Origin of the sequence: Burkholderia sp. HI2714, assembly GCF_002223085.1 — a bacterium.
In the GTDB taxonomy this organism is placed as follows: domain Bacteria; phylum Pseudomonadota; class Gammaproteobacteria; order Burkholderiales; family Burkholderiaceae; genus Burkholderia; species Burkholderia lata_D.
This window is the reverse complement of record NZ_NKFM01000012.1, coordinates 113,456-169,847: the sequence shown is the minus strand read 5'-3', so window position 1 is coordinate 169,847 and position 56,392 is coordinate 113,456. Positions and strand designations below refer to the sequence as shown.

The 56,392-nt window shown below is 67.3% G+C and carries 53 protein-coding genes and 1 other RNA gene (2 of these 54 cut by a window edge); 22 read left to right on the top strand and 32 right to left on the bottom strand.

Annotation, left to right across the window (positions count from 1 at the left end; all coding sequences use genetic code 11):
- Window positions 1–355, top strand: partial view of a tRNA 2-thiouridine(34) synthase MnmA gene (mnmA, locus tag CFB82_RS03650; protein ID WP_089483444.1) — the 3' end only. It extends 791 nt beyond the left edge of the window; 355 of the gene's 1,146 nt are visible here — the last part of the coding sequence; its start codon lies beyond the left edge, outside the window; its stop codon occupies window positions 353–355.
- A gap of 54 nt (window positions 356–409) precedes the next feature.
- Here mnmA and CFB82_RS03645 read toward each other — a convergent pair whose 3' ends face one another.
- Window positions 410–784 (bottom strand): winged helix-turn-helix transcriptional regulator, encoded by a 375-nt coding sequence (locus tag CFB82_RS03645; RefSeq protein ID WP_089483443.1) that lies wholly within the window; start codon window positions 782–784, stop codon window positions 410–412.
- Window positions 785–858: 74 nt separating this feature from the next.
- On the opposite strand from CFB82_RS03645, the gene CFB82_RS03640 reads away from it, so the two are divergent.
- Together CFB82_RS03640 and CFB82_RS03635 are read left to right on the top strand one after the other, a co-directional pair.
- Window positions 859–1,629: an NAD(P)H-dependent oxidoreductase gene (locus tag CFB82_RS03640; RefSeq protein ID WP_089483442.1), complete on the top strand. Its 771-nt coding sequence runs from the start codon at window positions 859–861 to the stop codon at window positions 1,627–1,629.
- Window positions 1,630–1,819: 190 nt separating this feature from the next.
- Window positions 1,820–3,439 carry an FMN-binding glutamate synthase family protein gene (locus CFB82_RS03635; protein ID WP_089483441.1) on the top strand — a complete coding sequence of 540 codons (1,620 nt, stop codon included), beginning with the start codon at window positions 1,820–1,822 and terminating at the stop codon, window positions 3,437–3,439.
- Between the two features lie 112 nt (window positions 3,440–3,551).
- Here the strand turns inward: CFB82_RS03635 and CFB82_RS03630 are convergent, their stop codons facing one another.
- Window positions 3,552–4,166 carry a glutathione S-transferase family protein gene (locus CFB82_RS03630; RefSeq protein ID WP_089483440.1) on the bottom strand — a complete coding sequence of 205 codons (615 nt, stop codon included), beginning with the start codon at window positions 4,164–4,166 and terminating at the stop codon, window positions 3,552–3,554.
- A gap of 184 nt (window positions 4,167–4,350) precedes the next feature.
- Here CFB82_RS03630 and CFB82_RS03625 point away from each other — a divergent pair, with 184 nt between their 5' ends.
- The 10 genes from CFB82_RS03625 (at window position 4,351) to CFB82_RS03580 (ending at window position 14,911) form a co-directional block, all read left to right on the top strand.
- Window positions 4,351–5,736, top strand: coding sequence for an aminopeptidase P N-terminal domain-containing protein (locus tag CFB82_RS03625; RefSeq protein WP_089483439.1), 1,386 nt, complete (start codon window positions 4,351–4,353; stop codon window positions 5,734–5,736).
- Window positions 5,737–5,776: 40 nt separating this feature from the next.
- Window positions 5,777–6,964 (top strand): UbiH/UbiF/VisC/COQ6 family ubiquinone biosynthesis hydroxylase, encoded by a 1,188-nt coding sequence (locus tag CFB82_RS03620; protein ID WP_089483438.1) that lies wholly within the window; start codon window positions 5,777–5,779, stop codon window positions 6,962–6,964.
- 124 nt (window positions 6,965–7,088) lie between these two features.
- Window positions 7,089–8,156, top strand: coding sequence for a tRNA dihydrouridine synthase DusB (dusB, locus tag CFB82_RS03615; RefSeq protein WP_006497523.1), 1,068 nt, complete (start codon window positions 7,089–7,091; stop codon window positions 8,154–8,156).
- Complete coding sequence (locus CFB82_RS03610; protein ID WP_006476892.1) at window positions 8,153–8,386, top strand: Fis family transcriptional regulator; 234 nt, start codon at window positions 8,153–8,155, stop codon at window positions 8,384–8,386. The genes dusB and CFB82_RS03610 overlap by 4 nt, the downstream gene beginning before the upstream one ends.
- A gap of 44 nt (window positions 8,387–8,430) precedes the next feature.
- Window positions 8,431–9,996 (top strand): bifunctional phosphoribosylaminoimidazolecarboxamide formyltransferase/IMP cyclohydrolase, encoded by a 1,566-nt coding sequence (gene purH / locus CFB82_RS03605; protein ID WP_071333925.1) that lies wholly within the window; start codon window positions 8,431–8,433, stop codon window positions 9,994–9,996.
- A 151-nt stretch (window positions 9,997–10,147) separates the two neighbouring features.
- A complete protein-coding gene (gene ruvC / locus CFB82_RS03600; RefSeq protein WP_069247145.1) occupies window positions 10,148–10,690 on the top strand; it encodes a crossover junction endodeoxyribonuclease RuvC in 543 nt (180 codons plus the stop codon).
- A gap of 192 nt (window positions 10,691–10,882) precedes the next feature.
- Entirely contained in the window at window positions 10,883–11,464 is a 582-nt protein-coding gene (ruvA, locus tag CFB82_RS03595) for a Holliday junction branch migration protein RuvA (RefSeq protein ID WP_069247144.1), read from the top strand.
- Window positions 11,465–11,583: 119 nt separating this feature from the next.
- A complete protein-coding gene (gene ruvB / locus CFB82_RS03590; protein ID WP_069247143.1) occupies window positions 11,584–12,654 on the top strand; it encodes a Holliday junction branch migration DNA helicase RuvB in 1,071 nt (356 codons plus the stop codon).
- A gap of 24 nt (window positions 12,655–12,678) precedes the next feature.
- Window positions 12,679–13,632: an oxygenase MpaB family protein gene (locus tag CFB82_RS03585; RefSeq protein ID WP_089483437.1), complete on the top strand. Its 954-nt coding sequence runs from the start codon at window positions 12,679–12,681 to the stop codon at window positions 13,630–13,632.
- A 151-nt stretch (window positions 13,633–13,783) separates the two neighbouring features.
- Complete coding sequence (locus CFB82_RS03580) at window positions 13,784–14,911, top strand: ParB/Srx family N-terminal domain-containing protein (RefSeq protein ID WP_089483491.1); 1,128 nt, start codon at window positions 13,784–13,786, stop codon at window positions 14,909–14,911.
- A gap of 51 nt (window positions 14,912–14,962) precedes the next feature.
- Here CFB82_RS03580 and CFB82_RS03575 read toward each other — a convergent pair whose 3' ends face one another.
- The 3 genes from CFB82_RS03575 to tyrS are packed head-to-tail and all read right to left on the bottom strand — an operon-like array spanning window position 14,963 to window position 17,345.
- Complete coding sequence (locus CFB82_RS03575) at window positions 14,963–15,625, bottom strand: histidine phosphatase family protein (protein ID WP_089483436.1); 663 nt, start codon at window positions 15,623–15,625, stop codon at window positions 14,963–14,965.
- 23 nt (window positions 15,626–15,648) lie between these two features.
- Complete coding sequence (dtd, locus tag CFB82_RS03570; RefSeq protein WP_021163703.1) at window positions 15,649–16,107, bottom strand: D-aminoacyl-tRNA deacylase; 459 nt, start codon at window positions 16,105–16,107, stop codon at window positions 15,649–15,651.
- On the bottom strand, window positions 16,104–17,345 hold the full coding sequence (tyrS, locus tag CFB82_RS03565) for a tyrosine--tRNA ligase (protein ID WP_069247140.1): 1,242 nt from the start codon (window positions 17,343–17,345) through the stop codon (window positions 16,104–16,106). The genes dtd and tyrS overlap by 4 nt, the downstream gene beginning before the upstream one ends.
- 142 nt (window positions 17,346–17,487) lie before the next feature.
- Here tyrS and CFB82_RS03560 point away from each other — a divergent pair, with 142 nt between their 5' ends.
- Window positions 17,488–18,636, top strand: coding sequence for an anhydro-N-acetylmuramic acid kinase (locus tag CFB82_RS03560; RefSeq protein WP_089483435.1), 1,149 nt, complete (start codon window positions 17,488–17,490; stop codon window positions 18,634–18,636).
- Window positions 18,637–18,749: 113 nt separating this feature from the next.
- On the opposite strand, the gene erpA is transcribed toward CFB82_RS03560, so the two are convergent.
- From erpA to rplM, 4 genes are read right to left on the bottom strand one after another with little or no spacing between them, the layout of a single operon-like run.
- A complete protein-coding gene (gene erpA / locus CFB82_RS03555) occupies window positions 18,750–19,121 on the bottom strand; it encodes an iron-sulfur cluster insertion protein ErpA (protein WP_011350956.1) in 372 nt (123 codons plus the stop codon).
- 20 nt (window positions 19,122–19,141) lie between these two features.
- Entirely contained in the window at window positions 19,142–19,330 is a 189-nt protein-coding gene (locus CFB82_RS43105) for a hypothetical protein (protein WP_166893546.1), read from the bottom strand.
- Between the two features lie 9 nt (window positions 19,331–19,339).
- Window positions 19,340–19,732 carry a 30S ribosomal protein S9 gene (rpsI, locus tag CFB82_RS03550; protein ID WP_011883283.1) on the bottom strand — a complete coding sequence of 131 codons (393 nt, stop codon included), beginning with the start codon at window positions 19,730–19,732 and terminating at the stop codon, window positions 19,340–19,342.
- An 11-nt stretch (window positions 19,733–19,743) separates the two neighbouring features.
- Window positions 19,744–20,172 (bottom strand): 50S ribosomal protein L13, encoded by a 429-nt coding sequence (gene rplM, locus CFB82_RS03545; protein ID WP_009687896.1) that lies wholly within the window; start codon window positions 20,170–20,172, stop codon window positions 19,744–19,746.
- 311 nt (window positions 20,173–20,483) lie between these two features.
- Here rplM and CFB82_RS03540 point away from each other — a divergent pair, with 311 nt between their 5' ends.
- Both CFB82_RS03540 and CFB82_RS03535 read left to right on the top strand, forming a co-directional pair.
- Window positions 20,484–20,789 carry a DUF1090 family protein gene (locus CFB82_RS03540; RefSeq protein WP_089483434.1) on the top strand — a complete coding sequence of 102 codons (306 nt, stop codon included), beginning with the start codon at window positions 20,484–20,486 and terminating at the stop codon, window positions 20,787–20,789.
- 411 nt (window positions 20,790–21,200) lie between these two features.
- Window positions 21,201–21,665, top strand: a complete 465-nt coding sequence (locus tag CFB82_RS03535; protein ID WP_172625585.1) for an OsmC family protein — start codon at window positions 21,201–21,203, stop codon at window positions 21,663–21,665.
- 70 nt (window positions 21,666–21,735) lie between these two features.
- Here the strand turns inward: CFB82_RS03535 and rnpB are convergent.
- Window positions 21,736–22,147: RNase P RNA component class A (gene rnpB, locus CFB82_RS03530), an RNA gene on the bottom strand.
- A 68-nt stretch (window positions 22,148–22,215) separates the two neighbouring features.
- Complete coding sequence (gene pyrC, locus CFB82_RS03525) at window positions 22,216–23,280, bottom strand: dihydroorotase (protein WP_011350953.1); 1,065 nt, start codon at window positions 23,278–23,280, stop codon at window positions 22,216–22,218.
- Window positions 23,281–23,485: 205 nt separating this feature from the next.
- On the opposite strand from pyrC, the gene CFB82_RS03520 reads away from it, so the two are divergent.
- Together CFB82_RS03520 and CFB82_RS03515 are read left to right on the top strand one after the other, a co-directional pair.
- Window positions 23,486–24,397, top strand: a complete 912-nt coding sequence (locus tag CFB82_RS03520; protein WP_089483433.1) for a class II glutamine amidotransferase — start codon at window positions 23,486–23,488, stop codon at window positions 24,395–24,397.
- A gap of 639 nt (window positions 24,398–25,036) precedes the next feature.
- Window positions 25,037–30,298: an autotransporter outer membrane beta-barrel domain-containing protein gene (locus tag CFB82_RS03515; RefSeq protein WP_089483432.1), complete on the top strand. Its 5,262-nt coding sequence runs from the start codon at window positions 25,037–25,039 to the stop codon at window positions 30,296–30,298.
- Window positions 30,299–30,398: 100 nt separating this feature from the next.
- On the opposite strand, the gene CFB82_RS03510 is transcribed toward CFB82_RS03515, so the two are convergent.
- The 6 genes from CFB82_RS03510 to CFB82_RS03485 form a co-directional block, all read right to left on the bottom strand.
- Complete coding sequence (locus CFB82_RS03510; protein WP_011350949.1) at window positions 30,399–31,124, bottom strand: amino acid ABC transporter ATP-binding protein; 726 nt, start codon at window positions 31,122–31,124, stop codon at window positions 30,399–30,401.
- Window positions 31,121–31,798, bottom strand: a complete 678-nt coding sequence (gene gltK, locus CFB82_RS03505) for a glutamate/aspartate ABC transporter permease GltK (RefSeq protein WP_069247135.1) — start codon at window positions 31,796–31,798, stop codon at window positions 31,121–31,123. Before gltK ends, CFB82_RS03510 begins: the two co-directional genes overlap by 4 nt.
- Window positions 31,798–32,538 carry an amino acid ABC transporter permease gene (locus CFB82_RS03500; RefSeq protein ID WP_089483431.1) on the bottom strand — a complete coding sequence of 247 codons (741 nt, stop codon included), beginning with the start codon at window positions 32,536–32,538 and terminating at the stop codon, window positions 31,798–31,800. The genes gltK and CFB82_RS03500 overlap by 1 nt, the downstream gene beginning before the upstream one ends.
- A gap of 84 nt (window positions 32,539–32,622) precedes the next feature.
- Window positions 32,623–33,516 (bottom strand): glutamate/aspartate ABC transporter substrate-binding protein, encoded by an 894-nt coding sequence (locus tag CFB82_RS03495; RefSeq protein ID WP_069249215.1) that lies wholly within the window; start codon window positions 33,514–33,516, stop codon window positions 32,623–32,625.
- Window positions 33,517–33,768: 252 nt separating this feature from the next.
- Window positions 33,769–35,055, bottom strand: coding sequence for a Glu/Leu/Phe/Val family dehydrogenase (locus tag CFB82_RS03490; protein ID WP_069247133.1), 1,287 nt, complete (start codon window positions 35,053–35,055; stop codon window positions 33,769–33,771).
- Window positions 35,056–35,319: 264 nt separating this feature from the next.
- Window positions 35,320–36,273, bottom strand: coding sequence for a LysR substrate-binding domain-containing protein (locus CFB82_RS03485; protein ID WP_039361477.1), 954 nt, complete (start codon window positions 36,271–36,273; stop codon window positions 35,320–35,322).
- Window positions 36,274–36,503: 230 nt separating this feature from the next.
- Here CFB82_RS03485 and purB point away from each other — a divergent pair, with 230 nt between their 5' ends.
- Window positions 36,504–37,892 carry an adenylosuccinate lyase gene (gene purB, locus CFB82_RS03480; RefSeq protein WP_069247132.1) on the top strand — a complete coding sequence of 463 codons (1,389 nt, stop codon included), beginning with the start codon at window positions 36,504–36,506 and terminating at the stop codon, window positions 37,890–37,892.
- Window positions 37,893–37,968: 76 nt separating this feature from the next.
- Here the strand turns inward: purB and CFB82_RS03475 are convergent, their stop codons facing one another.
- On the bottom strand, window positions 37,969–39,390 hold the full coding sequence (locus CFB82_RS03475) for an NAD(P)/FAD-dependent oxidoreductase (RefSeq protein ID WP_089483430.1): 1,422 nt from the start codon (window positions 39,388–39,390) through the stop codon (window positions 37,969–37,971).
- A 284-nt stretch (window positions 39,391–39,674) separates the two neighbouring features.
- Here CFB82_RS03475 and CFB82_RS03470 point away from each other — a divergent pair, with 284 nt between their 5' ends.
- Window positions 39,675–40,322, top strand: coding sequence for a TetR/AcrR family transcriptional regulator (locus CFB82_RS03470; RefSeq protein ID WP_089483429.1), 648 nt, complete (start codon window positions 39,675–39,677; stop codon window positions 40,320–40,322).
- A gap of 71 nt (window positions 40,323–40,393) precedes the next feature.
- Here the strand turns inward: CFB82_RS03470 and CFB82_RS03465 are convergent, their stop codons facing one another.
- The 4 genes from CFB82_RS03465 to edd form a co-directional block, all read right to left on the bottom strand.
- A complete protein-coding gene (locus CFB82_RS03465) occupies window positions 40,394–40,897 on the bottom strand; it encodes a gluconokinase (protein ID WP_069247129.1) in 504 nt (167 codons plus the stop codon).
- A gap of 13 nt (window positions 40,898–40,910) precedes the next feature.
- Window positions 40,911–42,272, bottom strand: coding sequence for a GntP family permease (locus tag CFB82_RS03460; protein ID WP_069247128.1), 1,362 nt, complete (start codon window positions 42,270–42,272; stop codon window positions 40,911–40,913).
- A 219-nt stretch (window positions 42,273–42,491) separates the two neighbouring features.
- Window positions 42,492–43,118, bottom strand: a complete 627-nt coding sequence (eda, locus tag CFB82_RS03450) for a bifunctional 4-hydroxy-2-oxoglutarate aldolase/2-dehydro-3-deoxy-phosphogluconate aldolase (RefSeq protein WP_069247127.1) — start codon at window positions 43,116–43,118, stop codon at window positions 42,492–42,494.
- 19 nt (window positions 43,119–43,137) lie between these two features.
- Window positions 43,138–44,994 carry a phosphogluconate dehydratase gene (gene edd / locus CFB82_RS03445; RefSeq protein WP_089483428.1) on the bottom strand — a complete coding sequence of 619 codons (1,857 nt, stop codon included), beginning with the start codon at window positions 44,992–44,994 and terminating at the stop codon, window positions 43,138–43,140.
- 294 nt (window positions 44,995–45,288) lie between these two features.
- Here edd and CFB82_RS03435 point away from each other — a divergent pair, with 294 nt between their 5' ends.
- Window positions 45,289–46,137, top strand: a complete 849-nt coding sequence (locus CFB82_RS03435) for a MurR/RpiR family transcriptional regulator (protein WP_031398862.1) — start codon at window positions 45,289–45,291, stop codon at window positions 46,135–46,137.
- Between the two features lie 101 nt (window positions 46,138–46,238).
- On the opposite strand, the gene CFB82_RS03430 is transcribed toward CFB82_RS03435, so the two are convergent.
- The 9 genes from CFB82_RS03430 to CFB82_RS03390 all read right to left on the bottom strand — a co-directional run bounded on the left by CFB82_RS03430 (window position 46,239) and on the right by CFB82_RS03390 (window position 55,527).
- A complete protein-coding gene (locus CFB82_RS03430; protein WP_089483427.1) occupies window positions 46,239–46,661 on the bottom strand; it encodes a CopD family protein in 423 nt (140 codons plus the stop codon).
- 19 nt (window positions 46,662–46,680) lie between these two features.
- The gene (locus CFB82_RS03425; RefSeq protein ID WP_089483426.1) at window positions 46,681–47,952 is read right to left on the bottom strand and encodes a glutamate-5-semialdehyde dehydrogenase; all 1,272 of its coding nucleotides are present in this window, start codon (window positions 47,950–47,952) and stop codon (window positions 46,681–46,683) included.
- Window positions 47,953–48,090: 138 nt separating this feature from the next.
- Complete coding sequence (holA, locus tag CFB82_RS03420; protein WP_069247124.1) at window positions 48,091–49,185, bottom strand: DNA polymerase III subunit delta; 1,095 nt, start codon at window positions 49,183–49,185, stop codon at window positions 48,091–48,093.
- An 18-nt stretch (window positions 49,186–49,203) separates the two neighbouring features.
- Window positions 49,204–49,758, bottom strand: coding sequence for an LPS-assembly lipoprotein LptE (locus CFB82_RS03415; RefSeq protein ID WP_069247123.1), 555 nt, complete (start codon window positions 49,756–49,758; stop codon window positions 49,204–49,206).
- Window positions 49,759–49,796: 38 nt separating this feature from the next.
- Complete coding sequence (leuS, locus tag CFB82_RS03410) at window positions 49,797–52,391, bottom strand: leucine--tRNA ligase (RefSeq protein WP_089483425.1); 2,595 nt, start codon at window positions 52,389–52,391, stop codon at window positions 49,797–49,799.
- 281 nt (window positions 52,392–52,672) lie between these two features.
- Window positions 52,673–53,134, bottom strand: coding sequence for an ExbD/TolR family protein (locus tag CFB82_RS03405; RefSeq protein ID WP_069247121.1), 462 nt, complete (start codon window positions 53,132–53,134; stop codon window positions 52,673–52,675).
- Between the two features lie 24 nt (window positions 53,135–53,158).
- Window positions 53,159–53,827, bottom strand: a complete 669-nt coding sequence (locus tag CFB82_RS03400) for a MotA/TolQ/ExbB proton channel family protein (protein ID WP_059528793.1) — start codon at window positions 53,825–53,827, stop codon at window positions 53,159–53,161.
- Between the two features lie 18 nt (window positions 53,828–53,845).
- Window positions 53,846–54,643, bottom strand: a complete 798-nt coding sequence (gene dapB / locus CFB82_RS03395) for a 4-hydroxy-tetrahydrodipicolinate reductase (RefSeq protein ID WP_089483424.1) — start codon at window positions 54,641–54,643, stop codon at window positions 53,846–53,848.
- Window positions 54,644–54,708: 65 nt separating this feature from the next.
- A complete protein-coding gene (locus CFB82_RS03390) occupies window positions 54,709–55,527 on the bottom strand; it encodes an outer membrane protein assembly factor BamE (protein WP_069247119.1) in 819 nt (272 codons plus the stop codon).
- Between the two features lie 141 nt (window positions 55,528–55,668).
- On the opposite strand from CFB82_RS03390, the gene fur reads away from it, so the two are divergent.
- On the top strand, window positions 55,669–56,097 hold the full coding sequence (gene fur, locus CFB82_RS03385) for a ferric iron uptake transcriptional regulator (RefSeq protein WP_043191276.1): 429 nt from the start codon (window positions 55,669–55,671) through the stop codon (window positions 56,095–56,097).
- A gap of 178 nt (window positions 56,098–56,275) precedes the next feature.
- Here fur and CFB82_RS03380 read toward each other — a convergent pair whose 3' ends face one another.
- A protein-coding gene (locus CFB82_RS03380) for an ureidoglycolate lyase (protein WP_069247118.1) crosses the window boundary here: on the bottom strand, window positions 56,276–56,392 show its 3' portion. Its footprint extends 402 nt past the window's final position; the window shows 117 of its 519 coding nt (coding positions 403–519); its start codon lies beyond the right edge, outside the window; it ends in the stop codon at window positions 56,276–56,278.

Genomic DNA, 56,392 nt, shown 5'->3' with positions numbered 1-56,392 from the left:
GAACACGCTGTACGTCGTGCAGGGCCACGATCATCCGTGGCTGCTGGCGCGCGAGCTGGTCGCGGGCAACGTGAGCTGGGTCGCCGGCGTACCGCCGGCCGAAGGTTTCGCGTGCGGTGCGAAGACGCGCTACCGGCAGGCCGATGCGGCGTGCGCATTCGGTGCCGCCACGCCCGGCCCGGCAGGCGAAGCCCGCTTCTCGCTCGCGTTCGACGACGCGCAGTGGGCCGTCACGCCCGGCCAGTCGGCCGTGCTGTACGACGGCGAGATCTGCCTCGGCGGCGGGATCATCGAATCCGCGCTGTCCGGCAACACGCAGGCGAACGACGCGCCCGCCCTCGCGCTCGCCCGCTGACGCGCCGCCGCCGGCGCCGCGCAAGCGGCAGCCGGCCGGAAGCGGCCGCGCCACTCACCGCATGTTCCGCACCGACGCGTCGTAGCGCTCGCGCGCCGCGTCCAGATCGGGAAAATGGCGCTCGGCCCAGCGGTCGAGCGCCACGAGCGTCTCCACGAGCGACCCCGCCACTGCCGTCAACCGGTACTCGACGTGTGCGCGCCGCGCGGCCACCGCGATGCGTTCGATCAGCCCGTTGCGCTCCAGCTCGCGCAGCGTCTGCGTCAACACCTTCTGGGAAATCCCGCCGATACGCCGCAGCAGTTCGCCGTTACGCAGCGGCCGCTCGGCCAGCGCGGGCAGGATCAGCAGCGACCACTTGCCGGCGACCAGCGCCAGCGCGTCGCGCGCCGAGCAGTCCGCCGCATAGACGTCGCCGGGAAATGCCATGGTTACCTCCGGGTGCGTGATTGCGCGGCCCCATCGCCGCCGGCCATCATCGTCGCACACTCCCGGAGCCCGCCATGCATGCGCTGATCGTCGTCGCCCATCCCGAACCGCAGTCGTTCAACGCCACCCTCGCCGGCGCGGCAGCCGACGCCTGGCGCATCGGCGGCCATACCGCGACGGTCGCGAACCTGTACGCAGACGCGTTCGACCCGTGCGAAGCGCCGCACCATTACGCAGACCGGCTCGACACCGCCCGCTTCGACACGCAGCGCGAGCAGCGCCATCACTGGGAACGCGGCACGCTCCCGCCCGAGGTCGCGCATCAGGTCGACCAGCTGAAGCAGGCCGACGCGCTGATCCTGCAGTTCCCGCTGTGGTGGTTCGGCGCGCCCGCGATCCTGAAGGGCTGGATGGATCGCGTGTTCGTCTACGGCGGCCTCTACAGCAGCCGGCAGCGCCACGATCGCGGCGTACTGCACGGGCGGCGCGCGCTGCTGAGCGTCACGACCGGCTCGTCGGCCGCCGCCTGCGCGCCCGACGGCCGCGAAGGCGACACCCGCCTGCTGCTGTGGCCGATCATGTACGCGCTGCGCTACGTCGGCTTCGACGTGCTCGAACCTCACCTGATCCACGACGTCCGCGGCGGCCTCGCGGGCGACGCCGCCCGGCGGCAGGACACGCGCCTCGCGCTCAGCCTCGCCGGCTACCGCGCGCGGCTGCGCGACTGGCAGGCATGGCCGCGGGTGCCGTTCAACCGCGACGAAGATTTCGACGACGACGCCCGGCTGAAGCCCGGCAGCCCGGCGTACAGCCCGTTCATCCGCCCGACCGGCGCGGGTGGCTAGGCCCCGACTCGGCAACGCGAGCTTCGCGACACCCGTAGTAGACTCTCGACCATCGTGGGCGCTGGCAGCGGCGGGTACGGCACGGGCAGCATGCCCGCCGGGCCCGCGTGATGCCTCGGGCGCCGACCTGCCGGCCGCCGCGCGATCCTGGCGACGTGACGGCCATCCAGACAATGACGATGGAGTCCCCATGTTTTCCCGACGCTATATCGCGATGTGGTGCGCGGTCCTGCTGTTCGTGGCCGTCGCGGCGCTCGCCGCGCGGCACACGATCGCGTGGCTGTGGCTGCTGATCCCGGCCGCCCTCGTCGCGCTCGGCCTGTACGACCTGAAGCAGGACCGCCACGCGATCCTGCGCAACTACCCGCTCTGGGGCCACTTCCGCTTCCTGTTCGAATTCATCCGACCTGAAATCCGCCAGTATTTCGTCGAGGACGACACCGACGAAAAGCCGTTCTCGCGCGCGCAGCGCAGCCTCGTCTACCAGCGCGCGAAGAACGTCGCCGACAACCGCCCGTACGGCACCGAGCTGAATGTGAAGGCCGTCGCGCACGAATGGATCAGCCACTCGCTCGCGCCGACGAAGCTGCCGAACCACGATTTCCGCATCCGCGTCGGCGCGAACCGCGCGCAACCGTATGACATTTCGATCTTCAACATCTCGGCGATGAGCTTCGGCTCGCTGTCCGCGAACGCGATCCGCTCGCTGAACCTCGGCGCGAAGAAAGGCGGTTTCGCGCACGACACCGGCGAAGGCTCGCTGTCGAAGTACCACCGCGAAAACGGCGGCGACATCATCTGGGAAATCGCGTCCGGCTACTTCGGCTGCCGCAACGACGACGGCACCTTCAACCCCGACAAGTTCGCGAAGCAGGCCGCCGATCCGCAGGTCAAGATGATCGAGGTGAAGCTGTCGCAGGGCGCGAAGCCCGGCCACGGCGGCGTGCTGCCGGCCGCGAAGATCACGCCGGAAATCGCCGAGACGCGCGGCGTGCCGATGGGCAAGGACTGCATCTCGCCCGCGACGCACTCGGAGTTCTCGACGCCGCGCGGGCTGCTCGAATTCGTCGAACGGCTGCGCACGCTGTCGGGCGGCAAGCCGACCGGCTTCAAGCTGTGCATCGGCCATCCGTGGGAATTCTTCGGGATCGCGAAGGCAATGCTCGAGACCGGCATCGTGCCGGACTTCATCGTCGTCGACGGCGCGGAAGGCGGCACGGGCGCGGCGCCGCTCGAATTCACCGACCACGTCGGCGTGCCGCTGCAGGAAGGGCTGCTGCTCGTGCACAATACGCTCGTCGGGATCGGCGTGCGCGATCGCGTGAAGATCGGCGCGAGCGGCAAGATCATCACGGCGTTCGACATCGCGCGTACGCTCGCGATCGGCGCGGACTGGGTGAACTCGGCGCGCGGCTTCATGTTCGCGGTCGGCTGTATCCAGGCGCAGCACTGCCACACCGATCGCTGCCCGACCGGCGTCGCGACGCAGGACCCGGTGCGCCAGCGCGCGCTCGTCGTGCCCGACAAGGCCGAGCGCGTGTACAACTTCCACCGCAATACGCTGCATGCGTTGCAGGAACTCGTGCAGGCGGCCGGCCTCGCGCACCCGTCCGAGCTGCGCGCGCATCACATCGTGCAGCGGGTCGCGCCGCATGAAGTGCGGCTGATGTCGCAGTTGCTGAAGTACCTGAAACCCGGTGCGCTGCTCGACGGCCAGACCTGCGGCTTCTCGCTGTACGACAAGTGGTGGCCGATTGCGCGCAGCGATTCGTTCACGCTCGGGGAGGCCGTGTACGCATCGATCGAATGACGCGGGCGACCGTCCCCGCCGCGGGGCGGCCCGGCAAAAAGAAAAGCGCCCCGCGGGGCGCTTTTCTTTTGTCTGCCGAATGCGGCAAACGCGTGAATGCGTCGCGTGCGGCTCAGTTCTGCGGCAGCGTGTCGGCGAACGACGGCCGCTGCAGCAGCTTCGCGAAGTGCTTGTCGAGGTTCGGATGGCGATCGCGCCAGTTGAGCTCGGGCATCCGGAAGTCGAGATAGCCGAGCGCGCAGCCGAGTGCGATGTCGGCGAGCGTGTAATGATTACCGACGCACCACGTCTTGCCGCCGAGGCCCTGCGACATCGCGACGAGGCCGTCGTCGATCTTGCGTTGCTGGCGCGCGATCCAGCTCGCGCTGCGCTGCGCCTCGTCGCGCATCGTATGTTCGACGCGAATCGTCACCGCCGCGTCGATCACGCCGTCGCCCAGCGCTTCCCAGCACCGCACCTCGAGGCGCTCGCGGCCCGACGGCGGAATCAGCTTGCCGACCGGCGACAGCGTATCGGCGTATTCGCAGATCACGCGGGAATCGAACACCGCGGCACCATCCTCCATCACGAGACACGGGACCTTGCCGAGCGGATTCGATGCATGAATATCCGTCTCCGGCGCCCACACGTTCTCGAGCTCCAGCTTGTAGTCGATCTTCTTTTCAGCCAGCACGATCCGCGCCTTGCGGACGTACGGGCTGCTGAGCGAACCGATTAATTTCATCATCTGCCTTTTTAAGGGAACCGCCGAGAGTATACGTTGTCGCCGATCATAACCGGCCAGCGCCGCGCGACAGAAAATCGCCCGGACGGCCTGTGGATGGTTTGCAACAACCGCCGCGCGGGCCTTCCAGGGCGGCTTCCCGCCCCCTCTCTCACGCACGGCGTCCCGCGGCGCTACAATCGCACGAATGAACGCGCCCCTCGATACCGCCATCGCCGTCGACGTCTACCGCCAGCGCCGTGAACGCGTGCTTGCCGCACTGCGTGCCGCCGGCGGCGGCGTCGCCATCGTCCCCACCGCGCCCGAAGTGCCGCGCAACCGCGATACGGACTATCCGTACCGGTTCGACAGCTACTTCCACTACCTGACGGGCTTCAGCGAGCCGGATGCCGTGCTCGTGCTGATCGCGGCCGCGCCGCACGGCGCGCCGGAGTCGATCCTGTTCTGCCGCGCCAAGAACGCCGACCGCGAAATCTGGGAAGGCTTCCATTACGGGCCGGAAGCCGCGCGCGATGCGTTCGGCTTCGACGCGGCGTTCGCGGTCGACGTGATCGATACCGAGATGCCGCGCCTGCTCGCCGACGCGGGCACCGTGCACTACCGGTTCGGCGCATCGGCCGACTTCGACCGCCAGCTCTCGGGCTGGGTCGACGCGGTGCGCGCGCTGGCGCGCACGGGTGTCGCCGCGCCGGATGCGATGCTCGACCTCACGCCGCTGCTCGACGACATGCGGCTCGTGAAGGACGAGCACGAACTCGCGATCATGATGCGCGCCGCGCACATCTCCGCCCTTGCGCACCGCCGCGCGATGCAGGCGTGCCGCCCCGGCATCCGCGAATACGAACTCGAGGCCGAGCTGCTGTATGTGTTCCGCAAGCACGGCGCGCAGTCGCCCGCGTACGGCTCGATCGTCGCGGCCGGCGCGAACGCGTGCGTGCTGCACTACCCGGCCGGCAACGCGGCCGCACAAGATGGCGACCTGATCCTGATCGACGCCGCGTGCGAACTCGACGGCTACGCGTCGGACATCACGCGCACGTTCCCGGCCAACGGGCGCTTCTCGCCCGCGCAACGCACGCTGTACGACATCGTGCTCGCCGCGCAGCAGGCCGCGATCGACGCGACGCGCGCCGGCGTGCCGTTCGAGGCGCCGCACGACGCCGCCGTGCGCGTACTCGCGCAGGGGCTGCTCGACACCGGCATCATCCCGAAAACACGCTTCTCGAACGTCGACGACGTGATCGCCGAGCGCGCCTACGCGCGCTTCTACATGCATCGCACCGGCCACTGGATCGGCATGGACGTGCACGATTGCGGCGACTACCGCGAGCGGCTCGCCGAGCGTGACGGCAACGGCGCGCTGCCATGGCGCACGCTGAAAGCCGGCATGACGCTGACGATCGAGCCCGGCCTGTACGTGCGCGCCGCCGACGACGTGCCGCCCGAGTACTGGAACATCGGCATCCGCATCGAGGACGACGCGATCGTGCGCGAGCACGGCTGCGAGCTGATCACGCGCGGCGTGCCCGTCGCGGCGGACGAGATCGAAGCACTGATGCGCGCGGGCGCATGACCGGCTGCCGCCGACCGTTACCTCCGTTTCACGAATCAAGATGACGACCGCCTCCTCCCCGGCCACGCCGGACTACGATCTCGCCATCGTCGGCGCGGGCCCTGTCGGGCTCGCGCTCGCCGGCTGGCTCGCACGACGCAGCGCGACGCAGCACGCATCGATCGCACTGATCGATGCACGCGAACCGGCCGCGAGCGCGAACGATCCGCGCGCGATCGCCGTGTCGCACGGCAGCCGCGTGCTGCTCGATACGCTCGCGTGGCCCGCCGACGCGACGCCGATCGAACATATCCACGTGTCGCAGCGCGGCCATTTCGGCCGCACGCTGATCGACCGCGACGAGCATGACGTCGCCGCGCTCGGCTATGTCGTGCGTTACGGCTCGCTCATGCAGGCGCTCGCGGGCGCCGTGCGCGGCACGCGCGTCGACTGGCTCACGTCGACCACCGCCCGCACGCCGCAGCAGGACGCCGCCGGCGTCACGCTGACGCTCGACGGCCCGCAGGGCGAGCGCACGCTGCGCGCACGCGTCGTCATCAATGCGGAAGGCGGGCTGTTCCACGAACAGCAGGCCGACGCCGGCAAACATCGCCGCGACTACGGACAGACCGCGATCGTCGGCACGGTCACGGTATCGGCGCCGCGCCCGAACGTCGCATGGGAACGCTTCACGCACGAAGGCCCGCTCGCGCTGCTGCCGCTCGGCGGGCCGCGCCAAGCCGAGTACGCGCTCGTCTGGTGCTGCACGCCCGACGAAGCGGCGCGCCGCGCCGCGCTGCCCGACGATGCGTTCCTGCGCGAGCTCGGCAGCGCATTCGGCGAACGCATGGGCGACTTCGTCGCGATCGCGGGGCGCGCATCGTTCCCGCTCGGCCTGACCGCCGCGCAAACGCTCGTCAACGGCCGCGTCGCGATCGTCGGCAATGCCGCGCAAACCCTGCACCCCGTCGCGGGCCAGGGGCTCAACCTCGGGCTGCGCGATGCGCATACGCTCGTCGATACGCTGTCCGCGCAAGGCTTCGAAGCGATCGCACTCGCCACCTTCAACGCGCGCCGCGCACTCGACCGGCGCTTCACGATCGGCGCGACCGACACGCTGGCGCGCCTGTTCACGATCGACTCGGGCCCGCTCCCGCTGCTGCGCGGCGCCGCGCTCACCGCGCTGGAGTTCGTGCCGCCGCTCAAGAAGGTGATCGCGCGCCAGATGATGTTCGGCCAGCGCAACTGACGCGCGGCGCGCACAGTCGCGCCGCTCAAACCGGGTCAAATCGGCGGGGCATGGGAATACGGTAAAATGCGCGTTTCCGTCCGCCCTTTCCCTCCCCGCGCCCGCCGCGGGCGGTGCCATTGCGATGCCCGTTATCGGTCCTCACGTATTGCGTAACAACCTGTTCGTCGCCCCGATGGCCGGCGTGACGGATCGTCCGTTCCGCCAGCTCTGCAAGCGGCTGGGAGCCGGTTACGCCGTGTCCGAGATGGTCGCGTCCAACGCGCAGCTGTGGAAAAGCGCGAAGACGATGCGGCGCGCGAACCACGAAGGCGAGGTGGAACCGATTGCGGTCCAGATCGCCGGCGCCGATCCGGCGATGATGGCCGAAGCGGCCCGCTACAACGTCGACAACGGCGCGCAGATCATCGACATCAACATGGGCTGCCCGGCGAAGAAGGTCTGCAACGTCGCGGCCGGCTCCGCGCTGCTGCAGAACGAGCCGCTCGTGCAGCGCATCGTCGAGGCCGTCGTCGCGGCGGTCGGCACGGGGCCCGATGCGGTGCCCGTCACGCTGAAGATCCGCACCGGCTGGGATCGCGAGCACAAGAACGCGATCACGGTCGCGCGCCTGGCCGAAGCCGCCGGCATCTCGATGCTCACCGTGCACGGCCGCACGCGCGCCGACCTGTACCGCGGCGACGCCGAATACGACACCATCGCCGCCGTGAAGGCGGCCGTGCGGATTCCGGTGGTCGCGAACGGCGACATCACGTCGCCCGCGAAGGCGAAGGCCGTGCTCGACGCCACCGGCGCCGACGCGCTGATGATCGGTCGTGCCGCGCAAGGTCGGCCGTGGCTGTTCCGCGAAATCGATCATTTCCTGCAAACCGGCGAGTTGCTGCCCCCGCCGCGGATCGACGAGATCCAGCACGTGATGAACGAACACCTGGAAGACCACTACGCTTTCTATGGTGAATTCACGGGAGTCCGTACTGCGCGCAAGCACATCGGCTGGTACACTCGCGGCCTTTCCGGTGCCAACGGGTTCCGGCACAGGATGAACACGCTCGATTCCACCCGCGAGCAGCTCGCCGCCGTCAATGCATTCTTCGAGGCGCAAAAGGCGCTGTCGGACCACCTCGTCTACGTCGATGACGAAGAGGAAAACGGCCAGGGCGAGTCGGACGACCATAACCAGTTAGCAGCATGAGCAAGCACAACATCGAACAATGTGTCCGCGAGAGCCTGGACGTGTATTTCCGGGATCTAGACGGCTCCAATCCGCACGACGTCTATGAAATGGTGATGTCCTGCGTCGAAAAGCCGATGCTCGAGGTCGTGCTCGTACAGGCAGGCGGCAACCAGTCGCTCGCCGCGGAGTACCTCGGCATCAATCGCAACACGCTGCGCAAGAAGCTGCAGCAGCACGGCCTGCTGTAGGCAGCCGTCCCGTCCCCGTTTCCCTGGCTATTGGTGGTTCCATCATGATCAAGCAAGCGCTCATTTCCGTTTCCGACAAGACCGGCATCGTCGACTTCGCGAAGTCGCTGTCCGACCTCGGCGTCAAGCTGCTGTCGACGGGCGGCACCGCGAAACTGCTCGCCGACGCGGGCCTGCCCGTGACCGAAGTGGCTGATTACACGGGCTTCCCGGAAATGCTCGATGGGCGCGTGAAGACGCTCCACCCGAAGGTGCACGGCGGCATCCTCGCCCGCCGCGACCTGCCCGAGCACATGCAGGCGCTGGAGCAGCACGGCATCCCGACGATCGACCTGCTCGTCGTGAACCTGTACCCGTTCGTCGCGACGATCGCGAAGGACGACTGCACGCTCGCCGACGCGATCGAGAACATCGACATCGGCGGCCCGACGATGCTGCGCTCGGCCGCGAAGAACCACCGCGACGTGACGGTCGTCGTCGATCCGGCCGACTACGCGGTCGTGCTCGATGAAATGAAGGCGAACGGCAATGCGGTCGGCTACGCGACCAACTTCCGCCTCGCGACCAAGGTGTTCGCGCACACCGCGCAATACGACGGCGCGATCACGAACTACCTGACGAGCCTGACCGACGAGCTGAAGCACGCATCGCGCAGCGCGTACCCGGCCACGCTGAACCTGGCGTTCGACAAGGTGCAGGACCTGCGCTACGGCGAGAACCCGCACCAGAGCGCCGCGTTCTACCGCGACCTCGCGACGCCGGCCGGCGCGCTGGCGAATTACCGCCAGCTGCAGGGCAAGGAACTGTCGTACAACAACATCGCCGATTCCGACGCAGCGTGGGAATGCGTGAAGACGTTCGACGCACCGGCCTGCGTGATCATCAAGCACGCGAACCCGTGCGGCGTCGCAGTCGGCAACGATTCGGCCGACGCATACGCGAAGGCGTTCCAGACCGACCCGACGTCGGCGTTCGGCGGCATCATCGCGTTCAATCGCGAAGTCGACGAAGCGGCTGCCCAGGCTGTCGCGAAGCAGTTCGTCGAAGTGCTGATCGCACCGTCGTTCTCCGACGCCGCGAAGCAGGTGTTCGCCGCGAAGCAGAACGTGCGCCTGCTCGAAATCGCGCTCGGCGACGGTCATAACGCATTCGACCTGAAGCGCGTGGGCGGCGGCCTGCTCGTGCAGTCGCTCGATTCGCGCAACGTGCAACCGAGCGAGCTGCGCGTCGTCACGAAACGCCAGCCCACCGCGAAGGAAATGGACGACCTGCTGTTCGCGTGGCGCGTCGCGAAGTACGTGAAGTCGAACGCGATCGTGTTCTGCGGCAACGGCATGACGCTCGGCGTCGGCGCCGGCCAGATGAGCCGCGTCGACTCGGCGCGCATCGCGAGCATCAAGGCGCAGAACGCCGGCCTCACGCTGGCCGGTTCGGCGGTGGCATCGGATGCGTTCTTCCCGTTCCGCGACGGCCTCGACGTCGTCGTGGCAGCCGGCGCGACCTGCGTGATCCAGCCGGGCGGCTCGATGCGCGACGACGAAGTGATCGCGGCGGCCGACGAGCACGGCATCGCGATGGTCCTGACGGGCGTACGCCACTTCCGTCACTGATCGCATGCGGCCCGCGCGGCCGCTGCACGACAACCCGGCGGCATCGCACCCGCCGGGTTTTTTATTGCGCGGCGCCTTCGCGCACGACCGGGCGACCGGCTTGCCGCACCAATCGTTGTAGTATCGCTGCATCACGCCACTCTCCTCACTCATGCGAATTCTCGGCATCGACCCCGGCCTGCGCGTCACCGGCTTCGGCATCATCGACGTCAGCGGCCATCGGCTCGCGTATGTTGCGAGCGGCGTGATCCGCACGCCGACCGCCGACCTGGCCACCCGGCTCGGCACGATCTTCCAGGGCGTCTCGACCATCGTGCGCGAGCACGCCCCCGACCAGGCCGCGATCGAAAAGGTGTTCGTCAACGTGAACCCGCAGTCGACGCTGCTGCTCGGCCAGGCGCGCGGCGCCGCGATCTGCGGCCTCGTCGCCGGCGGCCTGCCCGTCGCCGAATACACGGCGCTGCAGCTCAAGCAGGCGGTGGTCGGCTACGGCCGCGCGACCAAGACGCAGATGCAGGAAATGGTCACGCGACTGCTCAGCCTCTCCGGACAACCAGGCTCCGACGCGGCCGACGCGCTCGGCATGGCGATCTGCCACGCGCACGGCGGCAATACGCTCAGCACGCTCGGCGGCCTCGCGCCGGCGCTCGCGAAGAAAGGGCTGCGCGTGCGGCGCGGGCGGCTGGTGGGCTGACACCGGCGCGCATCGCGGCCCGGCACGTCGGCTCGACTGCGTTGGCCACCTTGGCTGCGCTGACCACCTTGATCGCTTTACCCGCGCCCGACGCGCCCGCGACACGCGCCGCCCCGGCCTGATGGCCGATCCCGTCGGCATCGCGCCGCACGTGCGCTACACTCGCGCTTTCTTCCTCGCATCAAGCCATCCATGATCGGTCGCATCGCCGGCATCCTGCTCGAAAAGAACCCGCCCCACCTGCTCGTCGACTGCAACGGCGTCGGCTACGAAATCGACGTGCCGATGAGCACCTTCTACAACCTGCCGCAAACGGGCGAGCGCGTCGTGCTGCTCACGCAGCAGATCGTCCGCGAGGACGCGAACCTGCTGTACGGCTTCCTGACGCCGCAGGAACGTACGACCTTCCGCGAGCTGCTGAAGATCACCGGCATCGGCGCGCGCATGGCGCTCGCCGTGCTGTCCGGCATGAGCGTGCAGGAACTCGCGCAGGCCGTGACGATGCAGGACGCCGCGCGCCTCACGCGCCTGCCCGGCATCGGCAAGAAGACGGCAGAACGCCTGCTGCTCGAACTGAAGGGCAAGCTCGGCGCCGATCTCGGCGCGCTCGCCGGCGCCGCATCGCCGTCCGACCACGCGACCGACATCCTCAACGCGCTGCTCGCGCTCGGCTATTCCGAAAAGGAAGGCCTCGCCGCGATCAAGAACGTGCCGGCCGGCACCGGCGTATCCGAAGGTATCAAGCTCGCGTTGAAGGCGCTGTCGAAGGTGTAACGCCCGCCTGACGCGCCGCCAACCGGTGCGTTGAAGCCAGTGTCGCGCAGCCGCGCGACACTCGCCAGTCGGCCGTTCGGCCAGGTGGGCGGGACTGCGGCGCGCGGTACAATGGCCGCATGATTGAAACCGACAAACTCGCCACCGAGCAGCGGATCATCGCCGCCACGCCCACCTCGTCGCACGAGGAGGTGTTCGAACGTGCGCTGCGGCCGCGGCAACTCGACGACTACGTCGGCCAGGAAAAGGTGCGCGGCCAGCTCGAGATCTTCATCGAAGCCGCCAAGCGCCGCTCCGAGCCGCTCGACCACGTGCTGCTGTTCGGGCCGCCAGGCCTCGGCAAGACGACGCTCGCGCACATCATCGCGCGGGAGATGGGTGTGAACCTGCGCCAGACGTCGGGCCCCGTACTCGAGCGCGCGGGCGATCTCGCCGCGCTGCTGACGAACCTCGAAGCGAACGACGTGCTGTTCATCGACGAGATCCACCGGCTGTCGCCGGTCGTCGAGGAAATCCTGTATCCGGCACTCGAGGATTACCAGATCGACATCATGATCGGCGAAGGCCCGGCCGCGCGCAGCGTGAAGCTCGACCTGCAGCCGTTCACGCTGGTCGGCGCCACCACCCGCGCCGGGATGCTGACCAACCCGCTGCGCGATCGTTTCGGGATCGTCGCACGCCTCGAGTTCTACGATGCCGATCAACTGTCGCGCATCGTGCGGCGCTCGGCGTCGCTGCTGAACGCGCAGATCGATCCGAACGGCGCGCTCGAAATCGCGAAGCGTTCGCGCGGCACGCCGCGGATCGCGAACCGGCTGCTGCGCCGCGTGCGCGACTTCGCGGAAGTGAAGGCCGACGGCCAGATCACCGCGGCCGTCGCCGATGCCGCGCTCGCGATGCTCGACGTCGATCCCGTCGGCTTCGACCTGATGGACCGCAAGCTGCTCGAGGCGATCCTGTACAAGTTCGACGGCGGCCCGGTCGGCATCGACAACCTCGCGGCGGCGATCGGCGAAGAGCGCGACACGATCGAGGACGTACTCGAGCCGTACCTGATCCAGCAGGGCTTCCTGCAGCGCACGCCGCGCGGGCGCGTCGCGACGCTGCTCACGTATCGCCACTTCGGGCTTTCCGTGCCCGACACCGGCCGCACCGAACGCGGCGAGTGGGATACCCCCGACGGGAAGTAACCCGTCGCCCGAGCCGCACCCGCCATGACGACGCCACCCAGCTCCCACCCCGCCGCACCCGCACCGGGCCCGCGCTGGGCCGAGCCGATCCGCAAGCGGCTCGTGGCCGGCGTCACGCACCTGACGGCAGGCGGGGGCGGCCCGTCGCTCGACCTCTCTTCGCCGCCGGGAGACCCCGGGCTGTTCGGTCCCGAGGCCGTCTGCTGGCGCGTGCATGCCGACTTCACGTCGATGATGACGGGCGGCATCGCCGCGCTGCTGCTGCAGGCGCTCCACCCGCTCGCGCTCGCGGGCGTCTGGGATCACTCGTCGTTCCGCACCGACATCCTCGGCCGCTTGCGACGCACCGCCACGTTCATCACCGGTACGACGTTCGGCAGTCGCGCGGACGCCCTCGCGCTGATCGAGCGCGTGAAATCGATCCACGCGCACATATCGGGCACCGCGCCGGACGGCCGCCCGTACCGCGCCGACGATCCGGCGTTGCTGACCTGGGTGCATGTCGCGGAAGTATCGAGTTTCCTCGCCGCGCACCTGCGCTATGTGAATCCCGCGCTGCCGGGCGAGTTGCAGGACCGCTACTACGCCGAAACGGCATTGGTCGCCGAACTGCTCGGCGCACACGAGGTGCCCCGTTCGCGTGCCGAGGTGGCCGCCTATCTCGCGCGCATGCAGCCTGAGCTCGAGGCCGGGCCGCGCACGTTCGACGTGATGTCCATCCTGCTGAACGTGCCGGTCGCCAAGCCCGCACTGCGGCCGGCCGCGTCGCTGGTGATGCATGCGGGCATCGACCTGCTGCCGCCGTGGGCGCAGCGCATGCTCGGCGTATCGGCGTTCGCGCCGCTGCGCCGCGCGGTGGTCCGGCCCGGCATCCGGGTCGTCGCGCCCGTGCTGCGCTGGGCGCTCGTGAACGGCGCGTCAAAGCGTGCACGCCGCCGCGCCGCCGCGACACCGCCCGACGGCACCCCGCCTGCCTGACGATCCGCTTCCTCTTATCATTTCAATTTACTGTCAAATACCTGTGACAAGCTGACGGGCTTGCACCCGCGCACGGTCGCACGTGCCATACGTCCCGCTTGCCGTGACCCGCGCGGTGTCCCGATCACCCGACCGACACCCGATGCCCGCGATGCCGCGCCTGCCGATCCGTTTCGCCCTTGCCGCCAGCCTGTCCACCGTCTTCGCCCTCACCGCCTGCGGAGGCGACGATGTCGCCGCCGTCGCGCGGTCGGACGCGCAAACGCCTTCCGGCGGCACCCCGACCGCGCCGGCTCCCACGCCGCCCGCCACCGTCACGCCGCAACCGGGCAAGTGGAAGGCCGCTCGCGCGGGCGACCTGATCGACGTGACGCTCGGCGACCTCCATCCGACGCAGGGCGCGATCGGCTACGACCAGATCTACTACAAGCTCGGCCGCTACGAACTGCAGCCCGACAAGAAATTCGACGACTTCTGCGCGGACGAAGGCCTCGGCGGCGTCGCGTCGAGCGGCTACACAGCGAAGTCGACGCTGCGCGAGCCCGCGAGCTACACGTGCACGACGACCGACGCGAACGCCCGCGACCGCTCGGTGCTGAACCCGGTCGTGATCGGCCCGAACGGCGACGCGCTGTATCTGACCGACGGCCACCACGGCCTGTCGACCTACTACGAGACGCCCGACGGCGGCCCGGCGCTGCACGTGCACGTCGTCGTCAAGGACAATCTCAGCGACTACTCGGGCGACGCGTTCTGGCAGCAGATGCAGAGCCGCGGCTATCTGCGCCTCAAGAATGGCGAAGGCAAGGCGATCACGACCGCGCAACTGCCGACCGGGCTCGGCCTGAAACTCGGGATGACGAACGACCGCTACCGCTCGCTCGTCTATTTCACGCGCGACATCGGCTACAGCAAGCCCGCACAAGCCACCGACTACCTCGAGTTCTACTGGGCCGACTGGCTGCGCGCGCAACCGGGCACGTTCGCGCTCGCCGGCTATGACCTGACGCGCGCCGGCACAACCGACCCGGATCCGGCGAAGGCCGACACCGGCTACCTGAACGCGGTCTGGAATGCGTCGACGCGCATGGTCGCGGCCACGGACCCGGTGATCGACGGCAAGACGGGCGCCGACCTCGGGCGTGCGGACACGATCAACGGCGGGAAGAAATACAACAAGGGGGAATTCGACAAGCTGCGCCAGCCGATCACGGCGGACAAGCCCGGCAAGATCGCGTACGCGCTCGACTACAAGACGCGCCACGCGCTGCCGCAGTAAGCAGCCGGCACCGGAAGCCCCGACCGGCGATCGCGGACGGGGCCTGCAGGCTCAGAGCACCTTGCGGTACCCGTCGTCGTCGCTCGTGGCGTCCAGGTGCGACACGTCGGCCCACTGCACGACCTGCGCGCGGCCATCGACGTAATCGACGACGTTGATGCTCGTGTTGAGCAGCTGATAATTGCGCGGCGCCGACAGCTCGATGCCGTTCGCGAAACGATAGACACAGTCGAGCACGCCGCCATGCGCGACGCATGCGATCCGGCCGCCCGGATGCTCGGCGACGATCGGTTCGAGCGCATGCAGCACGCGGTGGTAGAACTCGCGCTGCGACTCGCCGCCTTCCGGCGCGAAGCCGGGGTCGCGCGTCTGCCAGGCCGCGTACGCGTCGGGGAACAGCGTCTCGATCTCGGCGCTGTCGTGCCCCTGAAACTGGCCGTACGAGCGTTCGCGCAGCCCTTTCCGCAGCCGCGGCACAAGCCCGAGCGCGTCGGCGAACGGCTGCGCGGTCTGCTGCGCACGCATCAGGTCGCTCGAATAGATCGCGTCGAGCCGGGCACCGTCACGCGCGTCGCGTGCGAGCCGTGCCGCCAGCTTTTGTGCCTGCTCGAGGCCCGTTTCGGCGAGCGGGATGTCGATATGACCCTGGATGCGCTTGATGCGATTCCAGGCCGTCTCGCCATGGCGGATGAAAAGAATCTGCGTGGTGGCCATCGCGGCGCGTCTCCGGGGAAGAATCAGGGCCGCACTTGCAGCCAGAATGTCACGGGGCCGTCGTTGACGAGCGACACCTGCATGTCGGCGCCGAACTCGCCCGTCTCGACGACCGGATGGCGCGCACGCGCGGCCGCCACGAAATAGTCGAACAGCCGCGCGCCTTCGTCGGGCGGCGCGGCCGGCGTGAAGCTCGGACGCAGCCCGCTGTTGGTATCGGCCGCCAGCGTGAACTGCGACACGAGCAGCAGGCCGCCCGCGCGGCCCTCACCGTCGATATTCGACACCGGCAGGTTCATCTTGCCGGCGGCGTCGCTGAACACGCGGTAGCCGAGCATCTTTGCGAGCAGCTTGTCGGCCGCTGCCTCGGTGTCGCCGCGCTCCGCGCAGACCAGCGCGAGCAGGCCCGCGCCGATCTCACCGGTCGTGCGGTCGCCGACGCGCACGTCGGCGCGCTTCACGCGCTGGATCAGCGCGATCATGCGGTCAGCGTGACGCGTGCGAAGCGGCGCTTGCCGACCTGCACGACGAACTCGCCGGCTTCGACCTTCAGGCCCTTGTCCGACACGGTCGCGCCATCGATCTTCACGCCGCCCTGCTCGATGTTGCGCAGTGCCTCGCTCGTCGACGGCACGAGACCGGCCTGCTTCAGCAGCTGGCCGATCGCGAGCGGCGCGCCTGCGAGCGTGACCGACGGGATGTCGTCCGGCACGCCGCCCTTCGCGCGGTGGTTGAAGTCCTCGAGCGCACGCTCGGCGTCGGCCTGCGAGTGGAAGCGCGCGACGATTTCCTGCGCGAGCAGCACCTTGAAGTCGCGCGGGTTGCGGCCGCCTTCGATCTCGCGCTTGAAGCCGGCGATCTCTTCCATCGGACGGAACGACAGCAGCTCGAAGTAACGCCACATCAGCGTGTCCGAGATGCTCATCAGCTTGCCGAACATGTCGTTCGGCTGCTCGCTGATGCCGACGTAGTTGCCCTTCGACTTCGACATCTTCTCGACGCCGTCGAGGCCTTCGAGCAGCGGCATCGTGAGAATGCACTGCTGCTCCTGGCCGTACTGCTTCTGCAGTTCGCGGCCGACCAGCAGGTTGAACTTCTGGTCGGTGCCGCCGAGCTCGAGGTCGGCGTTCAGCGCGACCGAGTCGTAGCCCTGCATCAGCGGGTACAGGAATTCGTGGATCGAGATCGGCACGCCGCCCTGGAAGCGCTTCGTGAAATCCTCGCGCTCGAGGATCCGCGCGACCGTGTAGCGCGACGCGAGCTTGATCATCCCGTCCGCGCCGAGCGGCATCGACCATTCGCTGTTGTAGCGGATTTCGGTCTTGTCGCGATCGAGCACGAGCGCGGCCTGCTCGAAGTAGGTCTTCGCGTTCGACTCGATCTGTTCGCGCGTGAGCGGCGGGCGCGTCGCGTTGCGGCCCGACGGATCGCCGATCAGCGACGTGAAATCGCCGATCAGGAAGATGACCGTGTGGCCGAGGTCCTGCAGCTGACGCATCTTGTTCAGCACGACCGTATGGCCGATGTGGATGTCAGGCGCGGTCGGGTCGAGGCCGAGCTTGATGCGAAGCGGCGTGCCCGTCGCCGCGCTGCGTGCGAGCTTCTGCGCGAACTCTTCCTCGACCAGCAGCTCGTCGACGCCGCGCTTCGTGACGGCGAGCGCATGCCGGACTTCGTCGGTGATCGGGAAAACAGGCTTGGAACTGGGTTCGGTGCTCATCGGTGCCAGGAAGAATGTCGCAAAAACAGGGATTTTCCCATAACTTGCGCGCCCATCGCTTAACGGCACGTCACGTTGCGCGGATAATCGGGCGCAAGGCGCGCGGCACCGGCCCGCGCCGCACGATCCAGGAGAACCCAACGTGCCGCAACGACAGCCGCAAAATGCCCATCCGGCCGACGGCATCTACTTCGGGCTGATGTCGGGAACCAGCATGGACGGCGTCGATGGCGTCGCCGTGCGTTTCGAGGGCGGCCGCGCGCCGGTCGTGCTCGCGGAAGCGTTCGTCGGCTTCGCGCAATCGCTGCGCGACGCGCTGTTCGCGCTGCAGCAGCCCGGCCACGATGAAATCGACCGCGAATCGCTCGCGGCGAACGCGCTGGTCGCGCGCTATGCCGTGTGCTGCCACGAATTGCAGCGCACGGCCGGGCTGTCGCGCGACGAGATCCGCGCGATCGGCGTGCACGGCCAGACCGTGCGCCATCGCCCCGAGCGCGGCTATACGCGGCAGATCAACAACCCGGCGCTGCTCGCCGAGCTGACCCAGCTCGATGTGATCGCCGATTTCCGCAGCCGCGACGTCGCCGCGGGCGGCCATGGCGCGCCGCTCGCGCCGGCCTTCCATGCGACCGTGTTCGGCGCGCCGGGCGAAACGCGCGTCGTCTGCAATCTCGGCGGGATCAGCAACATCACGATCCTGCCCGGCGAAGGCGGCGACGTGCGCGGCTTCGACTGCGGCCCGGCGAACGCGCTGCTCGACGAATGGGCGACCCGCCATCTCGGCAAGCCGTACGACGACGGCGGCAAGTTCGCCGCGCGCGGCACCGTCCACGCGCCGCTGCTCGACGCGCTGCTCGACGAGCCGTATTTCGCCGCACCGCCGCCGAAAAGCACCGGGCGCGACCTGTTCAATCCCGCATGGCTCGACGCGAAGCTCACCGCGTTCGCGCAGGTCACGCCGGAGGACGTGCAGGCGACCCTTACCGCGCTCACCGCCGTGTCGGTCGCACGCGAGATCGCGCAGCACGCAGTGGGCTGCAAGGCCGTGTTCGTCTGCGGCGGCGGCGCACGCAATCCGGTGCTGCTCGACGCGCTGCGGAACGCACTGCGCGAGGCCGGCGTGCCGGCCACGGTCGATACGACGGCCGCGCTCGGCGTGCCGCCGCAGCAGGTCGAGGCGCTCGCATTCGCGTGGCTCGCGTACCGCTTCACCGCGCGCCAGCCCGGCAATCTCGCGACGGTCACGGGCGCAGCCGGCAATCGGGTGCTGGGCGCGCTCTATCCGCGCTGACGCGGCGCCTGCCGCACGGCGGGGGCCGCATCACCATGGCGAACGGGCATAAAAAAACGGGGCATGACGCCCCGTTTTTCATTCCGGCGAACCGGATCGGATCTGCCGTGTGCTCAGACCGAGAACGACGAGCCGCACCCGCAGGTGGTGCTCGCGTTCGGGTTCTTGATCACGAACTGGGCGCCGTTGAGGTCGTCCTTGTAGTCGATCTCGGCGCCGACCAGGTACTGGTAGCTCATCGAGTCGATCAGGAGCTGGACGCCGTTCTTGTTCATCACGGTGTCGTCCTCGTTGACTTCCTCGTCGAACGTGAAGCCATACTGGAAGCCGGAGCAGCCGCCGCCCTGCACGAACACGCGCAGCTTCAGGTCGGGATTGCCCTCTTCGTCGATCAGTTGCTTGACCTTGTCGGCTGCGGCGTCGGTGAAGACGAACGGAACCGGCATTTCGGCCGTCGTTGCTGCGGATTCGGTAACAGCGTTCATTGCGAACTCTCCAAAAAGCTTTAGCCGCTATTGTAGGGCCGATCAGAAGATCGTGCTGAAGTCCATGAAATCAATAGGTTCTTGTCGATTTCATCAAACACGCCCGCGCGGGCCGCGGCAGCACGCGCCTGGAAGCGGACATAAAAAAACCGCCAGCGCGAACGCTGGCGGTTTTTCCGGCGAACGCCGCCCGGGAGCGGCGAGGCCATGAAGCGGAATTAACGCTTCGAGAACTGCTTTGCGCGACGTGCCTTGCGCAGACCAACCTTCTTACGCTCGACTTCACGTGCATCGCGCGTGACGAAGCCTGCGTTCGACAGCGACGGCTTCAGCGTCGCATCGTAGTCGATCAGTGCACGGGTGATGCCGTGGCGCACTGCACCTGCCTGACCCGTTTCGCCGCCGCCGTTGACGTTGACCTTAATGTCGAACGTCTGGCCGTGGTTCGTGAGTTCCAGCGGTTGACGCACGATCATCAGCGACGTTTCACGCGAGAAGTAGTCAGCGATGGGCTTGCCGTTGACGATGATGTCGCCCTTGCCAGCCTTGATGAAGACACGTGCGACTGCGCTCTTGCGGCGGCCCGTACCGTAGTTCCAGTTACCGATCATGTGGGCTCCCCTTAGATCTCGAGCGCCTTCGGCTGTTGCGCCGAATGCGGATGCGTAGCTTCAGCGTAGACCTTCAGCTTCTTGATCATCGCGTAGCCGAGCGGGCCCTTCGGCAGCATGCCCTTGACCGCTTTCTCGAGCGCGCGGCCCGGGAAGCGTTCTTGCATCTTGCCGAACGTCGTTTCATAGATGCCGCCCGGGTAGCCCGAGTGACGGTAGTACTTCTTGTCCAGAGTCTTGTTGCCCGTGACCTTCAACTTGCTTGCGTTGATGATGATGATGAAATCACCAGTGTCGACGTGCGGGGTGAACTCAGGCTTGTGCTTGCCGCGCAGACGGCGTGCCACTTCGCTGGCAACACGGCCGAGAACCTTATCCGTCGCGTCAATCACGTACCATTCGCGCGTCACCTCATGGGCTTTTGCGGAAAACGTCTTCATGATCGATCCAAAAAAATTGCTTTGCCCGATGTGTTCTTCCTGCTTGTCTGTGTGCGCTTCGAGGCGCGGTGCAGGCTCTCCCTGTTCTTTTTCCGTGGGCATGAATGCGGAAAAGCCCTGAATTATAAAGGAAATACGGCAACGCGGTCAAAGGGAATCCACTTCCCGTGTCCACGGCGGCCGAAATGGGCCAAAATCCGTTCGTGCCCCGACAAGCCAGGCGAACCGAGCGCCCGGGGAGGCACCCATCGACGCGCGGCACATGACCGTCCCGCGCCAGACCGGCCGAATCTGGAAAACAACAAACAAGCATGATGAATCAACGACTTACGCCCTTCCTTGCGGCCGCACTGCTGGCCGCCGCGGCGCCTGCCGTCGCCGCCCGCACCGACTGCGAAGCCAAGCTCGACGCACTCGATACACGCATTACCGAAGCCCGCGCCGCCCATGCCGAGGATCGCGTCGCCCGCCTGCGCGCGGTGCGCGAACGCGTCCGCCACTTCTGCGCACGCGGGCACGGCCATGCGTCGGCCGTCCACGCGCCGGCACCTGACACACGCACGCCCGGCACGGCGCCCGCCGCAACCGCGCAGCCGGCCGCCAAGCAACCGGCGTAACGCTGCCGGGGCGCGCAAGCCGCGCGCCGATGTTTGCATGGGACGAAAAAAAGCCCGAACGGCTGGTTCGGGCTTAATCCACCATAGGAGGAGGGTGGAGGAGACATTCGGAGGTTGCCGCAGCGCGACAACCAGTGAGGCTCATTATAAGAATGCGTCGCCGACTTCACAAGAAAATTTGCATTACGAAATCAAACACCATAATGCGGAATTTTTCGCGTCGCGTTTGAAAGATTCACTTTTCCCTTTTAAATCAATTACCTGATCCCGCCTGACAGGCTCGAAAACGCCCCACTTCTAGAGCAAAACCCCTAAATCCGAGTGGGAAATGGCCGTCCGGCGCGCCGCTCGCGCGGCTCCGGCATTGCGCGTCGTGCAGCGCATCAGCCGTCCGTTGCGCAGCGGGCTACAATGCCGGATCGAATCCGAATCAGGCAACGCTGGAGTGCAAGCATGGAATGCAAAGTAAGCTGGATGGGCCAGGACGGCATGGCGTTTTCCGCCGAGACCGGCAGCGGCCACCTCGTCACGATGGACGGCGCGCCCGAAGGCGGTGGCCACAACCTCGCGCCGCGCCCGATGGAAATGGTGCTGCTCGGTACCGGCGGCTGCACGGCCTATGACGTCGTGCTGATCCTGAAGAAGAGCCGCCAGGAAGTCAGCGGCTGCTCGGTCACGCTGAAGGCCGAGCGCGCGAGCGAAGATCCGAAAGTGTTTACGAAGGTGCACTTCCACTTCACCGTCACCGGGCGCAACCTGAACCCGTCCACGGTCGAACGCGCGATCAACCTGTCGCACGACAAGTATTGCTCCGCGTCGATCATGATCGCGAAGACGGCCGAACTCACGCATTCGTTCGACATCGTCGCCGGCTGAACGCACGGCGAGCGCGCATGAAAAAAGGGCCGGCGCTCCGTGGGGAGACGCCGGCCCTTTCGCATTCGAACGGCAAAGCAGGCCGATAAGCCGGATTCTGTGCACGCTGCGCGCCGAAGCGCACAACGCGTGGCAGCCATTCCTCTAGGCGCGCCATTGCTGACGCGCTCAAGCTTCCTACCCGCAGACGAGACGGGGGCCCCGTCCTGCATCCGAAAATGCGCGCCTGCCTACTTGGAATTGCTCCGGGTGGAGGTTACCGTGCCGGCGAACGTCGCCGTCGCCGCGGTGCGCTCTTACCGCACCGTTTCACCCTTACCTGATCCCGGCTTGCGCCGGGCCATCGGCGGTTTGCTTTCTGTTGCCCTGTTCCGCGTGTCGCCACGGATGGCCGTTAGCCATCACCCTGCCCTGTGGAGTCCGGACTTTCCTCGCCCCCGCACGCCCGAAGGCGGCGAGGCCGCGACTGCCTAGCCTGCTTTGCGACGCGCATTCTAGCACTGCGCGCCGCAGGCCGCATGCGGCCGGGTTCGTGCGACGGCGCGGTGGCTTACGCCAGCTTCCAGCCGATCGTCTCGCCGCCGCGCAGCGGCACGACGGGCGTATCGCCCGCGAAGATCTCGCGCGGCAGTTCCCATGCCTCGCGACGCAGCGTGACCGTCTCGGCGCTGCGCGGCAGCCCGTAGAAATCGGCGCCGAAGAAGCTCGCGAAGCCTTCCAGCTTGTCGAGCGCGCCGGCGGTGTCGAACGCTTCCGCATACAGTTCGAGAGCGTGCAGCGCCGTGTAGCAGCCCGCGCAGCCGCACGCGGTTTCCTTCGCGTCGCGCGCATGCGGCGCGCTGTCGGTGCCGAGGAAAAAGCGCGGGTTGCCCGAGGTCGCGGCTTCGACCAGTGCGACTCGATGCGTCTCGCGCTTCAGCACCGGCAGGCAGTAGTAGTGCGGGCGAATCCCGCCGACGAACAGCGCGTTGCGGTTGTACAGCAGGTGATGCGCGGTGATCGTCGCGCCGAGCAGGCCGGGCGCCGCGTCCGCGTCGCGCACGTAGTCGGCCGCATCCTTCGTCGTGATGTGTTCGAACACCACCTTCAGGCCCGGGAAATCACGACGCAGCGGCGTCATCACGCGGTCGATGAACACCTTCTCGCGGTCGAACAGGTCGATCGACGCATCGGTCACCTCGCCGTGCACAAGCAGCGGCATGCCGGTTTCCTGCATCGCCTCGAGCGTCTTCGCGCATTTCGCGAGATCGGTGACGCCGTGGTCGGAGTTCGTCGTCGCACCGGCCGGATACAGCTTCACGCCGTGCACGAAGCCGCTTTCGCGCGCGCGGCGAATCTCGTCGGGCGGCGTGTTGTCGGTCAGGTACAGCGTCATCAGCGGTTCGAACGTCATTCCGGCCGGCAGCGCGGCGAGGATGCGCTCGCGATAGGCTTGCGCCTGCGCGGTGGTCGTCACCGGCGGCTTCAGGTTCGGCATGACGATCGCGCGGCCGAACTGGCGCGCGGTGTGCGGCAGCACGGCGGCCAGCATGTCGCCGTCTCGCAGGTGCAGGTGCCAGTCGTCGGGACGGGCGAGCGAGAGCGTCGCCGGGGAGGAAGCGTTCGAGGCAGTCATAGGAGGCGTCGTGAGGTACGGGCTGGCCATCGGCGGGGCCGGATCGCGCGTGCGCGGGCCGACTGACGGCAAACCGCAACACGGGGCCTTCGGCCGGCGGAATCCGCTTTTTACCGCTCAGGGCTCGGTGATATGCTAGAAGCCGCATTGTACCGGGGTTCGCCCGGTTCGTTACCCCCCGCCTCAGCCTGCTGCCCCAAGTAAAATGTGCCAACTCTTAGGAATGAACTGCGCCGCGCCGACGGACGTCACATTCTCCTTCACAGGTTTCGCGGCCCGGGGCGGGCTCACCGATCACCATGCCGACGGCTGGGGCATCGCGTTCTTCGAAGACAAGGCCTGCCGCCTGTTCATCGATCACCAGGCCTCGGCCACGTCGCCGATCGCCGAAATGGTGAAGCGCTACCCGATCAAGTCCAAGAACACGATCGCGCACATCCGCAAGGCGACGCAAGGCCACATCCTGCTCGAGAACAGCCATCCGTTCATGCGCGAGCTGTGGGGCCGGCACTGGATCTTCGCGCACAACGGCGACCTGCAGGACTACGCACCGGACATGGACGGCAGCGTCTATCATCCGGTCGGCACGACCGACAGCGAGCAGGCGTTCTGTGTGCTGATGCAAGGGCTGCGCGAAGCGTTCCCCGGCGCGCAGCCGCCATTGCCCGAACTGTTCGAGCGCGTCGGCGAGCTGACGCGCGGCATCACCGACCACGGCGTGTTCAACTTCCTGATGTCGAACGGCCAGGCGCTGTTCGCGCATTGCTCGACGCGTCTGCACTACCTCGTGCGGCGCTGGCCGTTCTCGACCGCGCACCTCGTCGACGAAGACCTGTCGATCGACTTCGCGAAATACACGACGCCCGAGGATCGCGTCGCGGTGATCGCGACGCAGCCGCTCACCGACAATGAAGTCTGGACCGCGTTCGAGCCGGGTGAGCTGATCATGTTCCAGTGCGGCGACGTCGCCGCGCGGATGCGGATCCCGGTGCCGGAACACGTGCTCGAGAAACTGCGCAATCCGGCGCTCGACGCATCGGCATCGGCGCCGCGCGACCCGCGCGAGGTGCTCGCCACCGCCGCCGAAGTCGATTCGGACGACGCGATCGACTTCTGAGCGTCCGGCGCGCGAGCGCCCTCCTCCGTTCACCTTTTCGCCGCTGCACGGCGAGTCGATGGCCCGCCGCGTCCGATCGCGGCGAGCACTTCGTGCGCAAATGATTCAGTTAATGTTCACCGTCGGAACAAATCGCCCACCCCCAGCACCGACTGCGTTTCGTCCGGACCATATTCCGGCATATTGAATGCGACGCCGCGCAACACTTTTCAGATTTAATTTATTTTCAATAGAAAATAAATTAAAAACCAAAATACGACATCGGTTTTCAGATAATCCGGCAACCGCATCTTAACGCACCAATCCGGCGCAAACCGTGCGCTACGCCACTGAGCCGGCAATCGCTGATTCGCATCGCTTAAATCCACCCAACCTTTATACAACAAGGCTTTCAGTTCGATTCATCACACAATCAAAAAATACCCGATGAAAACAGCATGATTGCCGCATTTGTTAGCTTCCCGACAATCGATCACGCGCCCGATCAATAGACTCCACCCATCCTCGGTGTAACGAATTGCGATTCGCGGAGAAACGGCCACGGCCGCCGCACCCCCATTCACGCCATTCTCCACCGCGGATTGCGATTTCACTGCGCCGCGGTGAAAACCACATCAAAAGAAGAGAGAGGGGCTTGTCGTGAATCATTCATTTCGATCGATATGGAGCGAGACCATCGGCTGCTGGGTCGCGGTTGCGGAAACGGCACGGGCGCGCGGCAAGCGTTCGCGCAGCGGTTCCTGCGCGAGCCGCCGCGCCGCGCACGCGGCAACGCCCCGGACATCGCTTCGCATCGTCGCATTCGGCGCGTTGCTGGCCGCGCTGTCGGCCGGTTCCGCGCATGCCTCGACCTGCGGCGGCGGCACGGCCGTCGCGAACGGCGGCACCTGCGCGCCCGGCAGTTTCAGCCCGACCGTCAACAACAACCTGGCAGGCTCCGCCACCGTCTCCGGCGGCGACACCATCGGCGTGTCGGGTGCATGGACCGGCGCCGGTGCCGACCCGGGCTACACGCTCACGCCGATCGGCAGCACGACCATCGTGTCGGGCAACCCGAACCAGCCGCTGCTGTCGCTCGGCGGCAAGACGCACAGCGTCAGCACGCCCGACTCGATCACCGGCACCCGCACGTCGGTCGCGACCTACGACTCGTCCGCGTTCACCGCGTCGACGGCCGGCGCGACCCAGGTGCCCGTCTACCACGACGTGAACGGCGATCAGTACGTGAACACGCGCATCGGCACCGTCGCCGCCACCGGCGGCACGCTCAACGTGTCGATCGGCAATGCGGCGAACGCGCCCGATGCAGCCGGCAACGCGATCGAGATGGCCGCGAAGCAGACCGACCTGACCTTCGCGGACGGCACGGGCGCCGCGAAAAGCACCGTCACCTGGAACTCGCGCAACCAGGTCCGGTTCACCACCGGCGACTATCTTGCGGACGGCGGCGCCATCGGCAGCCGCCAGCTCGACGTGCCGGCCTACGCGGGCACCTTCACCGCGTTCGACGGCAGCACGTGGAAGGTCACCGACGCCGCATCGCTCGCCGCGTACAACGACTTTCTCATGCGCTCGGTGCAAAGCGGCGCGCTCGGCTCGCAGGCCGCCTACGACAGCGCGTTCAGCCAGGCCGTCACGTTCTCGCAGCAATCCTTCCAGTATCAGAACAACGTTTCCGCGGGCGACAAGAACACGCTGCCGATCGATCACCTGTCGGCAATGCACGCCACGGGTGCGAACGCGACGCTGCAGATCGGCAAGGACGGCCAGATCGACTTCCGTGGCGTCAACACGATCGTCTCGAGCTCGGCCGTCCTCGCGGAAAACGGCGCGCACTTCATCAACGACGGGCGCCTGTCGGGCGACTTCACGCTGGTTCGCCTGCTGAGCGGGGCAAGCGGCGTCAACAACGGCGTGATCTCGTCCGGGTACGCGTCCGGCGACGACTTCGACACGAGCGGCAGCGCGCCGCCGAACAACTTCAACTACCACGCGTACACCGAAGGCAACGGCGTGTTCGCGAACGGCGCGGGCACCGCGTTCGTCAACAACGGCGTGATGAACGTCGGCGCATGGACGCTCGACGGCAACCAGCCGGCCCTGCAGAACTACGCGGTCGCCGTGACAGGCGGCGCGACGGCATCGAACGCCGGCACGATCAACGTCGGCGTCAACGCGACGACGCTCGACAGCCAGGTGATCGGCGGCCTCGTCGCCGGCGGCAGCTTCACGAACGAAGCCGGCGGCACGATCACCCTCGGCCGCTCGGCCCAGTACGCACCCGGCGGAACGACGAACGACGTCGCGCTCGCGGCGCACGCGTACGGCATCCTGCTCGGTGCATCGGGCACCGCGAGCAACCTCGGCACGATCGTGATCGGCTCGCAGACGCAGAACGGCGCCGCGCTGGCGAGCATCGGCTCAACCTCCGGCACGCTGACCAACGCGGGCGCGATCGTCGTCAACGGCGCCGCGCCCGGCACGTCGCTCGCCAACGTCGGCATGCTCGCGGCCAACACGGCCGCGACCGTGACCAACACCGGCACCATCACGCTGAATGGCGTCAACGGCATCGGCATCATGGTCGTCGGCACCGGTGCGCAGGCAACGTCCGCCCTGTCGAGCGGCACGATCAACGTCGCCGGCGGCCTCGATCCCGCCTCGGGCACGCGCAACTATGGCGTGTGGGCCGAAGGGCCGCGCGCCACGGCCACGCTCGACGGCGCGCTCAACCTGACGGGCACCGGGGCGATCGGCGTGCATGCACGCTCGGGCGCGACGATCAACGTCGGCGCCAATGCCGTGCCGGCCTTCATGTCGGGCACCAACCAGATCGGCTTCTACGCGTATGGCGCGGGCTCGAAGATCAACGTCGCCGCGCAGCACCTCAGCGTCGACACCGACGATTCGACGCTGTTCCGCGTCGCGGGCGGCGCGGCCTACACGGGCACGTCGACGGCCGGCGCGCTGACGACCGACGTCAACGGCCAGCGCGCGCACGGCGTGCTCGCGACCGACGCCGGCACCGTGCTGTCGACCGGCAACGCGATCTACAACGTCAACGGCGCGAACGGCATCGCGATCGCGGTCGAAGGCGGTGCGCAAGGCACGATCGACGCGGGCGCGACGATCAACCTGAACGCGGCCGGTGCGATCGCCGGCGTCGTCGACGGCCAGGCGCACGACCTCGCCGGCGCCAATGCGGGCGCACCAGTCGCCACGACGCTCACCAACCACGCCGCCGTCACGTCATCGACGGCCGGCGTGACCGGCTTCGTCGCGCAGAACCTCGGCACGCTCGAGAACCGCGACACGGTGCTGCTGACGGGCGCCGGCTCGACCGGCGTCGTGATCGGCACGCTCGGCACGGTGAACAACGCGTCGACGATCCGCGTATCCAACGGCACCGGCGCGCTCGTCCAGGGCGCGTCGGCGACGCTCGCCAACGCCGGTTCGATCGAAGCCGACGACGGCATCGCGGGCGTCCACCTGACGGGCACCGGTGCATCGGTCGCGCTGTCGGGGGCCGGTACCGTGATCGCGAACGGCAGCGCCGACGGCGTGCTGATCGACTCGACCGTGACGGGCGGCGGGCTCGCGGCCGGTGCGACGTCGATCGCGGTCGGCGGCTCGGGCAAGGGGATCGACAACCAGGGGACGAACGCGACGATCGCGCTGGCCGGCACGCAGATCGGCACGACCGGCGGTGGCGCCGACGGCCTGTCGTCGACGGGGGCCGGCGCACGCATCGCGACCGATGCGGCGACCGTCGTCAGGACCACCGGCGACAACGCACGCGGCTTCTTCGTGTCGGGGGCGGATTCGACGCTGGCGGCCAACGGCACGACCGTCGCGACGACCGGCGCGGGTTCGGCCGCGATCGTGACGACCGGCGGCGCGACCGCGCTGCTGTCGGGCGCGACGATCACCACGTCGGGCGCGACGTCCGACGGCCTCGTCGCGCGGAACGGCGGCCGCATCGGCGATACGGGCTCGACGATCGCCAGCGCCGCCGGCAACGGCGCGACCGTCGACAGCGGCGGCGTGCTCGCGTTGACCGGCACGACGCTCAAGGGTGCGACGGCCGGCGTGCTGACGTCCGATATGCTCGCAAACGGCGCGACGAGCTCGGTGCTCGTCGACGGCGGCAGCGTCACGTCCGTCACCGGGCCGGCTTTCGCCGCGCGCGGCGGCACGGCCGACATCGCCGTGCGCAACGGCACGGTCGTGACGGCCGGCAACGACACACTGCTCGACCTGTCGAACGGCAGCCACGCCACCTTCACCGCATCGGCCGTAAACCTCGCCGGCGACATCGTCTCCGACGCATCGAGCACCGGCAACGTGTTCCTCTCGAACGGCACGACGCTGACCGGCAAGATCGATCCGGTCGCACTGACCGTCGACCCCACCAGCACGTGGCGCATGACGGGCAGCTCGGTGCTGGGCAGCCTGAACAATGCGGGCCTCGTCGCATTCGCCGCACCGACCGGTTCGCCGACGCTCGCGGGCAGCTACAAGACGCTGACGACCGGCAGCTACGTCGGCAACGGCGGCACGATCGCGCTCAACACGTTCCTCGGCGCCGACGCCTCGCCGACCGACCGGGTGATCGTGAACGGCGGCGCCGCGAGCGGCACGACGGGCCTGAAAATCGCCAACACGGCCGGCACCGGCGCGCAGACGAAGGGCGACGGGATTCCGGTGGTCGTCACGGCCAACGGCGGCACGACCACCGCGTCGGCGTTCCAGCTCGCGGGCCCCGTGCAGGCGGGCGCGTACGAATACCGGCTCTATCGCGGCGGGCAAGGTGACGCGAACGGCTGGTACCTGCGATCGCAACTCGATCCGTCGGACCCCGGCGACCCGATCCACCCGTCCGGCGGCGGTGACGGCGGCAACAACGGGAATGGCAACGGCGGCACGCTCGCGTATCGCCCTGGCGTGTCGGGCTATACCCTCACGCCGCTGCTCAACGCCGACTACGGCTTCTCCACGCTGGGCAAGCTGCACGAGCGCGTCGGCGACATCTACAACCTCGAAAAGCAGCAGCCCGGCAATCGCGACGGCGTGTGGGGGCGCATCGGCGGCCAGAGTCTCGACGCGAACGCGGGCCGCTTCGCGGCCGACGAGCGCACGTTCTTCGCACAGTTCGGCAAGGACTGGACGCTCGACCAGGCGCCGAACGGCGGCGGCAGCACGCATGCGGGCGTGACGGCCAGCATCGGCGTGTCGAACGCGAGCTTCAGCGACATGGCGCGCGCCGCTACGGCCAACCTGTCGACGTCGACGGGCTCGGTCGAGATGCACGCGCAAAGCATCGGCGGCTACTGGACCCGGTACCTGTCCGACGGCACGTACTTCGACAGCGTCGGTCAGGTCACGCGCTACGGCAACCGCTATCGCGACAGCTACGGCAACGAGGCGTCGCAGAACGGCTTCGGCATCGCGCTGTCGCAGGAAGTCGGCAAGCCGTTCGCGATCGGCGCGCTGCCGGTCGCGGTCGAGCCGCAGGCGCAGCTCATGTACCAGTACCTGAAGCTGAACGGGTTCAACGACAACGTCTCGGCAGTATCGGGTACGACGACGAACGCGCTGCGCGGCCGCGTCGGCGTGCGCATCTTCCGGCCGAACCTCCAGTCGGATTCGGGCGGCGGCGCCGCCACGCCGTACTTCACGGCCGACGTGCTGCACGACTTCGTGTCGCCGGGCCAGACCGTCGTCGGCGGCACGCCGTTCGCGACGCATCTCGGCCGCACGTGGTACGAACTGGGCGTCGGCGTGACCGCGGGCTTCGGCAAGTCGGGCGAGCTGTACGCGAACGCGAAGATCGCGCGCAACATCGGCGGCGACTACCGGCGCGGCATCGTCGGGCAGGTCGGCTACCGCTACAGCTGGTAACGGCGCTCACCCGCGTAACGGCAGACGAAAAAAAACCGCCCGGCGCTCGGCCGGGCGGTTTTTGTATCGGCGCACCTGCAGCGCCGACGCGCGCGAACGCTCAGTGCAGGATCTTCGCGAGGAAGTCCTTCGCGCGTTCCGATTTCGGATTCGAGAAGAAATCGTCCTTGCGGTCGTCCTCGACGATTGCGCCCTTGTCCATGAAGATCACGCGATGGGCGACCTTCTTCGCAAAGCCCATCTCGTGCGTGACGACCATCATCGTCATTCCTTCCTGCGCGAGTTCGACCATCACGTCGAGCACTTCATTGATCATCTCGGGGTCGAGCGCGGACGTCGGCTCGTCGAACAGCATCGCGATCGGGTCCATCGACAGCGCACGCGCGATCGCGACACGCTGCTGCTGGCCGCCCGACAGCTGGCCCGGGAACTTGTGCGCATGCGCCTTCAGGCCGACGCGGTCGAGCAGCTTCATGCCCTTCTCGTTCGCCTCGTCCTTGCCGCGGCCGAGCACCTTGACCTGCGCGAGCGTCAGGTTCTCGGTAATCGACAGGTGCGGGAACAGCTCGAAATGCTGGAACACCATCCCGACCTTCGAGCGCAGCTTCGACAGGTTCGTCTTCTTGTCGCCGACCGACTGGCCGTTCACGAGGATCTCGCCCTGCTGGAACGGCTCGAGGCCGTTCACGGTCTTGATCAGCGTGGATTTACCCGAGCCCGACGGGCCGCACACGACGACCACTTCACCTTTCTTGACCTCGGTCGTGCAGTCGGTGAGGACCTGAAACTGGCCGTACCACTTCGAAACGTTCTTGATGGAAATCATCTTGTGACCTTTTTCTGGAGACCCTTGACGAGTGCAGACGCCAACGAGCAAATCACGAAATAGCATGCGCCGGCGAACAGGACCATCTCGACGGTCGTGCCGTCGCGATCGCCGATGTTGGCCGCCGTGCGGAAGAAGTCCGCGAGACTGATCACGTACACGAGCGACGTATCCTGGAACAGGACGATCGCCTGCGTGAGCAGCAGCGGCACCATCGCGCGGAACGCCTGCGGCAGGATCACGAGGCGCATCGCCTGCGCGTAGTTCATGCCGAGCGCGAACGCGGCGTTCACCTGCCCGCGCGGCACCGACTGGATGCCGGCGCGGATGATCTCGGAATAATACGCGGCTTCGAACAGCGAGAACGCGACCATCGCCGATGCGAGACGGATGTCGATCGTCGGCGACAACCCGAGCACGCCCTGCAACAGCTGCGGCACGATCAGGAAGAACCACAGCAGCACCATCACGAGCGGGATCGAACGGAACACCGTCACGTACGCTTTCGCGAACCACGCGAGCGGCGTCACGCCGGACAGCCGCAGCAGCGCGAGCAGCGTGCCCCAGACGATCCCGACCACGATCGCGATCAGCGTGATCTGGAACGTGACGACCGCCCCCGTCCACAGCGTCGGCAGCGCGCCGGGAATACTACTCCAGTCGAACTGATGCATCACTTGCCTCCGATATAGCCGGGCAGCCGCGTACGGCCTTCGATCCAGCGCATGAACGCCATCACGACGAGGTTGATGATCACGTAGGCGAGCGTCACCGCGATGAACGATTCATACGTCTGCGCGGTGTAGTCGACGAGCTGGCGCGCCTGCGCGGACAGGTCGAGCAGGCCGATCGTCGACGCGACGGCGGAGTTCTTGAAGATGTTCAGGAATTCCGACGTGAGCGGCGGCACGATGATCCGGTACGCAACGGGCAGCAGCACGTAGCGGTACGTCTGCCATTGCGTGAAGCCCATCGCAAGACCGGCCGCGCGCTGGCCCTTCGGCAGCGCGTTGATCCCCGAGCGCACCTGTTCGCACACGCGCGCGCCCGTGAACAGGCCGAGACAGATGATCGACGCGGTAAAGAACTGCGTGGCGGGCGGCAACTGCTTGATCCAGGTGCCGATCGATGCGGGCAGCAGCTCCGGTATCACGAGATACCAGATGAAGAACTGCACGATCAGCGGAATGTTCCGGAAGATCGACACGTACACGGTACCGATCGCGGACAGCCATTTATTCGGCACGGTGCGCAGCACGCCGAACAGCGAACCGACGATCAGCGCGATGACCCAGGCGACGAGCGACACTTCGATGGTCACCCAGAAGCCGGACATCAGCCATCCGAAATAAGTCGTCGGCTCGCCGGTCGATACGGGGCTCAGGAAGATGCCCCAGTTCCAGTGGTAAGACATGGGCAAGACTCCAGCAAAAAGAGACGGAAGAAGCGGGGCCTCTTCCGTCTCATTAGCGTCATTTCTGCATCAACGGCCGTATGGTCAGTCGAGCGCCTTGTCGTTCGGGTTCGCGTACAGCTTCTTCATCGAATCGGACAGCGGGAAGTTCAGGTTCAGCCCCTTCGGCGGGATCGGGTTCTCGAACCACTTCGCGTAGATCTTCGCGGCTTCGCCCGACTTCTCGACTTGCGAGATCGCGTCGTCGACGACCTTCTTGAACTCCGTATCGCCCTTGCGCATCATGCAGCCGTACGCTTCTTCCGATTGCGGCGTGCCGACGATCACCCACTCGCCCGGCTGCTTCGCCTTCGCGCGCTCGCCCGCGAGCAGCGCGTCATCCATCATGAACGCGACCGCGCGGCCCGATTCCAGCGTATTGAACGAATCGCCGTGATCCTTCGCGCTGATGATGTTCATGCCGAGCTGCTTGTCGTTGTTCATCTTGCGCAGCAGGCGCTCCGACGTCGTACCGGCGGTGGTCACGACCGTCTTGCCCTTCAGGTCGGCGAAATCCTTGACGCCCGAATCCTTCTTCGTCATCAGGCGCGTGCCGATCACGAAGATCGTGTCGGAGAACGAGGCCTGCTGCTGGCGTTCCGCGTTGTTGGTCGTCGAGCCGCACTCGATGTCGACCGTGCCGTTCTGCACGAGCGGGATGCGGTTCTGCGACGTGACCGGAATGTTCTTCACCTGCAGGTTCGGCAGGTTCAGCTTCTTCTTCACCGCGTCGACCACCTTCAGCTGGAATTCGCGCGAATAGCCGACCACCTGCTGGTTCTGGTCGTAATAGGAGAACGGAATCGACGATTCGCGGTGCCCCAGCGCGATCACGCCCGTGTCCTTGATCTTCTTCAGCGTGCCCGTCTCCTGAGCATGCGCGCCACTTGCGAACGCGCAAAGCGCCGCGAACATCAGGACTGCCTTTTGGTATTTCATTTTGGTCATCTCCTTGGCTAAAACCCGCGCCAGTGTATCAAAGTAATATTTTTGAAAGTACTGGTTGTTTACCGCACTACGAATCGCGCTGCGCGAAGCCTTCCTCCCGGCTTCGGGCGCCCCTTCCGGCGCCTGAATGCGCGCGCGGGCGATGCCGGATTCGGCACCGCCCGCGAGGGTTCATGCACGCAACCGGATGGATTGCGTCATGGATTGATCGTAGTCAACCGATCTGAAATCGGCAACCGCCGATCAGGGGTAGAGGCCACGCATTTCGCGCGCCATCAGGATGCGCTTGCACGCAACGATGAACGCTGCGGTACGCACCGACACCTTGTGCTCTTCCGCGACCGCCCACACGCCGGAGAACGCTTCGCGCATCACGCGTTCGAGACGGTGGTTGATCTCGTCTTCCGTCCAGAAGAAGCTCGAGAAATCCTGCACCCATTCGAAGTACGACACGGTCACGCCACCCGCGTTCGCGATCACGTCCGGGATCACCAGCACGCCGTTCGCGGTCAGGATGTCGTCCGCCGCCGTCGTCGTCGGGCCGTTCGCGCCTTCGACGATGATCTTCGTGCGGATCTTCCCTGCGTTCTTCTCGGTGATCTGGTTTTCCAGTGCCGCCGGGATCAGGATGTCGGTTTCGACGGTCCAGAACTCGTCATTCGGCATCGGTTCCGCGCCTTCGAAGCCCGCGACGCCGCCCGTGTGTGCGACGTGGTCAAGCAGCTTGTTCGAATCCAGACCGGCCGGCTGGTAGATCGTGCCCGTGTGATCCTGCACCGCGATCACCTTCGCACCCGCTTCCTGGAACAGCTTCGCCGCGATGCCGCCGACGTTGCCGAAACCCTGCACCGCGATGCGTGCGCCTTCGATCTCGAGGCCCTTCTTCTTCGCCGCTTCGCTGCCGACGACGAACACGCCGCGGCCCGTTGCTTCCTTGCGGCCGAGCGAACCGCCGAGCGCGATCGGCTTGCCGGTCACGACGCCGGTCGACGTCTGGCCCTGGTTCATCGAGTACGTGTCCATCATCCACGCCATCACCTGTTCGTTGGTGTTGACGTCCGGCGCCGGAATGTCGGTGTTCGGGCCGATGATGATGCCGATTTCGCTGGTGTAGCGGCGCGTGACGCGCTCGAGCTCACCACGCGACAGCTTGCGCGGGTCGACGCGGATACCGCCCTTCGCGCCGCCGTACGGCACGTTCACGGCCGCGTTCTTGACCGACATCCATGCGGACAGTGCCATCACTTCCGACAGCGTCACGTCCTGGTGGTAACGCACGCCGCCCTTGCCCGGGCCGCGCGACACGTTGTGCTGCACGCGATAGCCTTCGAAGTGCGCGACGGTGCCGTTGTCGAGCTCGATCGGGCAGTCGACGATCAGGATGCGCTTCGGGCGCTTCAGCGTTTCGAGCCAGCGCGACAGCGAGCCGAGGTACGGCGCGACGCGATCGACTTGCTGAAGGTAGTTGCCCCACGGGCCGAGATCGTCGGCGTGCAGGTAGGACGGGATGGACTGCAATTGCGAAGACATGGATGCTCCAACGGTCAACAGGTGCGCACATTGTCGAAAAACCCGTTTTTTTTATCCAATGCCGTTTGCTTATTCGATTATGCGTTTCTTGCATGATCGCGATTTTTCGCAAATCCGCGGTCGATTTGCGCAAGAACGCACGCGATCGACCGTGCATCGCGTGCGTGAAAAATCGTATTTCCTGGATGAGGGAAGGCCGCCGGACAGCCGCCCGACAGGCGCCGCAAGCTCGACGACAGCAGGCTGGCGGTTAACCGCCCACGGTTAACCCGCGGTTTCGCGCAGTTCGTCGCGCACGACGTCCCACAGCGCACGCACGAGCTTCTGGCGGGGATCGTCGCCCTGCAGCGCGAGCTTGTCGCAGTACAGCCGGATCTCCATCGTCAGCGTGAACGGGTACGCGCCGCCGCGCACCGACCGGTCGAGCCGGATCAGGCGACCGCCCGCGACCGCATCCTCGACCGCGCTGTGCGGCAGGAACGCGATGCCGTGGCCCGCGAGCGCCATCGCCTTCAGCCCTTCGGCCATGTCGGTCTCGTAGACGCGATCGAGGAACAGCGGCGTCGACGCATTCGCGACGATGACTTCCGTCATCCGGCCGAGATACGCGTTCGGCGTATATGACAGGTACGGCACGCGCGCGTCGGCCGTGCCGGGCAGCGTATAGCGCGGCCGCCCCGCGCGGCCCGGCGCCGAGAACGGGCTGATCGGCTCGCTGCCGAGGATCAGCATGTCGTAGCGCGCCGGGTCGAGCGCGACCGGATGGCTCGGGTGGTGGTAGCCCATCACGAGATCGCAGCCGCCCTCGACGAGCGACAGCACCGCGTCGTGCACGTTCAGCGCGCGCAGCCGCGTGTGGACCTGGCCCATCTTCGCCTCGATCCGCTGCAGCCAGCGCGGGAAATACGTGAGCGACAGCGTGTGCGGCACCGCGAACTCGATCGTCGGCACCGGCGCGCCGACGTGGCCGCGCAGCAGCGTGCGCGCCTCGTGCGCCTGCGACAGCATCGTCAGCGCCTGTTCGTAGAAGATCTGCCCGGCCTGCGTGAGCCGCGTCGGATAGACCGAACGATCGATCAGTTCGGTCGCGAGCCATGCCTCGAGCGCCTGGATGCGCCGCGAAAACGCCGGCTGCGACACGTGCCGCAGCTCGGCGGACCGGCTAAAGCTGCGCGTTTCCGCGAGTGAAACGAAGTCTTCGAGCCATTTCAGTTCCATGCAGGCGGGCGCGGCGGGCGGCGGTCGGGAAGAAGCCTGCATTCTACCGGCGGGCGGGCCCGACCGGCGGTGCGGCGAGCGGCCCGGCGCCCCGCCGCGAACCGGCGCCGGCGCGGTATCCGCACGCGGCAGCGCCCGCCGGCCGCACGCGACCGGGATCGTCCCGCGCCGATGGTAAAATGCCGGATTCTCCTCCCCTCGCTCGACCCGGCCCCAAGGCCCGCCCGATCATGTCCGACACTCGTCCCGATACGCTTTTCGCCCTCACCGCGCTTTCACCCATCGACGGCCGCTACGCCAGCAAAACCGAAGCGCTGCGCGACTGGCTCTCCGAAGCCGCCTTCATGCGCCACCGCGTCACCGTCGAGGTGCACTGGCTGATCGCGCTGTCGCGCGCCGGCTTCGCGGAAGTCCCGCGCTTCTCCGATGCGTCCGAACAGTTCCTGCTGCAGCTCGCCGAGCGCTTCACCGCGCACGACGCCGCCCGCATCAAGGACATCGAGCGCGTGACGAACCACGACGTGAAGGCCGTCGAATACTGGCTGAAGGAATCGGTGAAGGGCCAGGCAGAACTCGAAAAGGCCAGCGAATTCATCCACTTCGCGTGCACGTCGGAAGACATCAACAACACGTCGCACGGCATGATGCTCGCCGGCGCGCGCGAACACGTGATCCTGCCCGCGCTGCGCACGGTCTACCAGCGCCTCGTCGCACTCGCGCACGCGCACGCCGAGCAGCCGATGCTGTCGCGCACGCACGGCCAGCCGGCCAGCCCGACGACGCTCGGCAAGGAGCTCGCGAACGTCGCGGCCCGCCTCGCCCGTGCGATCACGCGCATCGAGAAGGTCGAGATCCTCGGCAAGATGAACGGCGCGGTCGGCAACTTCAACGCGCATCTGTCGGCGTATCCTGAATTCGACTGGGAAGCGTTCTCGCGCGACGTGATCGAGAACCGCCTGAAGCTCACGTTCAACCCGTACACGATCCAGATCGAACCGCACGACTACATGGCCGAGCTGTTCGACGCCGTGGCGCGCGCGAACACGATCCTGCTCGACCTCGACCGCGACGTGTGGGGCTACATCTCGGTCGGCTACTTCAAGCAGAAGACGAAGGCCGGCGAGATCGGCTCGTCGACGATGCCGCACAAGGTCAACCCGATCGATTTCGAGAACTCGGAAGGCAACCTCGGCCTCGCGAACGCGACGCTGCGCCACCTCGCCGACAAGCTGCCGGTGTCGCGCTGGCAGCGCGACCTGACCGACTCGACGGTGCTGCGCAACATGGGCGTCGCGCTCGGCTACTCGCTGCTCGCGTACGACTCGTTGATCCGCGGCCTCGACAAGCTCGAAGTGAACCCGCAGCGCCTGAACGAAGACCTCGACAACTGCTGGGAAGTGCTCGCCGAGCCGGTACAGACGGTGATGCGCCGCTATGGCATCGAGAACCCGTACGAGCAGCTGAAGGAACTGACGCGCGGCAAGGGCATCACGCGCGAAGCGCTGCAGGAATTCGTCGGCACGCTCGCGATCCCGCAAGAAGCGAAGGATCTCCTGCTCGCGATGACGCCGGCGTCGTACATCGGCAAGGCCGTCGAACTCGCGAAGCGGATCGCGTAAGCGCCGCCGTCTCCGCACGTAAAAAAGGCCCGATGCGAGCAATCGCATCGGGCTTTTTGTTGCCTGCCGCGGCCGGTCAGAACGAAATCATCCGCCCCGGGTTGAGCGCGCTCATCACGCTCATCGCGGCCTTCGCGGCGGGAATCGCGATCGGCGACAACTGGCGGCCGAGCGGAATCGCGCGATGGTCGATGCCGGTCAGCATCGAGAAATCGTCGTTACGGCCGACGAAATCGTCGCAGATTGCCTTGCCGATCCGCACCGTCTGCGCGACGCCGTGGCCGCTCCAGCCCTGCACCATGTACATCGGCACACGGCCGTCGGTCTTGCGGCTGTCGGTCGCGCCGTTCAGCGTGAAGTCGCTGACGCCGCTCCAGCAGTAGTCGAGCGCGAACCGGCCGTCGTGCTGCGGGAACACCGTGTTCAGCCGCGTCAACAGGTACGCGTTCACGTCGGGCTGCGCCCAGCAGGTGCCGGTGCCCTGCCCGCCGAACAGCAGGCGGTTGCCGCGTACCGGCCGGTAATAGTCGATCTGGAACTGCGTGTCGTACACCGGCATGCCGGCCGGCATCAGCGTCGCGACGTCGACGTCGAGCGGCGCCGTCACGCTCACGTAGGTAAAGAACGGCACCGTGGTCGCCGCGCCGTCGTCGAGCAGCCGGAACGTCGTGTTGTGCAGCGCGAGCACGACGCCCTTGCGCGCGGTGATCGTGCCGCCCGGCGTCGTCGCGACGACGCCCTCCGGCGTCTCGTCGAGCTCGAGCACTTCGGTGCCCTCGAACAGCGCGCCGCCGTTCAGCCGGAAGCCGTGCACGAGGCCGCGCACCAGCGCGAGCGGATGAATTTGCCCGCCGATCGCGTCGATCGCCGCGCCGTGGTACAGCCCCGAGCGCACGTAGTCGTCATGCAGCTGATGGCGGCCGACGAGCGTCACGCCCGCGTCGCCGAGATGGCGGCGCGCATCCGCGCCGTCCAGCAACGCGCTCATGTGGCCCGGGTGGACCGCCGCCGTCACGTGACCACGCTTGCGGTCGAGATCGAGCGCGTAACGTGCGCCGATCGCATCGATCAGGTCCATCGATTCGGCCGACGCGAAGCGCCACAGCCGCTTCGCGTCGTCGTGGGACAGGTAGTCGATCATGTCGGCGGCTTCCCAGCGCGCGAGGCCGGGCGTGAGCTGCCCGCCGTTGCGGCCCGATGCGGCCGAGCCGACGTGGTGCTTGTCGACGAGGATCGTGTCGACACCCGCTTCCGCGAGATGCAGCGCAGCCGACGCGCCGAGCAGGCCCGCGCCGATCACGAGCACGTCGCAGACGGCATCGTGCGCGAGCGGCGCGCTGTTCGCATGGCGCGACAGCGACGCTTCATACCAGTTCGCCGGGCGCTCGCCGTCGTAGCGGGCCGGGTCGCACCAGTTCCAGTTGTCTTTTTCGATGTTCAGTTGCGTTTGTTCGAAACGCGATTCGCCCTGGATCAGGGGTTGATTGTTGAAAGTCATGATTGCACTTGCATGGTCTTGGGCCGCCTGTCGAAGGGCCTCGTTGCTTCGAGGCTTCGCGGGTGGGGCAGCCGGTTCCACATGGGTGTCAACGAGAAAAGGGGCGTGATAGCCCGTGTTGACGGCGGGCACGCTCGTGCCGCCTGGATCCCGGACTGTGCGAAAGCACGTATTGAAAGGTGCCGGGACACCCAATTTCTACACCGCAGAAATAATTCTACAGTGTAGAATAAGCTTTCGTCAAGTTTACAGCCGGTGCCGCACCGGCACGCCAGCCCGCATCGATGAAAGACAAACCCGCCCAGGGCCCGCGCGGCCTCGACAAGGATGCGATCGTCGCGGCCGCGCTCGCGCTGCTCGAGGACGTCGGCGAAGCCGCGTTCAGCGTGCGCAAGCTCGCGCAGTCGGTCGGCTGCGACCCGATGAGCGTGCTGTACCACTTCAAGTCGAAGGAAGGCCTGAGCCGCGCGATCGCGAACGCGCTGTCGCGCTCGCTCGTGCCGGTCGATCCGTCACTGCCGTGGCGCGAACGGCTGCGCGACCTCGCACGCCAGTACCGCGCGCTCGCGCTGCGCTACCCGGCCGCGTTCGCGCTGCTGCAGCGGCACATGAGTACCGGGCCGGCCGATCTCGCGCACATCGAGGCCGTGCATCGCGCGCTGGCCGACGCCGGCATCCCGCGCGCGGCGCTGCCGTCGGTGTGCGTCGGCTGGTATGCGAGCGTGATCGGCCTTGCCGCCGCCGAAGCCGGCGGCCTCACGCGCGCCGCGAACGACGTCGAGCTCGCGGAAATGGAAGCGCTGTCCGACGCCGCGCATCCGCTCGTCAAGGCGGCCGCCCCGCTCTACGCGCAGCTCGATCCGGCGGCCGTGCACGACACGATGCTCGACGTGCTGCTCGACGGCATCGCGCAACGCGCACGCACGGCCTGATCGGCGTCCGCGCCGCCAACGAAAAAGGCGCCCGAAGGCGCCTTTTCCATGACGATTGCCGCGAACCGCGCTCAGTGCTGCTGCGCGATGCCGAGCTTCAGCATGACCTGATCGACGATCTGTTCGGGCGTCAGCTCGATGCTGACCTCGATCGCTTCGTCCGGACCCGGCTCCTCGAGCGTGTCGAGCTGGCTCTTCAGCAGCGACGGATCGAAGAAATGGCCGGTGCGGCTCTTCAGGCGCTCGTGCAACACCTCGAACGAACCCTTCAGATACACGAAACGCACGTCGGTGTCGGTGCCGCGCAGCACGTCGCGGTACGAGCGCTTCAGCGACGAGCACGTGAATACGGCCGTCTCACCGGCACGCTGCTTTTCCTCGATGGCTGCGCGGATCGTGCGCAGCCACGGCCAGCGGTCGTCGTCGGTCAGCGGAATGCCGTGGTGCATCTTTTCCTTGTTCGCCGCGCTGTGAAACGCGTCGCCATCGGTATAGCTGCACGACAGGCGTTCCGCCAGCATTTCGCCAATCAGCGACTTGCCGGCGCCCGACACGCCCATTGCGATCAGAATCATTGACTACCCCTTGTTACAGAACCATGCTCAGCAGCAGTGTAAAGCCGAGGCCGAGCACCGAGATGATCGTTTCGAGCAACGACCAGGTCTTGAACGTCTGACCGACCGTCATCCCGAAGTATTCCTTGATCAGCCAGAAGCCGCCGTCGTTCACGTGCGAGAAGATCAGCGAGCCCGAGCCGGTGGCGAGCACCAGCAGCTCCGGGCTGACCGCCGCGCCGGACGCCGCCGCGATCGGCGCGACGATGCCGCAGGCCGTCGTCATCGCGACCGTCGCCGACCCCGTCGCGAGACGCATCAGCGCGGCGACGAACCAGCCGAGCAGCAGCGGCGACAGGTGCGCGTGCTTCGCGGTCTCGACGATCTGCTGCGAAATCCCGCTGTCGCGCAGGACGCCGCCGAAGCCGCCGCCCGCGCCGACGATCAGCGTGATGCCGGCGATCGGTGCCAGGCACTCGCTGCAGAACTTCTGGATCTGGTCGCGGTTGAAGCCCTGCAGCTTGCCGAACGTGAAGAAGCTCACGAGCACGGCGATCAGCAGCGCGACGTCCGAGTTGCCGGCGAAGCGCAGCAGGTTGTTCGGCAGCGACTTCGGCGTGAATACCAGGTCGGCCCAGCTGCCGACCAGCATCAGCACGACGGGCAGCAGGATCGTGAACAGCGTGATGCCGAAGCTCGGCAGTTCGCGCTTGCGGCCGTCCGTGTGCGTATCGACGAACTGCGCGGCGAGCGGATTGTTCTCCGGCAGCTTCACGAACTTCGAGATCGTCAGCGCGAACAGCGGGCCCGCGATGATCGCGGTCGGCACGCCGACGATCAGGCCGAACGCGATCGTCTTGCCGATATCGGCGCCGTATTGCTGAACGGCCAGCAGTGCGGCCGGGTGCGGCGGGATCAGGCCGTGCACGACGGACAGGCCGGCCACCATCGGCAGGCCGACGACGAGCAGCGACTTGCCGGTGCGCTTCGCGACGTTGAACGCGATCGGGATCAGCAGCACGAAGCCGACTTCGAAGAACACCGGCAGGCCGACGATGATCGCGACGAACATCATCGCCCAGTGGATGTTCTTTTCACCGAACCAGTCGATCAGCGTGGTCGCGATCCGTTCGGCGCCGCCCGATTCCGCCATCATCTTGCCGAGCATCGTGCCGAGGCCGACGACGATCGCGATGTGGCCGAGCGTACCGCCGGTGCCCGTCTCGAACGACTTGACGATCTTGTCCATCGGCATGCCGACGACCAGGCCGAGGCCTAGCGACACGATGATCAGCACCAGGAACGGGTAGATCTTGTAGCGCGCGATCATCAGGATCAGCGCGGCAATCGCGATCAGCGTGAATACGAGCAGCATGCTGCCTTGGACAGCCCCCATGTGGCACTCCTCCTAGAATTGTTCGAACCGGGCGAGTTGTTGCGAGTATGCCCGGCTATGCAGGTCTCCGAAACACGGGGGGTACCCACCCCGTCAGGACGCTGAATTTTACTTATCTTTACGGTCCGCGGATAGAACCGGTTCCATCAGCAAAAACCCTCGGCAAAACAAGCACTAAGGCTCGCTTTCCGAGGGTCAAACCGTCATCTCGTACAAGTCTTAACGGGGAAGCTGGCTCGCGGCTTGCGCGAGGCGCGTGACTTCGGCCCAGTCCTGCGCGGCGAGCGCGGCTTTCGGCGTGAGCCACGAGCCGCCCACGCACACGACGTTCGGCAGTTTCAGGAAATTGGGCGCGGTGTCGACGGTGATGCCGCCGGTCGGGCAGAACTTCAGCGCCGGGAACGGGCCGTGGAACGCCTGCAGCATCGGCACGCCGCCCGCTTGCTGCGCGGGGAAGAACTTCACGATCTCGTAGCCGAACTCGAGCGCCTGGATGATGTCGCTCGGCGTCATCACGCCCGGCAGCAGCGGCAGGCCCGCGTCGAGCGACGCGAGGTGCAGCTCCTTCGTCAGGCCCGGCGACACGCCGAACTTCGCGCCCGCGCGCTTCGCCTGCTCGCAATGCTCGGGCTTCGTGATCGTGCCGACGCCGACGACGATGTCGTCCGCGAGCTGGCTGGCGCGCTGGATCGCTTCCAGGCCGGCCGGCGTGCGCAGCGTGATCTCGAGCACCTTCACGCCGCCTGCGTGCAGTGCACGCGACACGTGTTCGCCCTGCTCGACCGAGTCGAATGCGAGCACCGGGATGACCGGGCCCAGCTTCACGATTTCAGCAATCGTCTTCATTGAATTGGCTCCTTGAAATTCATGCGGCGACGTGGGCGGCCGTTTCGCCGACCAGCGCGCCGAAAACCGATGCGCCCTGCTCGGCCGGCGCGGCGGCCGCGCGGAACACGCCGAACAGTTCACGCCCGAAACCGACCTCGTTCTCGGCCTGGTGCAGCGGCTGCGCGACCGGGCGCGCCTGCCACTCGGCGGCGTCGATCTCGATGTCGAGCACGCCGGCTTCCGCGTCGATCACGAGCGTATCGCCCGTCTTCACCTTGCCGAGCGGGCCAGCCAGCAGCGCTTCCGGCGACACGTGGATCACGGCCGGCACCTTGCCCGACGCGCCCGACATGCGGCCGTCGGTGACCAGCGCGACGTGGAAGCCCTGATCCTGCAGCACGCCGAGCAGCGGCGTCAAACGGTGCAGTTCGGGCATCCCGTTCGCGCGCGCGCCCTGGAAGCGCACCACCGCGACGAAATCGCGCTTCAGCTCGCCGCGATCGAATGCTTCCTGCACGGCTTCCTGCGAATCGAACACGATCGCGGGCGCCGTCACCTTGCGGTGCTCGGGCGCGACCGCCGAAATCTTGATCACGCCGCGGCCGAGGCGGCCCTGCATCAGGCGCAGGCCACCGTCCGGCTGGAACGGGTCGCGGATACCGCGCAGCACCTTCGTGTCGTGGCTCTCGGCCGCGCCGTCGACCCACGTGAGCTTGCCGTCGATCAGCTTCGGCTCCTTCGTGTAGTGCGCGAGGCCCTTGCCGGCGACCGTCGTCACGTCCTCGTGCAGCAGCCCGCCTTCCAGCAGGTTGCGTACCAGGAAGGCCACGCCGCCCGCCGCGTGGAAATGGTTCACGTCGGCCTTGCCGTTCGGGTAGATCTTCGCGAGCAGCGGCACGACGGCCGACAGTTCGTCGAAATCGTTCCAGTCGATCAGGATGCCGGCGGCGCGCGCGATCGCGACGAGGTGCAGCGTGTGGTTGGTCGAGCCGCCCGTCGCGAGCAGCGCGACGATCCCGTTGACGATTGCCTTCTCGTCGATCACATGGCCGATCGGCGTGTACTGGCCACGCTCGACGGTCAGGTCGAGCACGCGGCGCGCAGCCTCGGCCGTCAGCGCGGTGCGCAGCGGCGTGTGCGGGTGGACGAATGCCGAACCCGGCAGGTGCAGCCCCATCAGCTCCATCAGCATCTGGTTGCTGTTCGCGGTGCCGTAGAACGTGCAGGTGCCGTGGCCGTGATACGCGGCCGATTCGGCTTCGAGCAGCGCGTCGCGGCCGACCTGGCCGGTCGCGAACTGCTGGCGGATCTTCGCCTTGTCGTCGTTCGACAGGCCGCTCGTCATCGGGCCGGCCGGCACGAAGATCGTCGGCAGGTGGCCGAACTGCAGCGCGCCGATCAGCAAGCCCGGCACGATCTTGTCGCAGATGCCGAGGCAGAGCGCCGCGTCGAACATGTTGTGCGTGAGCGCGATCGCCGTGCCCATCGCGATCGCCTCGCGCGAGAACAGCGACAGCTCCATCCCCGGGTTGCCCTGCGTGACGCCGTCGCACATCGCCGGCACGCCGCCCGCGAACTGCGCGACACCGCCGTTCTCGCGCGCGGCCGCCTTGATGATCTCGGGGAAATCCTTGTACGGCGCATGCGCGGACAGCATCTCGTTGTACGAGGACACGATGCCGATGTTCGGCTCGCGGATCGCCTTGATCGAGAACTTGTCGTTACCTTCGAGGCCGGCGAAGCCGTGCGCGAGGTTCGCGCACGACAGCGCGCCGCGTGCCGGGAACTTGCCCTGCGCGCCGTCGATGCGCTGCAGATAGGCGGAACGGGTCGATTGGCTGCGGGCGATCACGCGTTCGGTGACCTTCGCCAGAGTGGGGTGCAGCGACGTCATGCTGGGCGCTCCTGTATGCCGGCCGACACCGGCGGTTGGAATCGTGGGGACGGTCGAGCTTCGTCGAACGAACGAAAGCAGTCTAGTAGAAAAACTACACGCATGCAATGCGGATCAGCATGCTCGCAACCCTCATTCCCGCCACCAGCAAGGCTTTACCTAGTGAAAACCCTAATCATCAGCCCTACCCACCTCATGAATCACCGACGATTGAGCTAGTATTTTCATGTAGATTTTCTACAATTCGATTGCGATACACTCGCTCATCCGAACCCGATTTCTGCCTGCCGCCCCATGCTGCCCCGCATTGAAGCGATCCGCACCGAGTTGCGCCCGTCCGAGCGCAAGCTCGCCGACTACATCCTTGCCGCGCCGCGCGAGGTGCTCGACCTCGCGATGACCGAGCTGTCGACGCGCGCGGGCGTCAGCCAGCCGACGATCGCCCGCTTCTGCCAGGCGCTCGGCTGCAGCGGCTTCCGCGAATTCAAGATCCGGCTCGCGCAGAGCGTCGCGCCGGGCGTGTCGTCGGTCTATCGCGACGTCGAGCCCGACGAACCGGCGCCCGGCATCATCGGCAAGGTGTTCGACCGCACGATCGGCGCACTGATCGAGGTGCGCAACAGCCTGTCCGCCGGCAGTGTCGCCGAGGCGATCGCGCTGCTGTCGAACGCATCGCGGATCGAGTTCTACGGCGCCGGCGGCTCGGGCATCGCCGCGCAGGACATCCAGCACAAGTTCTTCCGGCTCGGCGTGCCGAGCGTCGCGTATTCGGATCCGCACACGTTCTCGATGTCGTCGGCGCTGCTCGGCCCGCACGACGTCGTCGTCGCGATCTCGAACACCGGCCGCACGCGCGATATCGTCGACGCGGCGCGCTCCGCGCTCGCGTGCGGTGCGAAGGTCGTCGCGATCACGCAGAGCCATTCGCCGCTCGCGAAGCTCGCGACAGTGAGTCTCGCGTCGAACGTGGCGGAGGAAACGGACGTGTTCTCGCCGATGACGTCGCGGATGTCGCATCTCGCGATCGGCGACATCCTCGCGGTCGGCGTCGCGCTGTCACGCGGCCCCGCGCTGATGGAACGGGTCGGCCGCGCGAAGGAGGCGATCACGCGCCGCCGCATCGACGACGGCACGAAGGATTGAGCAGACGCCCGCGCCAACCACGGGCGCGTAAACGACAAACGGCGCCCCGCGGGGCGCCGTTGCATGTCGGGCGGTGCCGGCTACTGCGCCGGCGATGCCGCTCAGAACGGCTTGATCACGACCAGCGCGACCGCCGCGAGCATGCCGAGCACCGGCAACTCGTTGAACACGCGATACCACTTGTCGGTGCGGCGGTTCTCGCCACGCTCGAACACCCGCAGCAGGTGCCCGCAATACGCGTGATAGATGATGAGCAGCAGCACGACCGTCACCTTCGCGTGAATCCAGCCCTGCCCCTGCCCGATGCCGATCGACAGCCAGAGCCACAGCCCGCAGGCCAGCGCCGGCACCGCGATCATCGTCATGAAGCGGAACAGCTTGCGTGCCATCAGCAGCAGGCGGCGCACGGCGGCCGGATCGGTTTCCATGGCCAGGTTCACGTAGATGCGCGGCAGGTAGAACAACCCTGCAAACCACGCGGCGATCAGAACGATATGGAACGTCTTGACCCAGAGCATCGCCATCGATTGTGTGCCTCGTTGTTTACTGGCGGCCTTCGCCGTGTCCGAGCACGACGTACTTCAGCGACGTCAGCCCTTCCAGGCCGACGGGGCCGCGTGCGTGCAGCTTGTCGTTCGAGATGCCGATTTCCGCGCCGAGGCCGAATTCGAAGCCGTCCGCGAAGCGCGTCGATGCGTTGACCATCACGCTCGCCGAATCGACTTCGCGCAGGAACCGCATCGCGCGGTCGTGATCCTCGGTAACGATCGCGTCGGTGTGGTGCGAGCCGTAATGGTTGATGTGCTCGATCGCTGCGTCGAGGCCGTCGACGACCTTGATCGCGAGCACCGGCGCGAGATACTCGGTGTGCCAGTCTTCCTCGGTTGCGTCGACGAGCGGGCCGACGCCCGCATCGGCGAGCACCGCGCGCGCGGCCGCATCGACGCGCAGTTCGACCTGCTTGTCGCGATACAGCTTGCCGAGCGGCGGCAGCAGCTTCGCCGCGACACCGCTAGACACGAGCAGCGTCTCCATCGTGTTGCAGGTGCCGTAGCGGTGCGTCTTCGCGTTGTCGCAGACGGTCAGCGCCTTCTCGAGATCGGCGCGATCGTCGACGTACACGTGGCAGATGCCGTCGAGGTGCTTGATCATCGGCACGCGCGCCTCGTTGATCAGGCGCTCGATCAGGCTCTTGCCGCCGCGCGGCACGATCACGTCGACATATTCGGTCATCGTGATCAGCTTGCCGACCGCCGCGCGATCGGCCGTCGCGACGACCTGCACCGCATCCTGCGGGAGGCCGGCTGCTTCGAGCCCTTCGCCGATCAGCTTCGCGAGCGCCGCGTTCGATTCGAGCGCTTCGGAACCGCCGCGCAGGATCGTCGCGTTGCCCGACTTCAGGCACAGCGCGGCCGCGTCGATCGTCACGTTCGGGCGCGATTCGTAGATGATGCCGATCACGCCGAGCGGCACACGCATCTGGCCGACCTGGATGCCGCTCGGGCGGTACTTGAGGTTGCTGATCTCACCGATCGGATCGGCCAGCGACGCCACCTGGCGCAAGCCTTCGACCATCGTCTTCAGCGCCTTGTCCGACAGCGTCAGGCGATCGACGAACGCCGCATCGAGCCCCTTTTCACGGGCACGGGCGACATCGCGGGCATTCGCGTCCTTCAGCGCCTGCGCATCGCGTTCGATCGCGCGCGCCACGGCGTCGAGCGCCGCGTTCTTCGCCGCCGTGCTGGCGCGCGCCATCGCGCGGGAAGCGTGCCGGGCGCGACGGCCCAGGTCGGTCATGTACTGATCGATATCCATCGTGTGACTCGAGAAGCGCGCCGCGCTGGGCGGCATGAATTCGTGGGGAAGCGTGAGCGGCGGCGGCCGGGAGACCGCGCCAGCGATCAAAACATTGTAAGCGGGTTGCGCAGCGCGCGCTGAAGGCCCGAACGGGACTTAGCGTCGCACGCGCCCCGCGGTCGGCGGTCGCTCGCCGCGGGCACCGGCCACCGTCATCGCGAGCTGGAACAGCCCGTCCCACGGATCGGGCGGCGGTTCGTCCTGCGTGCGGCGACCCGGCGCGACGGCCGTGAGCCCCTTGACCTGACGGTCGAGCTTCGCGGCAAACGCGAGCGCCTTCTCGAGCACGGCTTCGGACACGCGATTCAGCGCGGGGCCGATCAGCCGCTCGCGCGGCCCCCACACGCGGTTCTCGCGCAGCAGCGTCGCGAGCGGCTTGCCGGCCGTCGTGCCGCGCTTGATCCGCAGCAGCGTGCGCAATTCCTCGACGACGGCCCACATCACGAGCACGATCGCCTCGCCCTCGCCCTTCAGCCCGTCGATCATCCGCGCGAGCCGCGCTGCGTCGCCGGCGAGCATCGCTTCGTTCAGCTTGAAGACGTCGTAACGCGCGACGTTCAGCACCGCGTCGTGCACCTGCTCGAACGACAGCGCGCCCTGCGGATACAGCAGCCCGAGCTTCTGGATTTCCTGGTGCGCGGCGAGCAGGTTGCCTTCGACGCGCTCGGCGATGAACTGCAGCGCGCGGCGCCCGTCCTCGCCGGGCGCGGCGCGCTGGCCCTGCATCGCGAGGCGCTGGCCGATCCAGTTCGGCAGCTGCGCGCGGTCGACCGGATCGATCTTCAGCGCGACGCCACCGTTCTGCAGCGCGGTGAACCACGCGGATTTCTGCGTGGCCGCGTCGAGACGCGGCAGCGTGACGAGCATCAGCGCGTCGGGGTTCGGCGTGGCCGCGAGCGTCTTCAGCGCATCGGCGCCTTCCTTGCCGGGCTTGCCCGACGGAATGCGCAGCTCGATCAGCTGGCGCTCGCCGAACAGCGACATCGCCTGGGTCGCGCCGAGCAGCACGCTCCAGTCGAAGCCGCGTTCGACCGTATGCACCGAACGCTCGGTGAAGCCGGCCGCGCGCGCGGCCGCACGAATGCGGTCGCACGCTTCCTGCGCGAGCAGCGGCTCGTCGCCGTAGACGGTATAGAGCCCGGCCAACCCCTTCGCGAGGTGCGGCTCCAGCGCATCAAGTCGCAGTTGCATCGATACGTGCGCCGTCGATCAGAGCGGCGGCGGCGGCAGCGGCGCGCGCGGCGCGACGCCCGGCACCACGTCTTCCGGCGCCGGCGTCAGCGAATGGACGATCGCGAGACGCCGCATCAGCTGGTCGACCGCGTCGCTCTGCATGTCGGCGTACAGGAGGTCCGCTTCCTGCGCCTTCGCGTTCGTGTACTGATCGCTGTACGTCATCGCACGGTTCAGCGCGATCGCGCTCGGCGGGATCAGCACGGTGCCGTCCTTGCTCGTCAACTGATAACGCAACGTATAGAAGAGCGCGTATTCCTGCGCCGAGCCGTACTTGTTGAGCGTCAGCGTGTTCTGGCCACGCGATTCCCACATGGTCAGCACGGCATCGGCGTCGTCCGCCGACTTGACGATCTTCGTGTCGCTGCCGGCCTCGACGAGGCGCACGAGACGCGCCTCGACCGGCGCCGGCGCACCGGCGATCAGCAGGTGCTTGAACGCGTAGTCCTGCTGGCCGCGCAACTGGAAGCCGCATGCCGACAGCGCAACCGCGCTGCCGACAGCAAGCATCAAAAACGATCTGCGGATCACCTTCGCTCCTTCTGGGTACGTCCGATGGCCGGCGGCCGTCAGACGACGATGTTCACGAGGCGGCCCGGCACGACGACGATCTTCTTCGCCGGCTTGCCGTCGCTGAACTTCGCGAACGCGTCGTCGGCCACTGCCGCGGCTTCGATCGCCTCGCGGCTCGCGTCCTTCGCCACCTTCAGCGCGCCGCGCACCTTGCCGTTCACCTGCAGCACGAGTTCGATCTCGGCCTGCTCGAGCGCGGCCTCGTCGACCTTCGGCCACGGCGCGTCGAGCAGCGGGCCGAATTCGTCCGCGTAGCCCAGCGCCTTCCACAGTTCGAACGTGACGTGCGGCACGACCGGGTACAGCACGCGCAGCAGCACGCCGTACGTTTCGCGCAGCACGCCCGGCGTCGCGCCCTTCGCGCCGTCGATCGCGTTCAGCATCTTCATCGCGGCCGACACGACCGTGTTGTACTGCAGGCGCTGGTAGTCGAAATCGGCCTGCTTCAGCACGCTGTAGATCTCGCGGCGCAGCGCCTTGTCGGCTTCGCCGAGCGCGGCCGCATCGAAGCCCGCGCGCGCGGCGAGCGCTTCGCGGTTCGTCGCGCCGAAGCTCCACACGCGGCGCAGGAAGCGGCTCGCGCCCTCGACGCCCGCACCCGACCACTCGAGCTGCTGCTCGGGCGGCGCGGCAAACATCGTGAACAGGCGCGCGGTATCGGCGCCGTACTGGTCGATCAACAGCTGCGGATCGACGCCGTTGTTCTTCGACTTCGACATCTTCTCGATGCCGCCGAGCACGACCGGCTGGCCGTCCGCATTCAGCGTCGCGCCGACCGGGCGGCCCTTGTCGTCGTGCGTGACCGTCACGTCGAGCGGGTTGTACCAGGTCTTCTTGCCCGATGCGTCCTCGCGGTAGTACGTCTCGTTCAGCACCATGCCCTGCGTGAGCAGGTTCTTCGCCGGCTCGCCGAACTTCACGAGGCCGAGGTCGCGCATCACCTTGGTCCAGAAGCGCGAATACAGCAGGTGCAGGATCGCGTGCTCGATGCCGCCGATGTACTGGTCCATCGGCATCCAGTAGTCGGTGCGCGCGTCGACCATCGTCTCGGCGTCCGGCGCCGTGTAGCGCGAGAAGTACCACGACGAATCGACGAAGGTGTCCATCGTGTCGGTTTCGCGCTTCGCGGCCGCGCCGCACTTCGGGCACGTGCAGTTCAGGAACGCTTCCGACTTCGCGAGCGGGTTGCCCGAGCCGTCCGGCACGAGGTCTTCCGGCAGCACGACGGGCAGATCCTGCTCGGGCACCGGCACGTCGCCGCACGACGGGCAGTGGATGATCGGGATCGGCGTGCCCCAGTAGCGCTGGCGCGACACGCCCCAGTCGCGCAGGCGCCACGTGACCTGCTTGTCGCCGAAGCCGCCGGCCTTCAGGTCGGCCGCGACCGCGTCGACGGCTTGCGCGTAGTGCAGGCCGTCGTACTTGCCGCTGTTCACGCAGACCGCGACTTCCTTGTCGCCGTACCACTCCTGCCAGGCGTCGAGCGAGTACTGCTGGCCTTCGGCCGAGATCACCTGCTTGATCGGCAGGTCGTATTTCTTCGCGAACGCGAAATCGCGCTCGTCGTGGCCCGGCACGCCCATCACCGCGCCTTCGCCATAGCTCATCAGCACGTAGTTGCCGATCCACACCTCGACCGGCTCGCCGGTCAGCGGGTGCGTGACCGAGAAGCCCGTCGCGACGCCCTTCTTCTCCATCGTCGCCACGTCGGCCTCGGCGACGCCGCCGCGCTTGCATTCGTCGATGAACGCCTGCAGTTCCGGCTTGCCCTGCGCGAGGCGCGTCGCAAGCGGGTGCTCGGCCGCGACCGCGCAGAAGGTGACGCCCATGATCGTGTCGGCACGCGTCGTGAACACGCGCAGCAGCTTCTTCTCGCCGTCGAGTTCGTACGGGAAGCCGAAGTTCACGCCGAAGCTCTTGCCGATCCAGTTCTGCTGCATGATCTTCACGCGCTCGGGCCAGCCGAGGCCGTCGAGGTCGTTCAGCAGCTCATCCGCGTACTGCGTGATGCGCAGGTAGTACATCGGGATCTCGCGCTTCTCGACGAGCGCGCCCGACCGCCAGCCGCGGCCGTCGATCACCTGCTCGTTCGCGAGCACGGTCTGGTCGACCGGGTCCCAGTTCACGGTGCCCGTCTTCTTGTACGCGATGCCCTTCTCGAGCATCTTCAGGAACAGCCACTGGTTCCATTTGTAGTAGTCGGGCTTGCACGTCGCGATTTCGCGCGACCAGTCGATCGCGAGGCCCATCGACTGCATCTGGCCCTTCATGTAGTCGATGTTGTCGTAGGTCCACTTGGCGGGCGGCACGCCGTTCGCCATCGCGGCGTTCTCGGCCGGCATCCCGAACGCGTCCCAGCCCATCGGCATCAGCGTGTTGTAGCCGTTCATCCGCAGATAGCGGTACATCACGTCGTTGATCGTGTAGTTGCGCACGTGACCCATGTGCAGCTTGCCGGACGGGTACGGCAGCATCGACACGCAGTAGAACTTCGGCTTCTGCGAATCTTCCTTCGTCTTGTAGGCATCGGCTGCGCGCCAGTCGCCCTGGGCGGCGGCTTCGACGTCGGCGGGTACGTATCTCTCGTGCATGGTGTGGTTCGGACTAGGCTTTAAGCGACGCGACGGCGCGCGCGCAGGAGTGGATCGAAAATCGTGCTTGCCCGGCGGACCTGCAGGTTCGCTGTTGCCGGACCTGTTCGCGGTTTCCGGCATTTTCCGGGTAACCCGCAGCATGCCCGGGTAGCCTGGAAAATTCCGGGTTACCTGAAAAAGCCTGCCAACCGGGAAAAACGTTGATTATACCGCCCGCGCCGGCCCATTCGACCCGTCTTGCGGCGCGTGGCCCGATCCCGCGGCGGGGACGGGCCCGCTCAGCGGTTGGCCGGCACGGCAGGCGCCGCCGCTGAACCGCCCGCCTGCGGCGGCACGTCGGTCACGAAACCGATCCGCGTGAGACCGGCGGCCTGCGCGGCGCCCATCACCTGCGCGATCACGTCGTAGCGGGTCGCACGCGACGCGCGCAGCCGCAACTCGGGCGGCGCGCCGCCCGCGGCGGCGGCCCGGAAGCGCGCGGGCAGCGCATCGAGCGCGACCGGTGAATCGTCCCAATACAGCTTGCCCGCGTCGTCGATCGACAAGGTGACGGATTGCGGCGTGTCGCGCGCGACGCTGGCCGCGACCTTCGGCAGGTCGAGCCGGATCGCGTGCGTCATCAGCGGCGCGGTGATGATGAAGATGACGAGCAGCACCAGCATCACGTCGATCAGTGGGGTCATGTTGATCTCCGCCATCGGCGCGGAGGTCTTGTGGTGCTCGAGTCCGCCGAATGCCATGGTCGCTCCTCCGGAATGGGCGCGTCAGGCTTCCTGCGCGCACACGAACACGTGCAGGTCGCGCGCGAAGCCGTCGAGCTCCTCGGCGAGCTGCCGCACGAGGCGCCCGAGGATGTTGTAGGCCAGCACCGCGGGAATCGCGACGACGAGCCCGAACGCGGTCATGATCAGCGCCTCGCCGACCGGCCCCGCGACGTTCTCGATCTGCGCCTGCCCGCTCGCGGCGATGCTGCCGAGCGCGTGGTAGATGCCCCACACGGTGCCGAGGAGCCCGACGAACGGCGCGGTGCTGCCGATCGACGCGAGCAGCACCTGGCCGAATTCGAGACGCCGCTGCGAGCGCAGCATCGCGTGCCGCAACGCGCGCAGCACGCGCTCGCTGCGCTCGACGCGCGCGGCCAGGGCAGCCGGGTCGTGGTCGTCGGCCGCATCGCGCGCGGCTTCGGCGAGCGGCACGAACACGCGCTCGCGATCGGCGCCGGCGAGCGCGGCGATGCCCGCGTCGAGCGACGGCGCGCGCCAGAACGCGGCGAGCGCGCGCGGCCCCTGCCGCTTCGCGCGGACCAGGAGCCAGGCTTTCATGAGGAGGAAGCACCAGCTGGCGACGGACATCGCCAGCAGCACATAGGCGACGGCATGCGTGATCGCATCGCCGCTTTCGAGGTAGTGGACAACGCCGGTGGGTATCGCCATCGGAGTTTCCCCGTGGTGTCAGCGCAGGCCGAGCACGTCCTGCATGTCGAACAGGCCGGCGCCGCGCGCCGACAGGAAGTGGACCGCGCGCAGCGCGCCCTGCGCATACGATACGCGGCTCGACGACTTGTGCGTGATCTCGATGCGCTCGCCGATCCCGGCGAACAGCACGGTGTGATCGCCGACGATGTCGCCGCCGCGCACCGCGGCAAAGCCGATCGACGACGGATCGCGCTCGCCCGTCACCCCGTGGCGGCCGTACACCGCGCAATCGTCGAGCGAGCGCCCGAGCGCGCCGGCGACGGCTTCACCCATCATCAGCGCGGTGCCCGACGGCGCGTCGACCTTGTGGCGGTGATGCGCCTCGATGATCTCGATGTCGTAGCCACGCGAGAAATGCTTCGCCGCGAATTCGAGCAGCTTCAGCGTGACGTTCACGCCGACGCTCATGTTCGCCGCGAACACGATGCCGATCTTGCTCGCCGCGGCCTGCAGCTCGGCCTTCTGCTCGGCGGTGAAGCCGGTGGTGCCGATCACGAGCTTCACGTCGTGGCGCAGCGCGGCCTCGATATGGGCCATCGTGCCTTCCGGACGCGTGAAATCGATCAGGGTGTCGGCCTGCGCGAACACGGCGTCGAGGTCGGCGGTCAGCTTGACCCCGGTTTCCTTGCCGAGGAACGCACCGGCGTCCTGGCCGAGGAACGGCGAATCGGCGCGGTCGAGCGCGCCGACGAGCTGCGCGTCGGCATCGTTGAGAACGGCTTCGATCAGCATCCGGCCCATTCGGCCCGATGCCCCGGCAATCGCAATCTTCATGGCTTTCTACACGACAGGTATAAAAGCGGGCGGCGCATGCCGCCCTGTTTCCGCACGCCGGCTGCTTACTGCGCCGGTGCGGTGAGCGGCTGGTTCTGCAGGTTGTCCGAGCCTTGCGGGCCGACCGGCGGCGGCGCCTCGTTCGACACGTTCGGCTGCGGCGGACGATGGAACTGGAACTGCGGCTGGATCGCCGGCGCGGCGCCCGGCGGCTGGCCGCCCGGCACCGGCGCGCCGGCCGAGGCCTTCGCCGCCGGCGTGAACCGGCGCGAACCCGAACCCTGCCCCGACACCTGGTTGGTCGCGCGGTTCGCCGCGCGGGCGGCCTGCGCGTTCGCATCCTGGTCGATCACCGCACCGGCCGCCGGCGCAGTGGACGGGCTGGCGACAGCCTCCGGCGCCGGCGCGCTCGCGGCCGCTTGCGCGGCGCTCGCGGCGGCGGCAGCCTCGGCGGCCTTCTTCGCCGCTGCGGCCGCCTTCGCCTTCTTGCCGCCGCGGTCGCCGTCGATGTCGGCCAGCAGGTCGAGTTCCGAAGGCAGGTTGTCCGCCCCCGTCCAGCTCGCCAGGCGATCGCCCGAGAACGTCACGACGAGATCGCGCTGCTGGACGACTGCCGTCGAGCCGCGCTTGAAGTAAAAGAGGTAGTCCCAACGGTCGGCGTGGAACATGTCGGCCAGCAGCGGGGTGCCGAGCAACGCGCGCACCTGCTCGCGCGACATGCCGACCTGCAACTGCGCGGCCTTCTCCTGCGACACGAAGTTGCCTTGCACGACGGTGATCCGGTAGGGGGTGATGCTCTGCGCGATGCGCTGCGTCACGCTGTCGTACGACGAACAACCAGCCAGCGCGGCAACGGCGGCGGCAGCGATGATGACACTCCGCATGCGGCTCCTCTGAAAGTGCGAAAGAGATTCTGGAATCATTTCCCTCACCGTGCAGGCCCGTGTGCAGGCCGCGCGTGTTTCTGGAACGGCGAAAAGCCGGTAACATTGAAGCCCTGCATTGTACTCTAGGGATGCCTAGCCATGACCAATCCGACGGATCTCAAGAATATCGGGCTAAAGGCCACCCTACCGCGCCTCAAGATTCTCGAGATCTTCCAGCAAAGCCCGGTGCGCCACCTGACGGCAGAAGACGTCTACCGGAACCTGCTCAACGAGCAGCTCGACATCGGGCTGGCCACCGTCTACCGCGTGCTGACGCAGTTCGAGCAGGCCGGCCTGCTCACGCGCAGCAACTTCGAATCCGGCAAGGCCGTGTTCGAACTGAACGAAGGCTCGCACCACGACCACCTCGTGTGCCTCGATTGCGGCCGTGTCGAGGAATTCTTCGACGCCGAGATCGAAGGCCGCCAGCAGGCGATCGCCAAGGAGCGCGGCTTCAAGCTCCAGGAGCACTCGCTCGCGATGTACGGTTCCTGCACCACCGAGAACTGCCCGCACCGCAAGCACTGATTCGCGCGTCCCGCGCACGCGGCACGGCCCGGCCGGCATCTCGCCGCCCGGGCCGTGTTCTTTTCGGGATAGCGGCGGCGCACCGCCGCGTGAGTCGTGCGCCCCAGGCTTTCGGAAACCCTTCGACACGCCCGCCCGGGCTGCCTCCAGGCAGCCGGAGCCGGGCGCTGCCCTTGCGTCAGGCCGCGCAGGCCGGCTCGAACTCCAGCGCCCACGCGCGCTCGAGCGGGATCTCGTCGCAATTCGGCTGCGGCCCGCCGCGATCGACGATCACGAAATCGCTGACCGCGTCGAG

Coding starts and splice junctions, on each gene's coding strand:
- rpsI (WP_011883283.1), bottom strand. CDS start 19,732: ATGATCGGTAACTGGAACTACGGTACGGGCCGCCGCAAGAGCGCAGTC.
- CFB82_RS03495 (WP_069249215.1), bottom strand. CDS start 33,516: ATGAAATACCAAAAGGCAGTCCTGATGTTCGCGGCGCTTTGCGCGTTC.
- fur (WP_043191276.1), top strand. CDS start 55,669: ATGACCAATCCGACGGATCTCAAGAATATCGGGCTAAAGGCCACCCTA.
- tyrS (WP_069247140.1), bottom strand. CDS start 17,345: ATGAGCACCGAACCCAGTTCCAAGCCTGTTTTCCCGATCACCGACGAA.
- CFB82_RS03490 (WP_069247133.1), bottom strand. CDS start 35,055: ATGTCTTCGCAATTGCAGTCCATCCCGTCCTACCTGCACGCCGACGAT.
- gltK (WP_069247135.1), bottom strand. CDS start 31,798: ATGCATCAGTTCGACTGGAGTAGTATTCCCGGCGCGCTGCCGACGCTG.
- CFB82_RS03390 (WP_069247119.1), bottom strand. CDS start 55,527: ATGCGGAGTGTCATCATCGCTGCCGCCGCCGTTGCCGCGCTGGCTGGT.
- dapB (WP_089483424.1), bottom strand. CDS start 54,643: ATGAAGATTGCGATTGCCGGGGCATCGGGCCGAATGGGCCGGATGCTG.
- CFB82_RS03470 (WP_089483429.1), top strand. CDS start 39,675: ATGAAAGACAAACCCGCCCAGGGCCCGCGCGGCCTCGACAAGGATGCG.
- CFB82_RS03405 (WP_069247121.1), bottom strand. CDS start 53,134: ATGGCATTCGGCGGACTCGAGCACCACAAGACCTCCGCGCCGATGGCG.
- CFB82_RS03435 (WP_031398862.1), top strand. CDS start 45,289: ATGCTGCCCCGCATTGAAGCGATCCGCACCGAGTTGCGCCCGTCCGAG.
- CFB82_RS03535 (WP_172625585.1), top strand. CDS start 21,201: ATGCCGGATCGAATCCGAATCAGGCAACGCTGGAGTGCAAGCATGGAA.
- CFB82_RS03465 (WP_069247129.1), bottom strand. CDS start 40,897: ATGATTCTGATCGCAATGGGCGTGTCGGGCGCCGGCAAGTCGCTGATT.
- purH (WP_071333925.1), top strand. CDS start 8,431: ATGATCAAGCAAGCGCTCATTTCCGTTTCCGACAAGACCGGCATCGTC.
- edd (WP_089483428.1), bottom strand. CDS start 44,994: ATGACGTCGCTGCACCCCACTCTGGCGAAGGTCACCGAACGCGTGATC.
- pyrC (WP_011350953.1), bottom strand. CDS start 23,280: ATGACTGCCTCGAACGCTTCCTCCCCGGCGACGCTCTCGCTCGCCCGT.
- CFB82_RS03640 (WP_089483442.1), top strand. CDS start 859: ATGCATGCGCTGATCGTCGTCGCCCATCCCGAACCGCAGTCGTTCAAC.
- CFB82_RS03610 (WP_006476892.1), top strand. CDS start 8,153: ATGAGCAAGCACAACATCGAACAATGTGTCCGCGAGAGCCTGGACGTG.
- CFB82_RS03500 (WP_089483431.1), bottom strand. CDS start 32,538: ATGTCTTACCACTGGAACTGGGGCATCTTCCTGAGCCCCGTATCGACC.
- CFB82_RS03630 (WP_089483440.1), bottom strand. CDS start 4,166: ATGATGAAATTAATCGGTTCGCTCAGCAGCCCGTACGTCCGCAAGGCG.
- purB (WP_069247132.1), top strand. CDS start 36,504: ATGTCCGACACTCGTCCCGATACGCTTTTCGCCCTCACCGCGCTTTCA.
- eda (WP_069247127.1), bottom strand. CDS start 43,118: ATGAAGACGATTGCTGAAATCGTGAAGCTGGGCCCGGTCATCCCGGTG.
- ruvC (WP_069247145.1), top strand. CDS start 10,148: ATGCGAATTCTCGGCATCGACCCCGGCCTGCGCGTCACCGGCTTCGGC.
- CFB82_RS03620 (WP_089483438.1), top strand. CDS start 5,777: ATGACGACCGCCTCCTCCCCGGCCACGCCGGACTACGATCTCGCCATC.
- CFB82_RS03635 (WP_089483441.1), top strand. CDS start 1,820: ATGTTTTCCCGACGCTATATCGCGATGTGGTGCGCGGTCCTGCTGTTC.
- CFB82_RS03425 (WP_089483426.1), bottom strand. CDS start 47,952: ATGGATATCGATCAGTACATGACCGACCTGGGCCGTCGCGCCCGGCAC.
- CFB82_RS03460 (WP_069247128.1), bottom strand. CDS start 42,272: ATGGGGGCTGTCCAAGGCAGCATGCTGCTCGTATTCACGCTGATCGCG.
- CFB82_RS03520 (WP_089483433.1), top strand. CDS start 23,486: ATGTGCCAACTCTTAGGAATGAACTGCGCCGCGCCGACGGACGTCACA.
- CFB82_RS03400 (WP_059528793.1), bottom strand. CDS start 53,827: ATGGCGATACCCACCGGCGTTGTCCACTACCTCGAAAGCGGCGATGCG.
- ruvA (WP_069247144.1), top strand. CDS start 10,883: ATGATCGGTCGCATCGCCGGCATCCTGCTCGAAAAGAACCCGCCCCAC.
- CFB82_RS03485 (WP_039361477.1), bottom strand. CDS start 36,273: ATGGAACTGAAATGGCTCGAAGACTTCGTTTCACTCGCGGAAACGCGC.
- CFB82_RS03475 (WP_089483430.1), bottom strand. CDS start 39,390: ATGACTTTCAACAATCAACCCCTGATCCAGGGCGAATCGCGTTTCGAA.
- dusB (WP_006497523.1), top strand. CDS start 7,089: ATGCCCGTTATCGGTCCTCACGTATTGCGTAACAACCTGTTCGTCGCC.
- CFB82_RS03430 (WP_089483427.1), bottom strand. CDS start 46,661: ATGGCGATGCTCTGGGTCAAGACGTTCCATATCGTTCTGATCGCCGCG.
- CFB82_RS03645 (WP_089483443.1), bottom strand. CDS start 784: ATGGCATTTCCCGGCGACGTCTATGCGGCGGACTGCTCGGCGCGCGAC.
- CFB82_RS03625 (WP_089483439.1), top strand. CDS start 4,351: ATGAACGCGCCCCTCGATACCGCCATCGCCGTCGACGTCTACCGCCAG.
- CFB82_RS03585 (WP_089483437.1), top strand. CDS start 12,679: ATGACGACGCCACCCAGCTCCCACCCCGCCGCACCCGCACCGGGCCCG.
- ruvB (WP_069247143.1), top strand. CDS start 11,584: ATGATTGAAACCGACAAACTCGCCACCGAGCAGCGGATCATCGCCGCC.
- CFB82_RS03580 (WP_089483491.1), top strand. CDS start 13,784: ATGCCGCGCCTGCCGATCCGTTTCGCCCTTGCCGCCAGCCTGTCCACC.
- holA (WP_069247124.1), bottom strand. CDS start 49,185: ATGCAACTGCGACTTGATGCGCTGGAGCCGCACCTCGCGAAGGGGTTG.
- CFB82_RS03510 (WP_011350949.1), bottom strand. CDS start 31,124: ATGATTTCCATCAAGAACGTTTCGAAGTGGTACGGCCAGTTTCAGGTC.
- CFB82_RS43105 (WP_166893546.1), bottom strand. CDS start 19,330: ATGGCCTCGCCGCTCCCGGGCGGCGTTCGCCGGAAAAACCGCCAGCGT.
- dtd (WP_021163703.1), bottom strand. CDS start 16,107: ATGATCGCGCTGATCCAGCGCGTGAAGCGCGCCGACGTGCGCGTCGGC.
- CFB82_RS03540 (WP_089483434.1), top strand. CDS start 20,484: ATGATGAATCAACGACTTACGCCCTTCCTTGCGGCCGCACTGCTGGCC.
- erpA (WP_011350956.1), bottom strand. CDS start 19,121: ATGAACGCTGTTACCGAATCCGCAGCAACGACGGCCGAAATGCCGGTT.
- CFB82_RS03575 (WP_089483436.1), bottom strand. CDS start 15,625: ATGGCCACCACGCAGATTCTTTTCATCCGCCATGGCGAGACGGCCTGG.
- leuS (WP_089483425.1), bottom strand. CDS start 52,391: ATGCACGAGAGATACGTACCCGCCGACGTCGAAGCCGCCGCCCAGGGC.
- rplM (WP_009687896.1), bottom strand. CDS start 20,172: ATGAAGACGTTTTCCGCAAAAGCCCATGAGGTGACGCGCGAATGGTAC.